At 38.3% G+C, this 40475-nt stretch carries 38 protein-coding genes; 28 read left to right on the top strand and 10 right to left on the bottom strand.

Going from position 1 to position 40475, the window contains the following annotated elements:
• The 13 genes from AC3EA5_RS10230 to AC3EA5_RS10170 form a co-directional block, all read left to right on the top strand.
• The coding region (locus tag AC3EA5_RS10230; protein ID WP_488608245.1) for an ISL3 family transposase at positions 1-700 on the top strand (700 nt) is incomplete at its 5' end.
• Between the two features lie 232 nt (positions 701-932).
• A complete protein-coding gene (locus tag AC3EA5_RS10225) occupies positions 933-1169 on the top strand; it encodes a DUF1146 family protein (RefSeq protein WP_394190279.1) in 237 nt (78 codons plus the stop codon).
• A 376-nt stretch (positions 1170-1545) separates the two neighbouring features.
• A complete protein-coding gene (gene murA, locus AC3EA5_RS10220) occupies positions 1546-2844 on the top strand; it encodes a UDP-N-acetylglucosamine 1-carboxyvinyltransferase (RefSeq protein ID WP_488608244.1) in 1299 nt (432 codons plus the stop codon).
• A 430-nt stretch (positions 2845-3274) separates the two neighbouring features.
• The gene (gene spoIID / locus AC3EA5_RS10215; protein WP_488608243.1) at positions 3275-4180 is read left to right on the top strand and encodes a stage II sporulation protein D; all 906 of its coding nucleotides are present in this window, start codon (positions 3275-3277) and stop codon (positions 4178-4180) included.
• A 38-nt stretch (positions 4181-4218) separates the two neighbouring features.
• Positions 4219-4884: a peptidoglycan DD-metalloendopeptidase family protein gene (locus AC3EA5_RS10210; protein ID WP_394190273.1), complete on the top strand. Its 666-nt coding sequence runs from the start codon at positions 4219-4221 to the stop codon at positions 4882-4884.
• A 60-nt stretch (positions 4885-4944) separates the two neighbouring features.
• Positions 4945-5217, top strand: coding sequence for a sporulation transcriptional regulator SpoIIID (locus tag AC3EA5_RS10205; RefSeq protein WP_394190271.1), 273 nt, complete (start codon positions 4945-4947; stop codon positions 5215-5217).
• Positions 5218-5500: 283 nt separating this feature from the next.
• Positions 5501-6496 carry a rod shape-determining protein MreB gene (mreB, locus tag AC3EA5_RS10200; RefSeq protein ID WP_488608242.1) on the top strand — a complete coding sequence of 332 codons (996 nt, stop codon included), beginning with the start codon at positions 5501-5503 and terminating at the stop codon, positions 6494-6496.
• Between the two features lie 71 nt (positions 6497-6567).
• Positions 6568-7404: a flagellar hook-basal body protein gene (locus AC3EA5_RS10195; RefSeq protein ID WP_488608241.1), complete on the top strand. Its 837-nt coding sequence runs from the start codon at positions 6568-6570 to the stop codon at positions 7402-7404.
• A 27-nt stretch (positions 7405-7431) separates the two neighbouring features.
• On the top strand, positions 7432-8271 hold the full coding sequence (locus AC3EA5_RS10190; protein ID WP_488608240.1) for a flagellar hook-basal body protein: 840 nt from the start codon (positions 7432-7434) through the stop codon (positions 8269-8271).
• Positions 8272-8284: 13 nt separating this feature from the next.
• Positions 8285-8575: a DNA-directed RNA polymerase subunit beta gene (locus AC3EA5_RS10185; RefSeq protein WP_394190263.1), complete on the top strand. Its 291-nt coding sequence runs from the start codon at positions 8285-8287 to the stop codon at positions 8573-8575.
• 48 nt (positions 8576-8623) lie between these two features.
• Positions 8624-9067 carry a 3-hydroxyacyl-ACP dehydratase FabZ gene (fabZ, locus tag AC3EA5_RS10180; protein ID WP_488608239.1) on the top strand — a complete coding sequence of 148 codons (444 nt, stop codon included), beginning with the start codon at positions 8624-8626 and terminating at the stop codon, positions 9065-9067.
• 94 nt (positions 9068-9161) lie between these two features.
• Positions 9162-9548, top strand: coding sequence for a hypothetical protein (locus AC3EA5_RS10175; RefSeq protein WP_488608238.1), 387 nt, complete (start codon positions 9162-9164; stop codon positions 9546-9548).
• 86 nt (positions 9549-9634) lie between these two features.
• The gene (locus AC3EA5_RS10170; RefSeq protein WP_488608237.1) at positions 9635-9910 is read left to right on the top strand and encodes a hypothetical protein; all 276 of its coding nucleotides are present in this window, start codon (positions 9635-9637) and stop codon (positions 9908-9910) included.
• A gap of 710 nt (positions 9911-10620) precedes the next feature.
• Here AC3EA5_RS10170 and AC3EA5_RS10165 read toward each other — a convergent pair.
• Positions 10621-11067 (bottom strand): YwpF family protein, encoded by a 447-nt coding sequence (locus AC3EA5_RS10165; RefSeq protein ID WP_394190253.1) that lies wholly within the window; start codon positions 11065-11067, stop codon positions 10621-10623.
• Between the two features lie 265 nt (positions 11068-11332).
• Here AC3EA5_RS10165 and AC3EA5_RS10160 point away from each other — a divergent pair, with 265 nt between their 5' ends.
• Together AC3EA5_RS10160 and AC3EA5_RS10155 are read left to right on the top strand one after the other, a co-directional pair.
• Positions 11333-11749 carry a single-stranded DNA-binding protein gene (locus AC3EA5_RS10160; RefSeq protein ID WP_488608236.1) on the top strand — a complete coding sequence of 139 codons (417 nt, stop codon included), beginning with the start codon at positions 11333-11335 and terminating at the stop codon, positions 11747-11749.
• A gap of 3 nt (positions 11750-11752) precedes the next feature.
• On the top strand, positions 11753-11983 hold the full coding sequence (locus AC3EA5_RS10155; RefSeq protein WP_394190249.1) for a hypothetical protein: 231 nt from the start codon (positions 11753-11755) through the stop codon (positions 11981-11983).
• Between the two features lie 55 nt (positions 11984-12038).
• Here the strand turns inward: AC3EA5_RS10155 and AC3EA5_RS10150 are convergent, their stop codons facing one another.
• From AC3EA5_RS10150 to AC3EA5_RS10140, 3 genes are all read right to left on the bottom strand, one after another.
• Positions 12039-14780, bottom strand: coding sequence for a DEAD/DEAH box helicase (locus AC3EA5_RS10150; protein ID WP_488608235.1), 2742 nt, complete (start codon positions 14778-14780; stop codon positions 12039-12041).
• On the bottom strand, positions 14777-16333 hold the full coding sequence (locus tag AC3EA5_RS10145) for a hypothetical protein (protein ID WP_488608247.1): 1557 nt from the start codon (positions 16331-16333) through the stop codon (positions 14777-14779). Before AC3EA5_RS10145 ends, AC3EA5_RS10150 begins: the two co-directional genes overlap by 4 nt.
• Before the next feature lie 68 nt (positions 16334-16401).
• Positions 16402-16806 carry a helix-turn-helix domain-containing protein gene (locus AC3EA5_RS10140; RefSeq protein WP_488608234.1) on the bottom strand — a complete coding sequence of 135 codons (405 nt, stop codon included), beginning with the start codon at positions 16804-16806 and terminating at the stop codon, positions 16402-16404.
• A gap of 282 nt (positions 16807-17088) precedes the next feature.
• On the opposite strand from AC3EA5_RS10140, the gene AC3EA5_RS10135 reads away from it, so the two are divergent.
• From AC3EA5_RS10135 to AC3EA5_RS10095, 9 genes are all read left to right on the top strand, one after another.
• Positions 17089-17349 carry a hypothetical protein gene (locus tag AC3EA5_RS10135; RefSeq protein WP_488608233.1) on the top strand — a complete coding sequence of 87 codons (261 nt, stop codon included), beginning with the start codon at positions 17089-17091 and terminating at the stop codon, positions 17347-17349.
• Between the two features lie 404 nt (positions 17350-17753).
• The gene (locus AC3EA5_RS10130) at positions 17754-18188 is read left to right on the top strand and encodes a transcriptional regulator (RefSeq protein ID WP_488608232.1); all 435 of its coding nucleotides are present in this window, start codon (positions 17754-17756) and stop codon (positions 18186-18188) included.
• A gap of 317 nt (positions 18189-18505) precedes the next feature.
• Positions 18506-22036, top strand: a complete 3531-nt coding sequence (locus AC3EA5_RS10125) for a DUF6359 domain-containing protein (RefSeq protein ID WP_488608231.1) — start codon at positions 18506-18508, stop codon at positions 22034-22036.
• Between the two features lie 812 nt (positions 22037-22848).
• Positions 22849-23541, top strand: a complete 693-nt coding sequence (locus tag AC3EA5_RS10120) for a hypothetical protein (RefSeq protein WP_488608230.1) — start codon at positions 22849-22851, stop codon at positions 23539-23541.
• Complete coding sequence (locus AC3EA5_RS10115; RefSeq protein ID WP_488608229.1) at positions 23534-24826, top strand: efflux RND transporter periplasmic adaptor subunit; 1293 nt, start codon at positions 23534-23536, stop codon at positions 24824-24826. The genes AC3EA5_RS10120 and AC3EA5_RS10115 overlap by 8 nt, the downstream gene beginning before the upstream one ends.
• 250 nt (positions 24827-25076) lie before the next feature.
• Complete coding sequence (mtnK, locus tag AC3EA5_RS10110; RefSeq protein ID WP_488608228.1) at positions 25077-26297, top strand: S-methyl-5-thioribose kinase; 1221 nt, start codon at positions 25077-25079, stop codon at positions 26295-26297.
• Entirely contained in the window at positions 26294-27304 is a 1011-nt protein-coding gene (gene mtnA / locus AC3EA5_RS10105) for an S-methyl-5-thioribose-1-phosphate isomerase (RefSeq protein ID WP_488608227.1), read from the top strand. Before mtnK ends, mtnA begins: the two co-directional genes overlap by 4 nt.
• Positions 27305-27315: 11 nt before the next feature.
• Complete coding sequence (locus AC3EA5_RS10100) at positions 27316-27948, top strand: L-fuculose-phosphate aldolase (RefSeq protein ID WP_488608226.1); 633 nt, start codon at positions 27316-27318, stop codon at positions 27946-27948.
• A gap of 292 nt (positions 27949-28240) precedes the next feature.
• The gene (locus tag AC3EA5_RS10095) at positions 28241-28945 is read left to right on the top strand and encodes a general stress protein (protein WP_488608225.1); all 705 of its coding nucleotides are present in this window, start codon (positions 28241-28243) and stop codon (positions 28943-28945) included.
• A 95-nt stretch (positions 28946-29040) separates the two neighbouring features.
• Here AC3EA5_RS10095 and AC3EA5_RS10090 read toward each other — a convergent pair whose 3' ends face one another.
• The gene (locus AC3EA5_RS10090) at positions 29041-29895 is read right to left on the bottom strand and encodes a dimethylarginine dimethylaminohydrolase family protein (protein WP_488608224.1); all 855 of its coding nucleotides are present in this window, start codon (positions 29893-29895) and stop codon (positions 29041-29043) included.
• A 181-nt stretch (positions 29896-30076) separates the two neighbouring features.
• Between AC3EA5_RS10090 and AC3EA5_RS10085 the strand changes: the two genes are divergently transcribed.
• Both AC3EA5_RS10085 and AC3EA5_RS10080 read left to right on the top strand, forming a co-directional pair.
• Positions 30077-30811, top strand: a complete 735-nt coding sequence (locus AC3EA5_RS10085) for a YqcI/YcgG family protein (protein WP_488608223.1) — start codon at positions 30077-30079, stop codon at positions 30809-30811.
• Positions 30812-30988: 177 nt separating this feature from the next.
• Entirely contained in the window at positions 30989-31987 is a 999-nt protein-coding gene (locus AC3EA5_RS10080; protein ID WP_488608222.1) for a YecA family protein, read from the top strand.
• Positions 31988-32019: 32 nt separating this feature from the next.
• Here the strand turns inward: AC3EA5_RS10080 and AC3EA5_RS10075 are convergent, their stop codons facing one another.
• From AC3EA5_RS10075 to AC3EA5_RS10065, 3 genes are all read right to left on the bottom strand, one after another.
• On the bottom strand, positions 32020-32946 hold the full coding sequence (locus AC3EA5_RS10075; RefSeq protein WP_488608221.1) for an LCP family glycopolymer transferase: 927 nt from the start codon (positions 32944-32946) through the stop codon (positions 32020-32022).
• 262 nt (positions 32947-33208) lie between these two features.
• Complete coding sequence (locus tag AC3EA5_RS10070; protein WP_488608220.1) at positions 33209-34084, bottom strand: SDR family oxidoreductase; 876 nt, start codon at positions 34082-34084, stop codon at positions 33209-33211.
• A 119-nt stretch (positions 34085-34203) separates the two neighbouring features.
• Positions 34204-35475: a copper resistance CopC/CopD family protein gene (locus AC3EA5_RS10065; RefSeq protein ID WP_488608219.1), complete on the bottom strand. Its 1272-nt coding sequence runs from the start codon at positions 35473-35475 to the stop codon at positions 34204-34206.
• A gap of 201 nt (positions 35476-35676) precedes the next feature.
• Between AC3EA5_RS10065 and AC3EA5_RS10060 the strand changes: the two genes are divergently transcribed.
• Positions 35677-37746: a putative bifunctional diguanylate cyclase/phosphodiesterase gene (locus AC3EA5_RS10060; protein ID WP_488608218.1), complete on the top strand. Its 2070-nt coding sequence runs from the start codon at positions 35677-35679 to the stop codon at positions 37744-37746.
• Positions 37747-37761: 15 nt separating this feature from the next.
• Here AC3EA5_RS10060 and AC3EA5_RS10055 read toward each other — a convergent pair whose 3' ends face one another.
• Positions 37762-39267, bottom strand: a complete 1506-nt coding sequence (locus tag AC3EA5_RS10055) for a sensor domain-containing diguanylate cyclase (RefSeq protein ID WP_488608217.1) — start codon at positions 39265-39267, stop codon at positions 37762-37764.
• Positions 39268-39439: 172 nt separating this feature from the next.
• On the opposite strand from AC3EA5_RS10055, the gene AC3EA5_RS10050 reads away from it, so the two are divergent.
• Complete coding sequence (locus AC3EA5_RS10050) at positions 39440-40162, top strand: gamma-glutamyl-gamma-aminobutyrate hydrolase family protein (protein WP_488608216.1); 723 nt, start codon at positions 39440-39442, stop codon at positions 40160-40162.
• A 147-nt stretch (positions 40163-40309) separates the two neighbouring features.
• Here AC3EA5_RS10050 and AC3EA5_RS10045 read toward each other — a convergent pair.
• Positions 40310-40475 (bottom strand): zinc ribbon domain-containing protein (locus tag AC3EA5_RS10045; protein ID WP_488608246.1); only part of this gene is annotated, 166 nt, incomplete at its 5' end.

The raw sequence follows: 40475 nt of genomic DNA, 5'->3' as shown, positions 1-40475 counted from the left end.
CACAAAAGAACCAATCGACATTTTACCAAATCGTTATAAGAAGACGATTAAACACTATCTCCAAAAGTACGGAGCCAAGGTTGAAGTTGTCATTATGGACATGAGTCCCGCATTTAAAGCCGCGGTAATCGCTGCACTTGGTAAACCTGTTATTGTCGCAGATCGATTTCATTTTGTGCGCTATATTTACTGGGCACTTGATGGAGTGCGTAGACGAATACAGGCTACCTGGAATGATTATGATCGTAAGAAGTGTAAAAAGATGCGATATGTATTCCATCGGAATTCTCAAAAATTAACCGATGAAGATCGCTGGTATTTAGATCGATATCTCTCCATGTCAGATGAGCTTAAGCAAGCGTATGAATTGAAAGAAAAGTTTAATGAGTGGTTTGTTCAGGCAAAAGAAAATGGCCCGGAGGAGATTCTCCAGACCAAAGAGCTTTTACAATCATTTTATCAACTCGTTACCCAAACCAATATTCCGGAATTTAACCGTGTCATTAAGACCCTACAGAATTGGCAAATCGAAATCTTAAATAGCTTTGCCTACAATCTCTCGAATGGCTTTCTGGAGGGAATTAATAATCTAACAAAAGTTATGAAAAGAAATGCATTTGGCTTCAGAAGCTTCATGCGATTCCGAGCAAAGATATTATTAACACACAAGTATAAAAAAATAGGATATCACGTTGGATGAGGTGAAGTGATTTTCACTCCACCCCAACATTTGACGGAGAACCTGATTTTTTTGATTCGACTATTTGTTTCAGTAGTAACATGAATGATCATGTGAACGCTTTGGTTCTCAAGAAGTACAAAGTGTGAAGTTTATGAATGTGGAAAATGAAAAATGGTAAGTCGTTCGGAAAAAGGGAGAAGATTTACTTAAAGTATTTCCTGTATATTTATGAATGAAAGTAGGGGTTTATATGTTTGAAGCAATGGGACAACAAGCAGTACTTGGTATCATATCTCATGTGTTTTTTATTGGTGTATCCTTTTACGCTTTACAAGCATTAATGATTGATAAATTCATTAAAAAGAATCATGTCTTTCAAGCTCAGCTACTATATATATTTTTGAGTATTTTGATTGGGACATCAGTCTCGAATTTCTTTTTAACGATATCGGGTTGGTCAAACCAATTACCTTATTTATTTCAATAAAGTTCTCTTCATGTCCAGGCATATGAAGAGAGTCGTATGTAAGGACATGAAGAAAACTTGTATTACCCGGGAAATAATTTGTCGAAATAGGTTTCGCATATGTATTGGTAGGGAACAGATTATTATAATGCATGCGCACATAGATAGATAGTTTTTTAGAATTGGGAATGTACCGACACAAACATCCTATGACTTACGTATCATATAAGGCAGGGAAATCGACAAAAAAAATTAAAAAAATAAGGGCATCGGTCCTTGTTAAAAAAATGAATTGCCTGTAACATTGGAAATGTTTTAATTCCTAATTAATGACATCATACAAGTTGAAAATTGAGAGAATAAATAGAAAATTACAAAGAAGTTGGAGGGTCAAACGGTGGATAAAATAGTTGTAAAAGGTGGACAAAAGTTAAAAGGTAAAGTGCGAGTAGAAGGTGCAAAAAATGCGGTGTTACCGGTTTTAGCTGCAGCATTACTTGCTTCAAAAGGGAAAAATATTATTCGTGACGTACCTAATTTAGCAGATGTTTATACAATTCATGAAGTTTTAAAAAGTTTGAATGCAGATGTTCAATACTTTCCAAAGCAAAACGAAGTGGTGATTGATTCATCAGCTACATTATCAAGTGAAGCACAATTCGAGTATGTTCGAAAAATGCGTGCATCAATCTTAGTTATGGGACCTTTATTAGCACGTAATGGTTTTGCACGAGTAGCACTTCCAGGTGGTTGTGCAATCGGTTCACGTCCAATTGATCAACATTTAAAAGGATTCGAAGCAATGGGTGCTGAAATCTCATTTGGACATGGTTATGTTGAAGCTAAATCTGAAGGTAGATTAAAAGGTGCTAAAATTTATCTGGATTTCCCAAGTGTTGGAGCGACAGAGAACATTTTAACAGCAGCTGCACTTGCAGAGGGTGTTACAATTCTTGAAAATGCAGCAAAAGAGCCAGAAATTGTCGATTTAGCGAACTTCATTAACGAAATGGGTGGTCGCGTAATTGGCGCAGGAACTGACACGATTCGCATTGAAGGTGTGGAAGCACTAGAAGGCGCAGTTCATCATATTATTCCTGACCGTATCGAAGCTGGTACTTTCATGGTAGCTGCAGCGATAACAAATGGTGACGTGATTATCGAGAATGCAGTTCCAGAACATATGGCAGCATTAATTTCTAAAATGGAAGAAATGGGTGTCAAGATTAATGAAGAAGAAGAGGGCTTACGAATTCGTTCTTCTGGTAAATTAACTTCGGTTGATATTAAGACAATGCCACATCCAGGTTTCCCAACAGACATGCAATCGCAAATGATGTCGTTGATGCTAACTGCTACGGGTACTGGTATCGTAACTGAAACTGTATTTGAAAACCGATTCATGCATGTAGAAGAATTCCGTCGCATGAACGGGAATGTTAAAATTGAAGGTCGTTCAGTGATCATGCAAGGTCCTTCAGATCTTCAAGGTGCAGAAGTTGCAGCAACGGACTTACGTGCAGCAGCAGCTCTTATTCTAGCTGGATTAGCTGCAGAAGGCGTTACTCGTGTTACTGAGCTATACCATTTAGATCGCGGTTATGTTAACTTCCATTTAAAATTACAAGCATTAGGTGCAGATATTGAACGTGTTAATACTGAATCAACAGATGAGAAAGTAATGCAAACCGTTTAATTCACTTATATTCATACTATTCCTAAAACCGTCTTCTTATTCTTATAAGAAGACGGTTTTTTTGTAGGGTTATAATAAATCGTTAAGTTAGTGTATTAAGCGTAAGACTGAAAGTTTCAGGTTGCCAATGAATATGGCGATATGTATCCGGAATTTGTCGTTACGACTTGATAATTTGGCGCAAACTCGAAAAAATTTGGCGTTCGGATAAAATCGGATGGTTCTTCTAATATAGAAGCTTGTTTCGATTAATTATTGTCGTGGAGATTGGGCGACATCTTGGAGATGCGAATTGAATGTCTGTGATCTTTAAATAATAGGAGGTTGTTGAAATCTCCCCTCAACAGAACATGTATACGAACCAAGTTCTTTTTCTAATATGCTCATGGAGATAGTCATAATTATCGCAAGTAGTGAATACAGTTCACATATGAGATATCTAGCCATTATTATAGCCTGCCTCTGTCTCTTTTTACTGCCACTGCAATTAATAAAGAAAAATCCCACTTCACCCGAACTACAAACAATTTCAACCAATGCTTGCCCAATTTTCATTCAAGTAGAAGGAATAACCGAACCCCTTGCGCTAGAAGATTATATTGTAGGTGTAGTCAGTGCTGAAATGCCTTCTTCATTCCATATAGAAGCGTTAAAAGCACAAGCGATTGCAGCGAGAACATTTGCTTTAAAAACGACTAACTATGGGGAAACCCCTATTAAACCAACTGTGTCTCATCAAGCGTTTATTCCAAAAGAAAAACAAGTGAATAACGAAAGGGTAATACAAGCTGTAAAAGAAACGGAATCACAAATTTTAAGCTATCAAAACCAGCTGATTACGGCTATGTTTTTTTCAACCAGTAATGGCGCAACAGAAAGTGCAGAAAATTATAGTGGGTTTGAAATCCCTTATCTAACTTCTACTGAAAGCATAGGGGATTCGATTTCTCCAAAATTTCAACAACAGCAAACATATACGCTGAGCGAATGGAACAAAGCTTTTGGTTTTGTATGGTCTGCAGAACAGCTTCAATCGATTGTCTTAGAAGAGAACGAATCAAAGCGAATTCAAACAATGAAAACCAACCAACATAAATGGACAGGTCGTGAAGTACGTGAAATTTTAAAATTACCATCCACTGATTTTGATATTTCAATAGATGAAGAGTTAATTACCGTAACAACAAAAGGATATGGTCATGGAGTTGGGATGAGTCAATATGGTGCAAACGCTATGGCTAATGAAGGAAAAAAGGCTGAGGACATACTCTTTCACTACTATCAAGATACAGAAATAAAAAATTTCCAAACTTTGCATTCAGCATGTTTAAAATAAGTTACCTCTGACAACACTAGCAATTAGAGGTGATGAACATGCGAGAGGAAAAATCTAATAATCCTTCTCTACCGAAAAAGAATAAAAAACAAGGTTGGCTTTGGCCGGCAATATACGTAGGGTTCTCATTGTTATTCGTTGGGATGATTTGGGGCTATAATGCGTATGTGAACACTGATGATGAAGTGGCTGGAGATTGGCCAAGAACTGAGGGTGTCGACGGATCAGATGAAACGGATCTAGCGGTAAATGCTCAAAATGAAACAGTTAAGTTTCCATTTGATGAAGATTTATTAGATCAAATGACCGTAATACAAGATTTCTATGATGTGACAGCGGACGAAGAAACACGTGAAAACTCATTACTCGTGTTTAATCAAACGTATGCTACAAACAGTGGACTATCCATTTCAATGGATGGACAACCTTTTGAGGTTTTAGCGGCACTGTCTGGAACGGTTGAAGAGGTGAATCTTGATCCGTTTACAGGTGATGAAGTTGTTCTTAAGCATGAAAATGGGTTAATAACTAAATATCGTTCATTAAGTGGGATCCTTGTGAAAAAAGGCGATGTAGTAAAACAAGGCCAAGTAATGGCAACGACAATTGAAAATGATTGGAACCCAACTGCAGGAATCCATTTACAATTTGAAGTTCTTGAAAATGGGGAAGCTGTAAATCCTAGAGACTATTTAGCGTTCTAATCACGGAGAAATAGGCATATGGTGTAGAAATAGTTCGTACAGGAAAGAAAGGATGCGGTCGTGCACGAACAAATTCGAAACCGCTGCCTGCGACTCGGTGAAATGGTGTTAGAAACAGGATTAACTGTTCGGGCAGTTGCAAAAAGTACCGGCTATTCCAAAAGTACGGTGCACAAAGATTTAACCGAACGACTTCGACTGGTCAATGAAAGTCTAGCAAATGAAGTAAGTGAAATTCTCGCCTACCATAAGTCAATCCGACATATTAGAGGTGGAGAAGCAACAAAACAAATGTGGAAGCAAAAAGAAGAAACCGCAACAGAAATGCCATGACGGAATATACGTCATGGCATTTTTATGTGGAAAGTATGAATGTATGATTCGTATAGATTTGTTGGAATCATTAAGATTCTATATATCTATTCAAATATGAGGAAATGATTTAAGGAGTAGAAACCTTATGCTACCGGTTTTGCAGTTCATTTAGGGTGTAAGAAATCTAATAATACTGGGAAAAAGGATGTATTTAATTGAGTATTATGATAAAATAATCAGTTAGTAGCGTAAAAAAGAGATTATACATATAAAGGGAAATTGGGAAGGAGAAACATGGTTCATGTTTGCTAAAGATATTGGGATTGACCTAGGAACGGCAAATGTACTTATCTATGTAAAAGGAAAAGGGATTGTCTTAAACGAACCCTCTGTAGTAGCGATTGATAAGAAAACGAAACGTGTATTAGCAGTAGGAAATGAAGCGAAACAAATGGTCGGTCGTACACCGGGGAATATTGTTGCAATTCGTCCATTAAAAGACGGAGTGATTGCTGATTTTGATATTACAGAAGCAATGCTTAAATATTTTATTAATAAATTAAATGTTCGAGGTTTCCTTTCAAAGCCACGTATTTTGATTTGTTGTCCAACGAACATTACAAGTGTAGAACAAAAAGCCATTCGTGAAGCCGCTGAAAAATCAGGTGGTAAAAAAGTGTACTTAGAAGAAGAGCCAAAGGTAGCAGCGATTGGTGCTGGGATGGATATTTTCCAACCTACCGGTAATATGGTTGTTGATATTGGCGGGGGAACAACGGATATCGCTGTTCTTTCAATGGGTGACATCGTAACATCTGAATCGATTAAAGTTGCCGGTGATGTTTTTGATAATGATATTTTACAATATATTAAAAAAGAATATAAACTCTTGATTGGTGAACGTACCTCTGAAGATATTAAGATAAAAGTTGGAACTGTGTTTGCAGGAAGTCGTCATGAAGAATTAGAAATTCGTGGACGTGATATGATTACGGGTCTTCCACGTACCATTACCATTCATTCAGAAGAAATTGAAAAGGCATTGAAAGAATCCATTTCAATGATTGTTCAAGCGGCAAAAAATGTTTTAGAAAAAACGCCTCCTGAATTATCAGCAGACATCATCGACCGCGGTGTTATTTTGACTGGCGGTGGAGCATTAATGCACGGAATTGATTTGCTTCTTGCTGAAGAACTGAAAGTGCCAATCTTCCTATCAGAACATCCTATGGACTGTGTGGCGATTGGAACCGGGATTATGTTAGACAATATCGGAAAAGCTTCAAGTCGACTATGACCAACTGCCCTTGTTTGACATAAGAATTTATTAGTATAATTAACATAACTAACTCGAAAGTGGTGACGATTTTGTTCCGAGGATTTTATACTGTGGCGTCTGGCATGATTGCTCAACAACGCCGAACTGAATTATTAACAAATAATATGGCAAATGCCAATACGCCTGGTTATAAAGCGGACCAATCTGTCATCCGTTCGTTTCCGGATATGTTAATGTCTCGATTAGGAAATACGCAAATTCCAACCGACGATCCACTTCAATTAAAAACGATGAATCGTGTGGGAGCCATTAACGCAGGAGTTTACATGCAAGAAACTCTTCCTTTATTTACCCAAGGTCAGATAAATGAAACTGAGTTAACAACAGATGTTGCACTAATCGATGGAAATGTGCCAACGAATCCCGCTACAGGGAAACCCGGAGCATTTTTATTTCGCTTAGAAAACCAAGGACAAGGTGAATCGTATACTCGAAATGGGAATTTCACATTAGATGGTCAAGGATTTTTAGTGAATCCTCAAGGACTGTATGTTCTTTCCGATGAAGGTACACGTATTCAACTTCAAAATGATGATTTTTCGGTTGAAGCGGATGGACGTATTTTAGTAGATGACGCAGAAGTTAATAGAATTGGCATTTCATTTGCAGAAAATCCTCAGGCCTTACTTAAAGAGGATAATGGATTATTTAGAACAGCAGATGAAACTAATTTACCTTCTGCTTATACAACACCAGAAGCAACCTTCTCTATGCAACAAGGATTTTTGGAAGGATCCAATGTGGATTCTGCACGCACAATGACGGATATGCTAACTGCTTATCGTGCATTTGAAGCAAACCAAAAAGTTCTTCAAGCGTATGATCGCAGTATGGAAAAAGCAGTGAACGAAATTGGACGCGTTTAAAACCTATAGAAAAGGAGGCAACTACTGATGCTTCGAACGATGATTACTTCTACTAATACAATGTCTCAATTGCAACAGCAGTTAGATACAATCGGGAATAACTTATCCAACTCAGCAACTACTGGTTACAAAGCGCGCGATGTGAAATTCCATGAATTATTGTATCAGCAATTCAATAATGACAAATTGGATCGTGCTCCTCGTCAATCACCTACAGGTATTCGATATGGCGTAGGTGCAGTACTTGGACAAGCTGAAATGAATTGGAAGCAAGGTACACTTCAACCAACAGGCCGTGAATTAGACTTTGCTTTTTCAGAACCAAAACAATATTTTAATATTTTAATGCCAGACGAAGCGAATGGTACAAAAACAGTCTATACAAGACAAGGTGCTTTCTATATGTCACCTATGGAAAACGGCCAACTCATGCTTGTTAATGGTGAAGGTTATCCAGTTGCTGACTCAGAAGGTGCACCGATTGTATTAGAAGAAAATGCATCAAAATTCACAATTTCTGATGGTGGTAATCTAACAGTCAGTTATCCAAACGGCACAACTACGCAAACACAGTTGGCTGTATCCGTCTTACAAAAACCTCAATTCATGGAAAACTTATCGGCTGCTTATCTTGGCTTACCTACAAATTTAGATGAGTTGGGTGTTACAGAGCAAGATATCTTAACAAATTTACAAGGGGCAGATCGTGCTGAAATAGCGATGCAAAATAGAACGCTTGAAGCATCGAATGTCAACATGTCCAAAGAGTTTACAGAATTAATAAGTACGCAACGCTCTTACCAATTTAATGCTCGTGCAGTGACCATGGCAGATCAAATGCTTGGACTCATAAACGGGATTCGATAAGGAGAACTAACGAATGACGGATGAAGTAAAGGACGAACAAAAGGTTCAGCATACATCAAACGCGTCTAAGCGAAAACAGCATCAAGCTGCTAAAGCGGAGTCGGGCGAGATCAACAAAACATGGTGGGTTCAAATTCGTCTCTTTCCGATTTGGCTACGCATTCTTCTCGTATTGGCTCTGCTTTCTGGTGCTATTGCGGCCGGCTTGATGATTGGCTACGGCTATATTGGTGACGGTGAACCAAAGAACGCCCTTAAATGGGAAACATGGCAACACATTCTAGATATCATGAAAGGCAAGTGAAAATAGCTTGCACATGCTGGATGAAATAAAAATCGTGGGGGAATAACAATGTTATCAGCTGAACAAATCCAAGCGATTTTACCACATCGCTATCCCTTTTTACTTGTTGATCGCATCATCGAAATCGAGGATGGGAAACGTGCTGTTGGAATAAAGAATGTATCGATTAATGAAAATTACTTTAATGGTCATTTTCCGGGATACCCAGTAATGCCTGGTGTATTAATCGTTGAAGCTCTTGCCCAAGTAGGTGGAGTTGCTTTATTAAATAAAGAAGAAAACAAAGGCAGATTAGCATTTTTAACAGGAATTGATAATTGCCGCTTTAAACGCCAAGTTGTTCCAGGTGACCAACTTCGTTTAGAAGTTGAATTTGTAAAGCTTCGTGGAGCAATGGGTAAAGGACATGCCATCGCAACTGTAGATGGAGAAATCGCTTGCGAAACTGATATTTTATTCGCACTTGGACCTGTTGTCCAAGCAGAAAAATAAAAATACATATAATTATGAGTTGTTTAATGCTGGCTGTCTGCGGGAATACTAACAACAGACGGTGTAGCCTTTCATCGTAGGAGGTTAACGCTTCATGTATAAAGAATTATCAGCTGGAGTAAAGAGTAGTATCACTCGTTCCATCACATCGGTTTTTGAAAATTATATGGCATCCATCGCATGGGATGAAAATCGATTCCAAATGGAAGATTTCATTCATGCATGGCGTACGTATATTAATGAGTCTGCAACATGGACAGATAAAGTATCAGATGAAGTCAAACAAAGTCCTGCATTTCACGAGGAAGTTGCTAAGAAAATGAATCAAGTCATCGACAAAATTTTGAATGAGCCACCGTCTGAACAACAAATTGCAAACATCGAAATGATGCAAGAAGAAATGAACACTCACTATGATTATGCGTGTAAAGCAGAAGCGGCATACGTCGAATCACTTTTAAAACAAAAACAAAACGCATAATCGGATAGTTCCTTCCTTTCCCGGGCAACCTACCATGAATCACACACTGTGTGGTGAATGAACCGGAGAAAGGAGGGAATTTTTTTATGTGGAAAAAAGCATCAATCCTTTTCGGAATGAGTGCACTCATGCTTGTAGGTTGTAATAACGACTTACCCGAAACAAATGAAACCCCAATGGAAGACATGACAGAAGAGCGAGAAATGGTCCCTGAAGATAATAATGGAACCGACGTAAATCCAGAAAATAACGATACAAATCAGAATGAAGACAAAGACATGATGCAAGATCAAAACACAGAAGAAGAGGAAATTCTTGAAGATGACTTAGATGCGCGTGATGCAGACGATAAAGATCAGTAATGGATAGTAATTGAGCGATGCCACTGAATTAATTTCAGTGGCATTTTTTGATTAATCGGAGGTTAAATCGTGTTTCTGTTGGTGAGCATTTGCTCAGTTAGAATTATAGCGATCTTGGTTAGAAAATTTGGGGTCTCAGTTAGAATAATGATCATCTCAGTTAGAAAAATAGCAATCTCAGTTGTAATTGTCATTGTTAAGTAAGATTATTGCATTTAGCAAAGGACGCTATGCACAGCGTGCATTCCTATTTAAGCAGTCATGATATCAGTTGACGAGCAAATGAGCTGTATGGACCTGCTAGCTAGCGCTGCTCAAGAGTTTTACGTGGTGAGTGAGTGGCTCAGTTAGAACTTTTGGGTTTTTGGTTAGAAAACTGGATATTTCATTTAGAAATATAGCCATCTCAGTTGTAATTGTTCAGAATAAATCCGAGTACATAGCTTTTACCAACAAAAAACGACTGCCAGGCATAGCTGGCAGTCCATATCAAGATTTTGAATGGCCCCGCTCGCTAAAGCTTTTCGCGGGTTTTTCTGTTGGTGAGCAGTCGCTCAGTTAGAATTTCAGCGATTTTGGTTAGAAGTTTGGGGTTCACAGTTAGAATAACGACCATCTCAGTTAACGACCATCTCAGTGAGAAAAACAGCCATCTCAGTTGTAATTTCCACGTATTAGAATCAAAAAAGGGCATAAGACCATGTAGAGTGTTATGCCTTTTGCTGGTTAGCTAAATCTTTTTTTAGTTGTGGTCGAGAGCGCATATCTGCTTCGAAGCGGGACACAAGTTCATCTCCGGATAATCCGTCTGAAATGAGTTCACTTAGTAATTGTTCTGCATATTTGCGTCTTACTACTTTTAATGTGCCTTTTAATAATACGGAAACATAGTCACCGATTTTTTTAATCGAATAAACTACGACTTCGAAGGTAGCAGGTTCATTTTCTGGATATGAAATAACGACTTTTACATCAATTACTTCTTTTGACTCTTCAAATTGTTCAAAAAAAGTACTGTCGTTCTTATCAATATACATCTCTAAAATCCACGCTCGATGGCTGTTTTCTTGGTTAATAATAATGCCATCCACTAGTGGAATCGGAAGAATTTCATCGTTATGAACCACTGTCATAGACAACATTTTAAACGTTTTCACCAAATATCACAGCCTTTCATGAAGTGTTAAGTATGTTTATTATATCACAAGATTAAAAAACTTGAGGAATTGGGTAACTTCGTCATTTCAAAAAAGCACTAAACCTTACTGTCACATGCGAATATCCAATAAAACCTTTTTTTAGCATAGTTGAAAATGGAATTATTAGAGGCGTAAAACTAGGCAAAACAAATTTTTGCCTAGTTGCACACAATTTAAGGTTGTCGATAAGATACGAAATATAGCGAAGGAGGGAGGTGAATAAGTGAATCAAATAGGGATGATTGGCAGAATTACGAAGGATCCGGTTTTAAGACAGTTGTTAGAAGGACGTGTTCAAGCAAGTTTTGTTTTAGCTGTTACGAGGACTTTTAAGAACCAGAAAGGTGAAGATGCCGATTTTGTTTTGTGTACAGTTTGGGGTAAACTGGCTGAAAACACCGTTAAGTATTGTGGGAAAGGATCTTTGATTGGAGTCAGTGGGCGAATACAATCAAGATCTTATCAAAAAGAAGACGGGAGTCGAGTATTTGTTACGGAAGTTGTTGGTGAAGAAGTTCAGTTCCTAGCCACAAAACCAAAAGTAGAAAACAAACACGATGCGACATCAGTACCAGAGATAGAACTTCCAAATGATTTTGTTTTCACAGAAGAAGAACAACGTGAGTTACCAATAACTTAATGCATGAAAACCGCGGTAGACCGCACCGCTGGTTATTTTGAAAATCAATTGCACGATACTTCTATACAAGAAGAAAGGAATTCATCCAATATGAAAGGTTCTCCTGAACATCTCATTCGAATGGAATTACATATGACACAAATGATTCGTATCATAGCGAATTTGAATGAGCGCATTCAAGTTCTTGAAAGACAACTTCAAGAACCCTTAATAACGATTCCGAGAGAAAGATAGTACCAAAATCGAGAGAAAACCGGCCGATAGAAGCACGGCCGGTTTCAATTTTAAACTATCCAAATGTTAATAAATCACGTAAATCGTTGTCATCAAGTTCTGTAATCCATTGACTTGATTGAATTAGATCTTCAGACAATGCTTGTTTATCACTTAATAATTTATCGATTTTTTCTTCAATTGTTCCTATCGTTACGAACTTATGAACATGGACAAATTTAGTTTGTCCAATACGATAAGCGCGATCAGTTGCTTGATTTTCAACAGCTGGATTCCACCATCGATCGGCGTGTAGGACATGATTTGCAGCAGTTAAATTTAAACCAGTACCTCCTGCTTTTAATGACAGTAGGAAGACGGGGAATTCTTTTTCTTGGAATGCTTCAACTAAGTTATCACGTTGTTGCTTTGGCATACTTCCACTTAAGAATGGAGTTTCAATGTCATACAGCTCAGATAGACAATGTTGGAGTAAATGACCCATTCCAATATATTGTGTAAAAATTAGGCATTGCTCACCGCGTGCTGCGATTTCAGCCGCAAGCGTAACAATTCTAGCTAATTTTTCAGATCGCTCCATCATATCCTCGGCTGGCCCAAATCCCTCTTTCAAATACAAAGCTGGGTGATTGCACAATTGCTTCAGCTTGCTTAACATCTTTAAAATAAGTCCTTTTTTCTCGAATCCTGTCAGAGTTTCGAGTTTAAACAACGTTTCCTGTATTAAGCTTTCATATAAAGCAGCTTGTTCTGTCGTTAATGGACAATACTCTCTTTGCTCTTGTTTGTTTGGTAAATTTAATAACAAATCTGGATCTTGTTTCGTTCGACGCATTAAAAATGGTCGAATTTTCGCACGTAACTTTCGTTTATGCTCTTCTGATTCATCTCGTTCAATTGGGGCAATAAACCCTTCTTGGAACTTACGGAAATTCCCTAAATAACCTTTATAAATGAAGTCGAAAATAGCCCAAAGCTCTGACAATCGATTTTCAACTGGTGTCCCCGTAAGTGCTAAGTGATGAGCACCTTTTAATTTGCGAATCGCCCGAGATTGCTTCGTGTGCATATTTTTGATGTTTTGTGCTTCATCTAATGTCACGCTTGCCCAAGTTACTTCGCTTAATGATTCAGCATCTTGTGAAGCAGTTCCGTAAGTGGTTAAAACGACATCTGGCTTAATTTGTGCTAGCTCCGATGCAAAGGATTCATCCTTTGAACGAAGTTGACCATAATGCACATGCACACGTAAATCAGGTGCAAACCGTGCCAATTCTTTTTGCCAATTTCCAAGAACAGAAGTTGGACAAATAATAAAAGAAGGTTCCTGGACGGATTGTGTGCGGTGTATATGCAACAAATAAGCGATGAGCTGTACAGTTTTACCTAATCCCATATCATCCGCTAAACACACACCAAATCCTTGTTCACGCATAAAGACAAGCCAGTCAAATCCTTGTTGCTGATAAGGTCGTAAATCAGTTAATAAAAGAGGAGAGACCGTTGTAGTTGGCAGTCCTTTTTTATCCTGTAATTGCTCTAAGTATCTTTGAAGAGATTGAGTTAATTCAAATTGAAATAACGGGTCTTCATCTTCTTCTAAATCATCCGGATTTAACGTTAGTTCCTCAGGTAATTCTCGGAACAGTAATTCCTTAACAGTCCAGTTTTCAGAGTCCGTTTGATCCATTAAGGCTCTAATTTCATGCATCCATGTTGAATCAATTCTGAACCATTCATTTCCTGCGCGAATAAATTCGCGATTTTCATCAACCATCTGTTTAAACTGATCTTCTGATATCTTTTGGCCATTTAAAGAGAAATGCCAGTCAAATGTCAGGATTTCATTTAAACCTGCAGTGGTTTTAAATGAAGTTGTATTAGCATTTGACTTAACTCGAAGTTTTGACTCTTTAACAGCTTTCAACCATGAAGGTAAAATCACGTCAAAACCTAATGCTTGTAATCGAGCAGCATCATCCCTTAAAAATGCACGAACATCTAAGTCTGATAAAGTTTTCGAAAGAAACTTGTTTGGATCAGCTTCTATATTTAACAAATCAATCATTTGTTCCTGAGTTGTTTGAATGAAAGTTCCAAACTCTCTCCATTTATCAGGTAAGGCGTCTGCTATATCTGCCTGTTTTTTTCTAAATGGCGGAGTCCAATGAACAGAGCTTTTCTTACCACGGACAACAGTCTCTAACTGCCAGTCTTCTGAAAGTGATTCAGGTTCACTCAATCGAATAGCTACTACAACATCTGATTGTTGGTTTTTCGATTTAATTGGCCAGCCACCTTGTTTAAAGAAGGGCAACAGGCTTGGAATATCCGTCATTGTTAATCCAGCACCATAAAGCTTTTGTTGAATAGCACGTGATAACACAAATTGACCTGATTCTGATAACTCAGGGTAATCAATGACTAATCGATTCTCATCCAAAGTAATTGAATCCCACAAGTTTTCGTCATTCCATGCACTAGCTGTATTCTCAAGTGAAGCTAATAGTTCTTGATCAGTCGGTGAATGACCATTAACTTGGACAAATGGGTGCTTTGTATCACTTGAAAACATTTCAATCATATCGAGAGCAGTAAAATGAGCTGCTTCATCATGATGTAATCCATAAAAGGAAGCTTCATGTCGAAATGTTAAAAATGGAACCCATTGCTCCACAAATAAGCGCATCCCCTCATCGTTGTATGCATGGAGAGTAAAAGTGCCTTCGTCACTCGTTTCAATCGAGATATGCAGTTGTTTTAAGAATGGTGATACACGAGAAGGATTGTTTGTCATAATGATAAGTTTCCTTTCTGTATCTCTTCTTGTAGTGCGCGTAAACGCTTATATTTTGATTGAATTTCCTGTACATAGGAATTCCAATAATCTACTTTTCCACTTTTCTTCGCAGCCGCTTTCATCTTCTTCCATATGCGCACTGCTTGTTTATAGCTATGACGATTTCTTTCACGCACTTCTTTAATGGCTAATACATGGTAAAGAGGTAATGTACTTTCAGGCGATTCTTGAATGACCGTTTTCATTCCACACGATTCTGCATAATCCAGCGTCGAGGAGAATCGATGGTGTAAAGCAACCCAATCATCAAAACGTTGTTGATCAATTAAGAAATCAGAATATGCACGCAACCCAAAGGAACCGAATTGCCAAAACAATTCTTCTCGCTGATCGTCAGGCATTTCAATTTGCTTATATAAACCATATAACTGAGAAATGATCTGTGATCGATTCCAAGGTGAAAAACTCGAATTAACAAATTCGTGTATAAAAGGACGAATTGCTGTTAACAAAATTTGCAATGAATCTTGATCGTTCAAAGACTCTGCAAGTTTTGCTACATAGATCCATTCGACTAACTGTGAAGAGTTAATGTCTTCTACAAGAGTCTCGAGTGAATCCTTTTTTTGTAGAAGAACATAGAAGAGAGCTAAATAGAGAGAAGAATCACTTCGATTCGTTTCGAAAAAGGCCATTTCTTTTTCACGCATTTTCTTCTCAGTAAATAGATGTTCCCAAAATAAGCGCACTAACTGAAATCTTAAAGCGAAAAGTCCATTCGTATTTTGTGCTATTTCTCGAATTTGCTTTGCTAGCGAGTCGTAAAAAGGATCAGCTGCAAATAATCGCGGTTTATTGGCAAGAGATTGCATTTCATGTTGAATGTTTTCGATCTCTGATTGGATGGTAGTTCTTAAATGGAACAATTCATTTTCTTCGATTTGGGTAAGGAGAATTCGTAAAAGTACTGTACTAGTGAAGAGGCGGTATAAGGGCTGCCATTCCCGTTCAAAAGGTGTGAATTTTTTAATTCGCTGTTGAATGTTTTGAATGGAATAGTCTATACGATATCGTTCTTTCCAATTAGCATCTGCAGAGACTGCGTGAAAAGTAGCTTCAACAACCGTCTTCCAGCTTTCAGGTGTCCGTTCATTAGCTAATAAGGATAATTGTTCGGTTTTCTTAAGACGCCATTGCTGTAGCCAATCGGATAAAGATGACTTTTGTTGGTACAAACTAAATATAACTGCTAAGCGATGTCTGCAAAACTCATCAGCAGGACAAGAACAAAATGATGCTTCTTCGGTAATTAAGAGACGAACCTGTACAGGAACGACATCTTGGACAACTCCGTCAATTCGATGATTATAAGGGTCGTAATTGGTAACTTTAATAGCCCCATTGCGAACAATAAAGGCGGCACGTCGGACAAGCTCCTCATCTTCCGAATGAGAAGGATGCAATGTATCATATATTGTCGCCATCCATCGCTCTAATTGCGATTGATAACGCACAGTTAAATTAAATAAGGATTGCGTCAAAGATAACATCTCCAAAAAAAAACTTTCCTTTCATTATACGGGTAAAATGGTGCATCCGTAAATGAATGAGGAAAGAATTAGCGTTGAAATGCAATAAATGATTTCAACATTTGAATAAAAGGCTCTTGTTTATCGGCCGGTAGTTCATTAAATACATGGAAATATTGAAAGTAAATTGGATTAGCTTTATACAATTCCAAAATATGATCAGTAGAAAATTCATCGTAATCATCTGATTTTTCCTTAGCAATAGGAAGGTTTCTGATCGTCAATTCTTCAGGATGGAGAAGTGCATTGACAAAAACATCTTTTGGAATCCCGTAAATCTTACACATTTGCACGAACATTTTAATTGAAATTTGTGCATTGTTATTCTCGTATTTTGATAATGCAGAAGGCGTAATACTTAACTCCTTAGCTGCCTCAATCTGACTCATTCCAGACATGTCTCTGTACTGAGCAATTAGTTGATAAATTTCCATTTCATCTCCACCTTTTAACACAAACCATACAAAAAACAATGGCTTAAAAAAGCGAAAATGAAGAAATGGAAATTCCGATTTCTACAATGGAAATTCTATTTCGGAAATAAAGGAATTTTGATATGATTGAATATAACAAATATTCTAATATTTGTTATTAATTGATTTATAACTTATGCCTCGGAAAGGTTGATTGTATGCCCACGCTATGAAGTGCAATTACCGGGATTAGAAAAGAGTTCAAAAAGAAATCAATTTGGTCGACAGGAGTTCCTCGTTTATGTGACTCCAAAAGGGAAAAGGAAGTCGACAATTGTTCAGTGTAAGGGGAATGGAAAAGCAATCATACATATGATGAACTTCGATTGTTGTACCATAATGAATTTAGAAATTGATTTCACAAATAGTATTTGTTCTTTTGAAAGTAATTCAAAATTAGATGATCAAATTCCTGCATTATTAAAAAATATTTTAACCGGATTTTTAATTCAATATCATACCCAGTCAATTGCATTTTTCACATGTGGAAGACCGGAAAAATAATTCATCCACACTTCGGTCTATTGAAGGTAGATCTGACTGTAACCAAGCGCTTAATAAGTAGCTTGGTTACAGTTTTTTTATTATTGATATTGAAAAAGGTCATGTTGACCTCTAGAACCTACTTAATAAATCAAGTTGAGAGAAATGATTGTTTTTCTTAACTTGTTTTTATTTTGTAGTTTTTCTTCGGAAAACACCTTAAAGCGACATCCATTAAAATGGTCCGTATTCATAACTTGTCATATGATTCATAGATTATAAGGGGGTGAGGTATAAAGAAATTGATAGTCTCAAATTATTTCATTTCAAACTGTATTTTTCTAGATTTATCCTGCACGTTTTAGGGTATAGTGTGATAAACTAATAGTAATCAGAATATTCTGCTAAAAAAGGAGGGGGAACAAATGTTACATGTTCAATTAATGAAACCGTTTTATACAAAGCAGGAAGGTCAGACAATGAAACTGGTATTTGCCTATCAGTACTTCTCAATTCGAAAAGATGAAGAGTTATTTCACTTCATTCCTGTAGAAGGAAAAGAAATCATTGTAAATCTTAATACGTATCAAGTGGAAAATTTGTCAGAAGTGTTTGTGTTCCAAAAAGGAAATCGCTTTATCCGCTTACCACTCTATCAATTATTGCTTGTGTCAGATATCCATATTCATTTGCAAACAATATTGCAACATGGAAAAATGGAGGATTCAGAAATTATGTCCGACGTGTTAGAAGAAGCGGGAGAAGCTATTCTTTCTTTAGAAGAGGGATACCGTGATCGAATGATTGATTACGCTCTAGCAAATAGAGATGAAGGCTTGTTTCAAAAACTAATTCAATAACCGTGGAGGCCATGACATTGAAATTTCATACTGAGTAGAAACACCTATCGATTGTTAAAAAACGATAGGTGTTTTTGTGTTGTCATTTGTAGATTTTTTACAACAAACGTGATATTTGGCATGCATTCAAAATAAGGTAATGAGTGCCTTATAAAAAGTTCTCAGAAAATTTACACTAGTAGATGGAGTTTATTTTAATAGGGAATATTTCATTCTAGTTAATCATAACAATAAGTTTACACAACATTTATATTCCCATAGTAAACGTCTGATAGAATCAGATCGTGTAAAAACTAATCGTCGAGGAGTGGAAGTAGATGAAAAAAAGCAATTGGACAAGCGTTTTTAGTAAAATCGTTTTCTCATTTTTACTTGTCATGTCAACAATCGCACCATTTATTACTACATCAAATGTACAAGCAGCTGAGCCGATAACGGTGGCAGAGGCTATAGCCAATAATTCGGGAGCGGCTACGGTTAAAGGTTTTATTGTAGGAACGGCAAATAGCGGGACAAGCTATGACCAAGAAGCGCCGTTTACAGCCGCTACTAATGTGGGATTAGCAGACGATCCAAATGAAACGGATGCGTCTAAGATTCTTCCCGTTCAATTACCTGCCGGGTCAGTTCGTGCAGGAATCAATTTAGTAGATAACCCTCAAAACTTTAAAGCTGAAGTAACGATTTCAGGAACGCTAAGTGCATACTTTTCGGTTCCTGGCTTAAGAAGTGCTAATGCATTCACAATTATTTCGGAAGGTGAGACACCACAACCTCCACCTGAAGCTGAGGTGTTAGAAAACATCGCTGCTGCTCGTGCAGTAACAGACACTGACAAACTTATCAGTGTAACTGGAACAGTAACAACAGGAATTGGATTCTGGGGTGGTAAAGCATTCTACATCCAAGATGATTCTGCTGGTATTTATGTTTTTACATCAGCAGCAGACGTCAATCCAGGGGACATTGTTGAACTTGAAGGTAAAGTAAGTCCTTACAGTGGCGAACTTCAAATTCAACCATCGAAAATCACAAAAATTTCATCAGCGAACACTTTACCAACTGCACAAGAAATAACGCCAGCTGGTGTCAATGAAGAAACGCAAGGTGAACGTATTCAATTGAACAATGTCGTCATTACTAACTTAGAAAAAGTAAATGATTACGGAACGTTCGAATTTACTGCAACTCATGAAAATGGTGAATCGGTTGTTATTCGTAACGATAATCGTAATGGTTTAGACTATGCTACATTTGCTCAACGTTATAAAGAAGGCGAACTTGTTAATATCTCAGGTATAGCCTCTATATACAATACAACCTATCAAGTAAAAACATTAGGTCTTGAGAGCTTTGACTTGGTGAATAAACCCGCTGTTTACACGGATATTTATCCAGGGACGGTTTCTGAAGGAACTGAAATTGCTTTAATTACTCCGATTGAAGGAGCGAAAATTCACTACACCGTTGATGGATCAACACCAACAACAGCAAGTCCTGAATACACAGGCAAAATTGTATTAACAAAAGACACAACAATTAAAGCCATTGCTGTAAGTGATACAACATCTGAAGTGTTTTCATTCACATACAATGTGTTGAAAGTAAATGATCTTCAAATCCGTGATATTCAAGGCGACGGTCATTACTCGGATTACACGGGTGCGACTGTAAATGAAATCACAGGTGTGGTTACTCATTTATATAACTCAGCAAACTTTGTCATTCAAGACATCACACCAGATGACGACAACACAACATCTGAAGCGATTATGGTCAATAAAGCATCGAATGGCTTGGAAGTCGGCGATGTGGTAACTGTCGCTGGTACTGTTGAAGAATGGTATTACGAAGGCTATTCCGATATGAAAGAAATTGATTTGCCAATTACACGAATTCGAGCAACAACTACTGTTGCTAATGGAACTCACGAACTACCAGCACCATTAGTAATCAATAAAGACATTTTCCCACCAACGGAAATCATCGACAACGATGGTTTAACGTCATTTGATCCAGAAGAAGATGGAATTGATTTCTATGAATCAGTTGAATTAATGCGTGTAGCAGTTTCAAATGCAAAAGTAGTTGGACCTCAAAAATATGGGGAAGTGATTGTTGTTTCAGGGGATTCAAATACTCAGTTCAACGACTTTGGCGGTATTAATTTAACGGCAAATGATTACAACCCAGAACGAATTGTTGTTGATTTTGACAATGAAAGCTATATTGCAAAAGCAGGAGACTTCTATACGGGAGAAATCGTTGGCGTATTCGGATTTGGTTTTGGTAACTATAAGCTTTGGGCAAAAGAATCAGATCTTCCTGAACTTAACGTTTCTGATCGTCCAGATGTCGTGGCCGATATTGAATTTAAAGAAGATGAATTAACGGTAGCTGCGTATAATGTGGAGAATTTCTCAGCTGATTCTAATCACACTTCTGATGAGAAAGCTGAAAAAATCGCAAAATCATTCGTCGAAAACATGAAATCACCAGACATTATCACGTTAGTAGAAGTTCAAGATAATGATGGACCAACTGCTTCAAACAACTCGGATGCTTCTGCAAGCTATGAACGTCTAATCGCTGCGATTATTGCAGCCGGTGGACCAGCTTATGAATGGACCGACATTGCACCAGAATATAACCAAGATGGCGGACAGCCTGGCGGTAACATTCGTGTAGGCTATTTATACAATCCAGAACGTGTATCACTATCTGAAGGAACAAAAGGTGGGTCAACTGAAGCGGTTGCTTGGGAAAATGGGGAGTTAACGTTAAACCCTGGCCGTATTCTTGATTTACCTCAACAAAATACACGTAAGCCATTAGCTGCACAATTTGAATTCCAAGGTGAAAAAGTAGTAGTTATTGGAGCTCACTTAAATTCTAAAGGTGGGGACCAGCCTTTATTCGGTAAAAACCAACCACCTTACCTTGGTTCAGAAGCTGAACGTATTGAACTTGCAACGATGATTAATGACTTTATTAAAAAAGGGCAAGCACAAGATCCAGATTTAAAAGTGATTGTTGCTGGGGATATGAATGATTTCGAATTCACACCAGCTCTTGCAGCACTTAAAGGTGGCATATTAACAAACATGGTAGAGAAAGTACCAGCAGGAGAGCGTTTCTCTTACTATTACCAAGGGAACTCACAAGTTCTTGACCATGTGTTAGTGACGAATAACTTAGCTGATCAAACAGTGATTGATATGATTCACATCAATGCACTTTATATGGAAGAGCATGGTCGTGCGTCTGACCATGACCCAATTTTGATTCGTACTTCATTGAAAAAACCAGCAGATGGTGTGGTTGATGAAGGAGAATGGGAAGAGGAAATCACAAATGGAGAAGTTCGCATCTCGATTCCTGAAAACGAGTTATTTGAAGAAACGTCAATTGCTGTATCTGAAGACAAATTAACTTCATTAATGGAATCTGGCAAAGATGTTGTCCTTGACTATGGACAATTAGAAGTGAACCTAGATCCAAATCACGTAGCAAAATTAGTACATGAAGCGGAGGGTGCCGTTACATTTACGTACGATCAAACGGCCGACGTTGACTATGTAGAAAGTAGTAAAGGCAAGCATTCTGAAACCGTATTGGTGGATCCATTTGCATTTGAAATGACAGATGCGAGTGGTGATGAAATTGAGTTAACTGGACATTTATCGTTCGTATGGGATTTCAGTGCACCAATCGATCACCGACATATGAAAACGTTTGAGCTTGATGAAAAAGGGAAGTGGAAAAACGCTCCTGTTACATCAAAAGGTTCGAAGTGGACATTTAAAGTGAAAAATACGGATGCTATTACAATCGTAAAAACAAAATAAGCATGAAAATAAGCCCTTCTCCGGTTCAATAAACGGGGAAGGGCTTTCATGTTGGCTTTTCCATTTCTTTATCACTCCTATATAGAAGAAATTATATATAACAATAGCACGGAAACACTTGAACCTACAATGCCAAAGACAATATCTTCTTTATTAACTGATAAGAACTTTTCAATGTTCATGATGTCACTTCCTTTCCTTAATTTGTCCGACTGAACGGTCCTTCTATATCTATTTGTACGAATTAAAAGACTTAATGTTACAAGAAGAATGCCCATATTAATGAAAAAATAAACTTATTTTTTTAATATAATTTTAAAATTATTATATCGACTATAGGCAAAATTCAATTTTCCGCCCTATTTGATTGTCAAAATACTAGTTTGGGTCATATGGAGTGGCAAAATACAACTTTAAGGAAATATATTCCATTTACTGATTCTTTCTTTTATAATAAAGAAGAGCTATAAACCTCTTCATTAGGGTAGAGCATTTATAGAGATTGCTAATTCCATACATAGATCTTGCAAATTTCGATAGATCTCATTCCTATTTCCCCATTCGCAAGACATGGCCAATTGAATGGGAGAAAGCCATCTGCCTAGCCTAGGGGGGTTAGGTCTCACTTCTCCTAATAAAGTAAAAAAACGTCAAAATCCCTTAAAATTATGCACCGTATGACATATGTACTGAGTATTTCTCATCAGATTTGCTAAAATACGACCCTTTGTAGGTTACAAGCGTTGTCGTTATTTGGTAAAGTAGAGAAAGATTAAAAGCATATGGTAGGTATGAGAAGGGATTTCGATGACATGATTTTTGATTTTCGATTTTGGAGATATTTTTCTAGACAGCAAGAGTTAATCGATAATCTTGCAAATGCACAAATGAGAGACTTTAAGACACGCGTTTGGATGGTAGGTTTACTGGGTCTTCTATTATTCGCTGTACGTGAATTTTGGGGAATGAATACAGAAAATCTTACATCAACTTTCGTGGTGGCTGGAAGTGACGCATTTACTTTGGCTCGCATTTTATCATTAGTGGGTATATTGATATGGGCTTTCATTTATATGGCATTTCACTTTTTCGGGATTGCATTTTTATTAAACAAACTTACGCACATTGAGTTATCTAAACTCGCTGTTTTGCAATTATATGTACTTAGTATTCTTATAATAGAAAAAGCTTTGATGTTTATCATCTTTGTCCTTTTAGGTTTCACCACGCCAGTGTCCCTATTTTCTTTTGGACCTCTAGCAGGGACCTTTTTAGAACAACCATTCTTCATCTTTTTCTTTAATCAGTTAACTATTTTTTCAGCACTAATTATTGCACTTCAAGTTCGTTTCATTCGAGCATTTTCAGATTACAAATCTTCACACATCTTCTTGCTTGTGCTAGCTATGCATGTTTTGATGGCACTTATTACAGCGGCAGTTGGCTTCATTCCATTTGAGGAATGGTATGTCCGTTTTATTGAAGGGGGTGCTGACGTTGAATAAATGGGTAACGATTGGTCTCTCAATCGCAATTGCAGCATTTTTAGGTGCGAATGCAATTCTATTATTTAGTGAGAAAAGCATCATTCCAAAAACACTATACGTTCATGACTACGAAAAAGTAGCAACAGGCTCATTCGAAGAGCAATTACCGAAGGAATCTTTAGTCGCTCCTGAACAAGTGACGACTGTGTATGTCAAAGATGAAAACACAGTTGATGGCTGGCTTGTTAAAGAAGGCGATGTAGTCCAAACGGGGACTGAACTTGCCCAGTTAAATACGGCTTCTGCAGATGAGCAACGCGCGATTTGGGAAGCAGAACGTGAAGCATTAGAACGTCAACTAACAGATATTAATAGTACGATAAGTTCACTTGAGTCAGATCGCTCGCAAGCGCAATCTGACAATTCCTCAGATGCCAATCAAAACGATAGCATTATTGGAGGTACGGATGAGCAGCCTATCGAAGTGGACATTAATGTGGATGTAGAAGTTGATGTTCAACAAGACGGTGCCTTTGCCCAAGCTATTTCTCAAGCGGAGCAAGAACTAGCTGAAGTAAATCGACAATTGGTTGTGGTGGATGCGCAGCTTTCACAAGAAGGCGCAACAGCCATTATTAGTCCAGTCGAAGGCGTCGTCTCAGAAATTCGAGACGAGAACGGACAATTAGCTGTCGATCTTTATAGTTCACAAAAAGTCATCGTGACGTATGCGACCGACGAAGAATGGCAAGACATTCAAGCAAATGATCGCGTTAGAATTCAAGCGGACGGATTAGAAACATCAGTTGAGGGCGTTGTACTTTCTGTTTCACAAGTACCTTCGACAGATTCAGAATGGTTGAAAGCTTACCAAGCATTAGATCCGAAAGAACAAGCAAATCCATTAGCGTATTATGAAGTACGTGTTCAGCCAAACGAGCCAATTGAAACATTGCCTTTCGGAAACAATACAAACTCACTTATATTGGTGAATGAAGCGAAAGATGCGGTGTCAGTCGATTCAGCTTGGTTATACGATCGATTTGAACAGGATGCTATAGCTCATATTGTCTCTACAAATGGCTTTGCTGTTAAAACACCTGTTAAAATTGCATTTGATTGGAAAACAAGATCGATTTTAAGTGAAGGAATAGCAGCCGGATCGGTTATCGTCTATGAACCATCGATTAGCGACTACCGTTATGCTCCAGCCATTTTCTTCCCTATGCCGATGGATCTCCCTACAATGGATTCCGTTAAAGATGCAGGTTGGAAATTCTATATGAAACACTTAATCTTTTAAATCGGTGCCAGGTACACAAACATTCACGTTTGTTTAAACAAACGCAATTGTTTGAGTACCTGGCACTTTTGCATCTGAAACAGGTGAATCCTTGAATATACCGCAATAATTCGAGAATATATACGTCGAATCCTTGAATGGCATCAATTAATCCTCAAATTACACACTCAAAATATAGAATGTCTTTCCCTCAAGAATCCTCGCATTTGGTATGATAGAAAAAAAGATTTATAAAGGAGCATCTTACGATATGCAAACGTTGAATCAGTACTTTTTAATGAATAACCAAGATGTCATGAATTATGTGAAGAACCATGTGGATTCTTTTAGAGATGTCAATGCAGAGGCGATAAGCTGTGAAGAAATCGGGGATGGCAATTTAAATTATGTGTACCGAGTTGTTAACAAAAACTCGAATGATTCCGTCATCGTCAAACAAGCGGGTACTACTGCACGCATTTCAGACGAGTTTGTTTTGTCTACAAGTCGCAACAAGATTGAAACGGAAGCTTTGCAGTTACAGCATGAGTTAGCGCCAGGGTTAGTGCCAAAGATTCTGATTCTAGACGAAACGATGAGCTGTTGTGTGATGGAGGATTTGTCCCACTTAACGATTATGCGGACGGCACTCAATCACTTTGAAACGTTTCCAAAATTCGCAGAACATATCACAGATTTTTTAGCGAATACGCTTGTTAGAACATCGGACGTAGTGATGAATCATAAAGACAAAAAAGCACTTGTTCAAGCTTATAGCAATCCTGAGCTTTGTGAAATTTCAGAGGACCTTGTCTTTACAGAACCTTTTCATAACCAGTTTAATCGCAATGAAATCACCCCAGGGAATGAAGCGTTTGTTCAAACCCTTTTATATGATCAGGAAGCGTTACATGTACAAGTAGCTAAATTAAAATTCAAATTCATGAATCATGCGCAAGCTTTGATTCATGGCGATTTGCATACGGGATCTGTTTTTATTGACCAAAATGACACAAAAGTCATTGACCCAGAGTTCGCCTTTTTCGGCCCGATGGGATACGATATCGGCAATGTGATGGCGAATCTGATTTTTGCATGGGCTCGTGGTCATGCATACGAAAAACAAGAGTTCACGAATTGGACAGAACATACGCTAGTTGATGTGATTGAAATGTTTTCGAATAAATTCGTTCTAACATGGGATACCTATGCAACGGAGTTAACGGCGAAAAACAAGGATTTTAAACTCGACTATTTGAATGAAGTCCTTCAAGACACTGCTGGTATGGCAGGACTAGAACTCGCACGACGCATTGTCGGATTAGCGAAAGTGAAAGATATTACGAGTATAGAGCCCCTTGAAAAACGCTTACAGGCAGAAAGAATTTGCTTGCGCGTGGCGACTGAATTAATTATGAATCAAGCACAGTTCGATACAGGAGAAGCCTATATTGTAGCACTCCAAAATGCACTGCAGGAGGAAATGAAATGAATGAACCACTAAATCCAATCGAATGGAAATACGATGCACTGGTTTTACTCGATCAAACGAAATTACCGAATGAGATCGTCTATGAGGAGTTTACGACCGTAGAAAGTGTGTGGGATGCCATCGTCACGATGAAAGTGCGAGGAGCACCGGCTATTGGTGTGGCTGCAGCATATGGTGTGTACCTTGGCGTTCGCGATGTCACGAGTAATATAGAAGAAGAAGTTCAAAAACATGTAGATTATTTAGCCACATCACGTCCAACAGCTGTTAACTTGTTTTGGGCACTAGATCGTATGAAAGCGGTCAAGAGCGACAGTCTTAAAGAGGCTTTATTGGAAGAAGCAAAAGCGATCCATAAAGAAGACGAAGCAATCAATCGGGCGATTGGAGAAAACTTATTAACGCTTCTCAATGATGGGATGGGCATTTTAACGCACTGCAATGCAGGTTCGTTAGCAACGTCTAAATACGGAACAGCAACCGCTCCGATGTATTTGGCGAAAGAAAAGGGATGGGACTTCAAAGTATATGCTGATGAAACTCGCCCGCGTTTGCAAGGTTCGACGTTAACCGCTTTAGAGTTAAGCAGAGCAGGCATTGATGTGACGGTCATTACAGATTCGATGGCGGGTATGGTGATGTCGCAAGGCAAAATTCAAGCAGTCATTGTCGGGTGTGACCGAGTGGCAGCAAACGGCGATACGGCAAACAAAATTGGTACCCTCGGAGTGTCAATCTTAGCGAAGCACTATGGCATTCCATTCTATATTGCCGCTCCAACGCCAACGATCGATTTACAAACGCCAACAGGTGCTGAAATTCCGATTGAAGAACGAGATAAATCTGAAGTCATAGAAGGATTCGGTAAGTTAACCGCTCCAGCGCATGTCAATGTGTATAATCCAGCATTTGACGTAACACCCGCTGAACATATCACAGCAATCGTGACTGAAAAAGGGATCGTCCGTGCACCATTCAAAGAAAATTTAGCGAAACTTTTGGGGTGATTCATGTGTTTATGAAGGAACGTCAACAAATCGTAGATTATTGTAAGTTGATGATGACGCGCGGATTAACGAAAGGGACTGGCGGCAATATCAGCATTTTCGATCGAGAGTCCGGACTCATAATTATTAGTGCAAGTGGGATTGACTATGATGTCATGACCGCTGAAGATGTTGTAGTTGTGGATTTAGAAGGGAATTTAGTAGCTGGCAATAAAAAACCATCGAGTGAATTTCCGATGCATGCGATCTTTTACAAGAAACGTAGTGATCTAAATGCGATTGTCCACACGCACTCACCATTTGCCACGACGATCGCTTCCTTACGATGGGATCTACCTGCCATATCATACTTAGTCGCTTTCTCGGGCAAGAACGTACGCTGTGCCGAATATGCGAGCTTTGGTTCACAAGAACTCGCTGAACATGCTTTCGACGCCATGGTGGACCGACAAGCCGTCTTACTAGCTAATCACGGACTACTCGCCGGAGCTGCGAATATCGCAACAGCATTTACTGTAGCTGAAGAAATTGAATTTTGCTGCGAAATCTATACGAGAGCCAAAGCAATTGGTGAACCAGTCGTACTAGAAGACGACGAAATGCAACACATGGCTGAAAAATTTAAAACATACGGACAAAAATAAATAGGTGCCAGGTACACAAACAATCATGAATGTTTAAACAAACGTGAATGTTTCGGTACCTGGCACTTTTGCGTCGAATTTGGGTGAAGTCTAGAATACATGGGTCGAAATGGAGAATAGAGCGTTGAATCCTTGAATAGACGTCACGAATCCTTGAATAGCCCCAATGAAATCGAGAATCACACACTCGAATCCTTGAATCCACGAAAACTACTCCATCCGAGTGTTTAGATACCCTAGAGTAATGGGTAAAAAAGAACATAGCAATAAGATAAGGTAGGAGGAACGGTATATGAAAAAACGTGTGGTAGGTATTTATAATAGTGAAGCTGCGGTTTTATTGGAAATTGATAAGCTTAAAGCACTTGGACATAATGAGGATTCGATATTTGTTTTAGCAAACGATCATAGAAGTGAGTCGATTGTTAATAAAGCAGGAATCCAAGCAGAGAAAATTCCGGAAAAAGGGGAACCAGAGCCGCATAGCGCAGGGTTTTTCAGTAAAGTATTTTATGCATTAGATTATGAAACACAGCATTCTGGTGTAGCGAGTGTCTTAAAATCAGCAGGAGTATCAGCGGATGACGTTGGTTCTTATGTCTATAAGATTGAAAAAGGCGATTTAGTTTTGCTTGCAAGCGAAGATGCGCCACGCCAACCGTTTTCTGATGAAACGGACAGTGGTTATGCAAATGAAGAACAAGCGATGTCGTATTACGAAACGCCAAACACGGAACTTCCAAAAACGTCATTTAATGAAACGGCTCACCGTCCACTAGTATCTAAAGACCCTCAATTTGTTCCTGAAGACACGATCTATCCGATTTACCATGAAGAAATTTATGTGGAACACGTAAGTTTCGAAGAACCGACGTCGACAACACTAGAAAATTCAGACGAAGAATTGTACCGAGTGCCAATATTTGAAGAACGTGTTCAAGTCATTAAAGAAAAAGTTTTAACTGGTGAATTAATCGTAAGAAAACGTAAACTATAAAACGTAACAACCCTTTAGAATAAACTTCTAAAGGGCTTTTTTCTGCCAATAAAAAACATCTTGTCCATGGAAGAACAAGATGTTTCAACTAATTTTTAATGACGAACAATCGGCATCGAACAGCATCGGAAAGATCCACCTGATTTGATAATCTCAGAGAAATCTACTTCCAACACTTCGTAGCCACGCTGTCTCATTTGATGATTAACATCAACATTTACAGGCAAACTAAGCACACGATTTTGACCAATCGATAACACATTCGTACCCATAGAAAACTGTTCACTTTCGCTCACTTCAATCAAATTGTACATCTTGGATAAACGGTCGACGACTTTTTGATCGAGCGCATCAGGAAAAATCAACGCATCAGTCGGCGAAAGAATATTGAACACACAGTCAAGATGCAAATACTTTGGATTAAACGGAATCGGAAGTATCTCAAAGTCAGGCAACTCTTTCTGCAAATTTTGAATCGCATTCATACATGTTCGGTGACTTATGCCAATAAACACGCGTTGACCGTCGACAATGACGTCGCCACCTTCAATTGAATGAGTGGATAACTTTTTATACGCAATGTCATGGTCTTTCATCCAATTGGCTAAAACTTTTTCTTCGCCTTTGCGAATAGGATTTGCCATTTCTGAAATAAACAATTGGTCGCCAAGCGTGAAACCGATATCTCGCGTAAAGACTTGTTCCGGATGATCCTTACTCGGTTGTAGTTTAATCACTTCCACACCAGCATTACGTAGTGTTTGTTCAAATTGATGGTGTTGTGATATGGCTAGAGAACGGTCGATATTTTCATCCATATATTTTTTTTGTACATCATTAATCACTTCTTTAATTTCCATGAATTGAGGCTCACATAAGACTACTTTTTGAAGTGTGCCATATTCACTTTCACAATGTGTCTGTGCTTGTTCTTGTATTAACTTCTCCATGTCTCATCCTCCAATTTCAAAAACTCATTCCTTTTCTATTCCCTTAATTTTTCAAATCATAACCTATTTCCAAAAATTTTCTTTCAGTTTTTCGAATTCGATAGTTTCATGAAATTTCGGATTGGGTAAAGACTAACCAATATGATGGTTGTAAATAAAGAAGGATAGTGGAGGCGATCACTTGATTACGAAGGAAAAAGCGTTATTAACGAAAGAAGATTTCCAAAATAGAACCGACTTACCAGATTGGCTATATAAAGAATACGAAACATTTCATAACACGGTGACGGATAAAACGTTTCCATGTTTTTTTGGGATGAGTGGCGAATTAAAAGGTGAACTCCGCTATGCATATATTACCCAAGAAGATTGGAGTAACTTGCCAGCAGCAGTCTCTGGGTTTTTAGATTTATTTAAATTACCAAACTACAAACGACACGGGCTATTTGTATTTGTTGAACCTTTTGAAATAGAGGGTTCGATAGAGGATTACCGCAAGCAATTTTGGGACATCCTTCAATACCTGCACGAACAAGATGAAGTAGAATGGCCAGAAGACAGTCCGCGAGATCCAGATCATTACTTATGGGATTTCCGATTTGACGGTGAGCCAATCTTCGTGTTCGGAAATGCACCGGCTTACAAGAAGAGAAAGACCCGTCATCTAGGAAATTCAATGGTGTTAGGGTTCCAACCGCGTAAAATATTCGAAGGCTTAGAAGGAACTGAAAAAGGTGGCATTATGTCACGTGAGAAAGTTCGTAAACGTGTGGAAGCTTGGGATCAACTACCGAAGCATCCGGATATCGGACATTTTGGCGACCCAACCCATAACGAATGGAAACAATCCTTCATTGGAGACGACATCGAACCAATCCAAGGCAAATGCCCATTCCATCATAAATCAGAAAGCTAGTAACTTAATCCCCTCCGATAGAGGGGATTTTTTTGCGAATAAAAAAGCAAGAATAGGCATTATTTCATTCATGACAGAAATATAACCCATTCATTTCATTTCCTTCGTCCTCTACAACCAGCCCGCCAATTATGGTAGACTAAACAACTGATGTTGTAAGGAAAAGGACGTGTAAATATGGTAGGAAGAAATGACCCATGCCCATGCGGCAGTGGTAAGAAATTTAAAAAATGTTGTGAATCAAAACAATCTATTACGATTGAAACGGTGCAAGCTGAAGAATTAGAAAGAGTGTTACAAACTTTCTATGATGAATATCCAGAGCGAAGTGATTTGCAGGCTTTATTAGAGGTTATCACGAAGTGGAAAGCTCAATTAGATCCATATTTAGAAGGGGAAATGATTGAAGCGATTGCGATCGATGAATTCTTTTTCCATACAAAACCAGAAATTTGGAGTCACTATATAGAAAAGCAACACAAAAAAGCCGTACGTCCAGCCGTTCAAAATCTTCTAGAAACGTGGAAAACGCCGGATGTTTTAGTTGGGGAAGTCATCCAAGTAGAAACGGACTATATGATAGTGAAAAATATCCTGTCAAATGAAACATTGCAGTTACGCCGTGAAAGTCCGAAGCCTATCCCGACTGGCGTGCACTTATTCAGTTTTATTTTGCCGGATGTGACGTTAAAAGAAGATCACTATTTAGCGGTTTCAAGTCTTGTCTTTATTCCAACAGATCACACAAAAGTGGTCCAAGAATTTGTGAAGGAATTCGAAGCCCAAACAGAAGAGTCTTCGTTCGAATATATGAAAAATCAGATACTCGATTTCTGGCTGAAACTTTGTAAAGATGGATATCAAGGTGGGGAGTTCACTGATTTCGAAGCGGGTGTCTTGCTCGAAGCGATGGATTTCTTAGATAAGCGTGGTCGTGAATCAAAGGCGTTACTCGAGATTACGGAAGACTTTTTAATTGAACAACAGCCGAATGCTCGTAAATTTGCGGCGATTGCAGCAGGAGCCATTCGTTTTGGTCAAGAAAAAGAGTTGTTTGAAGGTCCTTATTGGACAGTGAAAGAAATTGCTGAGCACTTCAAAGTTTCAACCTCGACAATGAACAAATACTATACCGATTTATTGGCGTATGACGAGCGAGTCAATGCAAACGCATAATCGAATCCAGCACAAAGAAAACCACTCAACATTTAATGAGTGGTTCTTTCTTTGTCCAAATGTTCTTGAAGGGTGATTTGTAGCTCTTCTAACTCAGCAGGGTCCACTAAGTAGTACCAAATATGTTGCATCATTTCATCCGTACCGTTTTGAAAAGAAAGGGACTCAACCTCTTTCAAAGAATCTACGTAATTTTTTTGAATGAATTTCATTTCGTCAAACGTTAAATTAGTCCGAACATGATCGCTCACTAAGTCTAAAACCTCTCGATAAGCGAATACGCTTTGCAAGCTTGCGGCTTTATTCACAATCGCCTGCAAGACCATTTTTTGCCGCTCTTGACGGCCGAAATCTCCATTGGGATCGTCATATCGCATCCGAACGTAAGACAGTGCTTCTTCACCGGTTAACTGAATTTCTCCTTTTGGATAATGAAATTCATCTACTTGAAAAGCGAGCGAATTCGTTACCTGGACACCATCTAAAGCATCGATTAGTCCAACAAATCCTTCCATATTAAGCGAAATGACATAATCAATTGGAATATCTAAAAAATCTTGAACCGTTTCATGCGACATTTGAACACCACCAAAGGCATACGAATGGTTGATTTTATCACGGCTAGGTCGACCCGCAATCGGCACATACGTATCGCGTGGAATACTGAGCATTTTGGTTGTTTTAGTCTTAGGATTGACCGTAACAACGATCATCGTATCAGAACGACCACGATCATCTTCCCGCTCATCAACGCCAAGCAATAGAAAGGAAACTGGCTCTAATTCTTTCACGGAGAGTGGTTCAACTTGACGCGAATTCACCTGTAACGGAAGAGGTTCATGTATATTCACAGCAGTGCTTTTGATGGAGGAATAAAACCAGGAGAGCAGTATGATTGAAAAGGTTAATAAAACACCTGTAACGAGTAATACGATTTTCTTCCACGACCAATTCTTCATTTGAATACACCCCCTACAAGCAATCTATCCAAAAATGTAGATTTTTAGAATGTGAATAGGGGAAGAAGAGGTCGTATTCTCCATTTCGTAGGGTGTATTCAAGGATTCACAAGGGACATTCAAGGATTCAAGCCACACATTCTAAAATTCATCGATTTCACACAATTTCACCACGTCGCAAAAGTCCCCAAACAATCAATCTGCCAAAATTCTCTCCATTAAAAAACCGCAGTGGATAATTTCCACTGCGGCTCAAATCTAATTAAGATCCAACAAAATCTCCACCATCAACATGGATGGTTTGACCGGTCATATAAGTTGAATCGGCTGAAGCTAAGAAGACAAAAGCCGGTGCATTTTCGGCTGGTTGACCGCGGCGTTTCATCGGCGTGTCCTCTCCTTGTTTTTCAACTTTCTCTGCATCAAAAGTGGCAGGAATCAACGGTGTCCAAATCGGACCAGGTGCGACCGCGTTCACTCGAATGCCTTTTTCCACGAGATTCAATGCAAGAGAGCGGGTAAAGGACGTAATGGCACCTTTTGTTGCCGAGTAATCGATTAATCCTGGCGATCCACGATAAGCTGTGACCGATGATGTGTTCACAATCGCATCACCCTTTGTCATATGTGGCAAAGCCGCTTGTGTTAAATAAAACATGGAGAAAATATTTGTCGAGAATGTTTCTTGTAACTGGTCAGGCGTAATCGCTAAGAAATCATCTTGCGGGAATTGCTTACCTGCATTATTCACAACTACATTAATCTGACCGAATTCCTTCATCACTTGATCAACCACATCTTGACAATTTTCATCGTCAGTCAAATCTGTTGCGATCTTCAATGCCTTTTGGCCATACCCTTCAACAAGTTTCGCCGTCTTGTCCGCATCTTCATCTTCATTCAAATAAACAATCGCAACATCTGCGCCTTCTTTCGCATACGCCACTGCGACAGCGCGACCAATTCCACTATCGCCACCCGTGATAATGGCTACTTTGCCCTTCAATTTGTCCGAGCCTTTATATTGTGGATCATCATAAATCGGAGCGGGAGTCATTTCAGCCTCTATACCAGGCTGCTGATTTTGAGTTTGACCATGTGTTTTTTCATCGGCTTTTTTTAACGTTTCTTCTTTCATATAAATCATCCTCCTTGAATATCGTCATACCCAAATGATTCCCAAAGTGTCAGGTACCCAAACATTCATGAAATTCACGAAAGTGTAAACAAACACAATTGTTTGTGTACCAGGTACCGTCAAGAAGGACTTAACTGAGTTAACACACCAACAATAAGAAGGATGAGAAGTGCAAGTCCGCTATCAAAATACAACAATTTTTTATTCGTTAATTTAGTGTTTATTCTCATATGTCGTCGAATAAAACCTCCGACAATAAATACGCCGAACACAGTGAGGATTTTAGCTAATAACCAATAGCCCCATGTAGTTGTCCATAAAGCATCAATAGACGGTGCTAAAATGAGTGCATAGATCGTTCCAGTGACACTCAACGCTAAAATACTAAACAGTGCTGCCCGGGAGAACACAGTAAGGAAAGCGTCCGTCTCACCTTGTTTCCATAAAGTTAAGAGGATGAATAATCCACCAATCCACACCGCTGCTAATCCGAGATGTATGAAGTTCAGACCAACCGTTACAAAAGGAAAGTCGGAAGCAACAGCATGGCTGTTTAAACTCTTCAATAAAAGCAGAATCGCGGCAAAGGAAAGATCTACAATTCGATTTCGTCCAACGATATATAAGCCAATTACAGTCACGACAAGAGCTGCTGTCCAATATTGACCCACTTCGGTACGTAAAAATAAATCTCCCCAAGTTAGGTGGTCAAAAACTGTTAAGAAATCTCGTGCTTGTGACCATGTGAATAAAAACAGGAAAGCTAAATGGAATAACTGACTACTTGGCACAAACCGTGTATGAAATCCTCTTGATTTCCAAATTAACAAACCTGATAACAACAGTAATGAAGTGATATACAAGAATTTTATAATGGCTGATAAAGTCGAAACACTCGAAGTCATTTGCTCCGAATCATTTATAGATAATTTTTCCTCGCTAGCTAACGTCATGTTCATTTCTTCATCAATAATGTCTTCCGTCATTACTTCTTCCTTAATAGGTGTTTCTATCTCCTCAACTACACCTGCTATATTCACCGTAAAATCAATGACACCTTTAATAGGATGACCATCTTTAGATATCACGGAATAAATGATTTGGATTTGCCCTGATGCGTCGGGTAAAAGTGCTGCAGTTAATTCATTTTTATCTGAATTAATCTCAGCGTCGCCATTTAGAATAGATCCACGAGCTTGAGTACGAACGTCAAGTTCGAATACGGTAGGATCAATAGACGTAGTAAATGTTAAGCGGACCTCATTTGGCATGGTTTCAAGAACGTCACCTTGAGCAGGCGAACTTGATGAAAGATCAGCATGAGCACTTGCCGTCAACGTATATGCAAACAAGCTAAAAACCAAAACGATAAAGATGCTCCATTGTTTCATCTTAATCACCCTTTCTCATTTTCTATTAGCCAAGATTTAATAGCTAACGAATGAAACCCTAAAAAAGATTAACTTCAAAATATTTGTAATTATTTAGTGAAAAAACAATGTGTCGAAAAATGAAATATTTTGATGAAAATTCTGACAAATGGTGGTATATTAGATGCAGAGTTGAATTGAACTTAGGAGGTACTATTTCTTATGCAACAATCCATAACGGTACTTCATATAAATAAAGTTACGCATGAATTCACGAATATAATGAATAATGGGAAGACCAGTTCATTTTTAAATGAAGAAATAAAAACCATGATTCTACAAAAAATACATACTGCTAATTTTGATAACTTTAAAATACTTATGGCTTCGCAAACATTCGAAGTTAGACTTGGTCAATATAATGCAAACGGTTATATTTGTTTATTAACACCACTATTACAAAGAAGCGTCGAGCATACAGTCGAATTAGAAATCAAATTAAGAGATCAACAAACGAAGCTATTTGAATTGGCTAAATCACGTAATATTTCGAGAGAAACAATGGTTGATAGTTTACAAAGCGTTTGTGAAACGGTTAGTGAATTAATTGACTGTGAGCGAATTGGCATTTGGTTATTTGATGAAAATCATCACGTATTAACCGCACAAAATATTTATGATCGTCGCTTTTCTTCGCATTCGAATGCAACTTATTTAGATATCCTTGAATTCCCAATTTATTTTCAAGCCGTTAAAAGTTCAAGGGCACTTGCTGTTAATGATGTATCGGAAGATTTGAGAGTCAGTGAATTGTACCCTGCTTATTTTGAAAGCATGGGCGGTATTAAATCGATGCTGGATGCGCCAATCGTACTGAGCACTGGAATTGGCGGCGTATTATGTTGTGAATCCTTAACGAAGCGCGTATGGACGGAATTAGACCAAACGCTTGTCGGAACATTAGCAGACATGATTGCGTTTTTATATGAGCGAGTTTCGCGTATTGAAGCCGAAAATCAAGTGCGAGATTTAGCCTATATCGACCAATTAACGGGTTTGCCAAATCAGAATGCCTTTATTTCAAAAGCCAATGACGAATTAGATGCGAATCAAGACATGATTTTCGCTTATTTGCAACTAGATCAATTCTCCAATATTCAAGATGTATTAGGCTTTGAATATGGGGAAGAAGTGTTAAAACAAACAGCGAGTCGTTTGACCAACATTTTCCCAGAACCTGCGCATGTTGCTCGAATCGGATTCGATCATTTTGCGGTTTGTTTCAATAAAACCTGGGTTCCTCATTACGAGACACAACTTCTGGATTTAAAAAAACCTATGCAAATCGACAACCAGGAAGTATACATAACCTATAGCTACGGCGTTAGTGAATATCCTAAGCACGGGTATAACGCAAAAGAGTGTCTCCAAAGAGCTCAAATTGCTTTAAATGATGGCCGCAAGTATTTGTCTCGCGGTGTAACTGCAGCGTTTATTCCAGATATGATCGAGGTTTCAAAATCCGACCTCCAAGTGGAAATGAATTTACGAAAAGGCTTAGATTTCAACGAATTTATGTTGTTTTATCAACCACAAACGAACTGCCAAACCAATCAAGTTGTGGGATTTGAAGCATTGATTCGCTGGAACCATCCGGAGCGGGGACTTGTTCCTCCACTCGAATTTATATCTCTAGCAGAATCAACGGGATTGATTCTTCCGATTGGGGAATGGGTCATTCGAGAAGCGTTTAAACAGTTACAAGAATGGAAAAAACAAGGGCGAAATCAATTTACGCTTTCCGTAAATATTTCACCACGTCACTTTTTACACGAGAGGCTTGCTCCATTTTTAGAAAGTTGTTTACAAGAATACGAGATACATCCAGACAAATTAATGATTGAAATCACTGAAAATGTAGCAATGAAAGATTATGTTGCCGTGCAAGGTCGAATTAAAGAATTACGCGACTTAGGGTTTTCAGTCAGTATTGATGACTTTGGAACGGGTTTCTCTGCGTTCGTCTACTTGCAACATTTTCAAATTCAAGAAATAAAGATCGATCGAAACTTCATTCGCGAGATTGTAGAAAACCCAAAGAGTTTTGCGATTGTCAAAACGATTGTGGAGCTAGCAAAATATTTAAAACTTCGGGTCATTACAGAAGGAATCGAAACAGAGGAACAGCTCGAAATAGTTCGTAACATTGGTTGTGAAATCATTCAAGGCTACTATTATTCAAGACCATTACCGATTCAAGAAATTGAAGACTGGCTCGCACAAAGAGTATAAAGAAAAGCCCTTCGGTTATTCTGAAGGGCTTTCGTCATGATACTTATAAAAGGCAAACTGATTCTTGCCATTGCGTTTCGAGTCATACATCGCTTGGTCAGCATGTTGAATTAACTGATCAAAGGTTTCGCTATCCTCAGGCATGCGACTAATACCGATGCTTGTGGTTATTCGAGCAATAATTCCATTAAGTTCATAAGGTTCAGATATGACATCGTGTAATAAATCCCCTAATTTTTCGAGTTCATGATAATTTAATTGCTGTACTAAAATGACAAATTCATCCCCACCAAACCTAGAAATGATCGCATTTTCGTGAATAATGCTAATCGTCAGTCTTGAGGCTACTTCCTGAAGTAACATGTCCCCAACAGTATGACCATATCCATCATTAATATATTTGAATCCATCTAAATCAAGAAAGAACAGAGCAAACGAATTGTCCGTATTACTCATTTCATCAAAATCTTTTTTCAATTTAAAACGATTTGGTAATCCCGTTAAATAATCATGATAAGCAAGACGTTTTATTTCCTTATGAGATTGCTCTAACGACTCGAGTAGCTCATTGGTCGTATGTTCTAACAGAAAGATTTCGTCCTTATTTTTACGACTATGTGTCAAACGATGAGAGCCATCTTTTGATAGATTAATGTCTTTTAACTGAAAAGAAAGGTTTGTCACCCTCGATACAATCAATCTGTCCATTAAGATGTAGATAAGAGCGACTAAAAACAAAATCATCAAGAGGAAGATAACAAATAGGTCATTTAAACTTTTTGTCTTTTGCTGGAAATAATCTCGATCATCAAGTAGGACGAACTGGGCAAATTCATTTTCAGTAGCCACTGGAATAAAGACAGAGCCATCCATTTCTTTATCATTCATCAGCTGAATTTCATGGGTAGGGAAAGCAATTCTTTCTACGACTGATATGTCTTTGATTTCTAATGAGAGAGCATTTTCCAATGTATTTAAAAATGCTTCATCTATGTAACGAACCATCGCTAATTTTCCGTTTGGCTCACCTTCACCTGAGCTTGGGTACGTGTCTTGAATGTCGACATAGGCAAGCCCATTTGACGTATTTACAATAAAAGCGGAGTCCTGTTTCCCAAACGTAACAAGTAGATTTTGGACTACATCTTTCAGCTCCGACGGAATATCTTCAATACCTTTGCCAAATAAAAGCGAATTGTCTCGATCATAGAAAAACATATAATCGATTTCATTGTTTTCAAAGGTATTCATTTGTAAATTCGACTCAATATACATGGGTTTATTTCCTGCAATAAAGTCATATGTGTCGTCCCAAATTGCCCAGTCTAAGGTTACTCTTTGTAGACGTTCATCTTCAAGATGTAAATAGTTTTCTAAACGAGTTAACTTTTGTTCCATCCGAATTTTATCGAGCTGGATCCCATCTTTTATTAACAAAGGGCGTGTTGTCACCATAAGGAAAACGAGAAATAATATCATGGAGATTCCGATGATAAAAATAGTTTGAACTTTAAGTTTCACTTGGAATCACCTCGATTTGCGATATTATGAATTAATTATACTTCGAAAATTAAAAACTAAATAGATAGGAGAAGAAATATTTATCCGAATAAACAGATACGTTTCTTAAAAGGTGAGATGGGTATAATGTTTATTAGACAAATAAGTTTTTAAGAGAACGGAGAATATATAGATGAAGCCTATAGTAGGAATTACAGCAGAAGTACAAAAGGATAATAGTTATTTCATGCCACCTGTATACGCGAACGCAGTTACGCAAGCTGGTGGAATCCCAATGCTTATTCCACTAATTCCAGAAGAAGATATCGATGCAATGTGTGAACAGATTGATGCACTCTTTTTGACAGGTGGAGAAGATATAGACCCAAGCTATTACGGGCAAGACCCACATGTGCATTTAGGCAAGATTGCGCCTAGACTTGATGCAATGGAACATGCTCTAGTTAAAAAAATGTTGGAATTAGATAAACCATATATCGGTGTATGTCGCGGATTACACATGTTAAACGTAGTCACTGGTGGCTCACTCTATCAATCCATTCATTCTCAAAGAGAAGAAGATGTCATGCAGCATAAGCAAACGGCTGAGCGAACACATCGCTCCCATCCAGTAAAAGTCGAAAAAGATAGCCGCATGTACGAAATGCTACAAGAAGATGAATTTAAAGTAAATTCATACCATCATCAAGCGTGTCACGAAGTAACTGAACCACTACGTATTGTAGCTCGTGCGAAAGATGGCATTATTGAAGGTGTAGAAAGCACAGAGCATTCATTCGTTTTCGGCTTCCAATGGCACCCAGAAGAATTCGCTATGATTGGCTGCGAACCGTCAAAACGAGTTTTCAAAGCCTATATTGATGCAGCAATCAAACGCAAAAATAAAGATAATTGAACTACCCCCACTTATCGACCTTACGGTCTGATTGAAGTGGGAGATTCTTGGGAACAGAGCGTACTTGTTGACGTATTTCTTTGTCAACAGAGGTTTCTCTTATTGACCAAGCTATCCCCGCAGATTCCTGCGGTTCTACCCTTTTATTTAAGCCAAAACTAAGGTTCTTAAGCCTTCGGCTAGGATATTTTTGCTGGCATTTATATCTCTATTGTGATGTTCGTGGCAAACAGGACAAGTCCATTCCCTTATTTCAAGAGATTTCTTGCCATCCTGATGTCCACAATCGGAACATATTTGACTAGACGGGAAC

It is taken from the genome of Paenisporosarcina sp., assembly GCF_057785155.1.
The sequence above is the reverse complement of the archived record's forward strand: the minus strand, read 5'-3'. Positions and strand labels throughout refer to the sequence as shown.

Coding starts and splice junctions, on each gene's coding strand:
- AC3EA5_RS10225 (WP_394190279.1), top strand. CDS start 933: ATGTTTGAAGCAATGGGACAACAAGCAGTACTTGGTATCATATCTCAT.
- spoIID (WP_488608243.1), top strand. CDS start 3,275: ATGAGATATCTAGCCATTATTATAGCCTGCCTCTGTCTCTTTTTACTG.
- AC3EA5_RS10210 (WP_394190273.1), top strand. CDS start 4,219: ATGCGAGAGGAAAAATCTAATAATCCTTCTCTACCGAAAAAGAATAAA.
- mreB (WP_488608242.1), top strand. CDS start 5,501: ATGTTTGCTAAAGATATTGGGATTGACCTAGGAACGGCAAATGTACTT.
- AC3EA5_RS10190 (WP_488608240.1), top strand. CDS start 7,432: ATGCTTCGAACGATGATTACTTCTACTAATACAATGTCTCAATTGCAA.
- AC3EA5_RS10185 (WP_394190263.1), top strand. CDS start 8,285: ATGACGGATGAAGTAAAGGACGAACAAAAGGTTCAGCATACATCAAAC.
- fabZ (WP_488608239.1), top strand. CDS start 8,624: ATGTTATCAGCTGAACAAATCCAAGCGATTTTACCACATCGCTATCCC.
- AC3EA5_RS10175 (WP_488608238.1), top strand. CDS start 9,162: ATGTATAAAGAATTATCAGCTGGAGTAAAGAGTAGTATCACTCGTTCC.
- AC3EA5_RS10170 (WP_488608237.1), top strand. CDS start 9,635: ATGTGGAAAAAAGCATCAATCCTTTTCGGAATGAGTGCACTCATGCTT.
- AC3EA5_RS10155 (WP_394190249.1), top strand. CDS start 11,753: ATGAAAACCGCGGTAGACCGCACCGCTGGTTATTTTGAAAATCAATTG.
- AC3EA5_RS10150 (WP_488608235.1), bottom strand. CDS start 14,780: ATGACAAACAATCCTTCTCGTGTATCACCATTCTTAAAACAACTGCAT.
- AC3EA5_RS10145 (WP_488608247.1), bottom strand. CDS start 16,333: ATGTTATCTTTGACGCAATCCTTATTTAATTTAACTGTGCGTTATCAA.
- AC3EA5_RS10140 (WP_488608234.1), bottom strand. CDS start 16,806: ATGGAAATTTATCAACTAATTGCTCAGTACAGAGACATGTCTGGAATG.
- AC3EA5_RS10130 (WP_488608232.1), top strand. CDS start 17,754: ATGTTACATGTTCAATTAATGAAACCGTTTTATACAAAGCAGGAAGGT.
- AC3EA5_RS10125 (WP_488608231.1), top strand. CDS start 18,506: ATGAAAAAAAGCAATTGGACAAGCGTTTTTAGTAAAATCGTTTTCTCA.
- AC3EA5_RS10120 (WP_488608230.1), top strand. CDS start 22,849: ATGATTTTTGATTTTCGATTTTGGAGATATTTTTCTAGACAGCAAGAG.
- mtnK (WP_488608228.1), top strand. CDS start 25,077: ATGCAAACGTTGAATCAGTACTTTTTAATGAATAACCAAGATGTCATG.
- mtnA (WP_488608227.1), top strand. CDS start 26,294: ATGAATGAACCACTAAATCCAATCGAATGGAAATACGATGCACTGGTT.
- AC3EA5_RS10100 (WP_488608226.1), top strand. CDS start 27,316: ATGAAGGAACGTCAACAAATCGTAGATTATTGTAAGTTGATGATGACG.
- AC3EA5_RS10095 (WP_488608225.1), top strand. CDS start 28,241: ATGAAAAAACGTGTGGTAGGTATTTATAATAGTGAAGCTGCGGTTTTA.
- AC3EA5_RS10090 (WP_488608224.1), bottom strand. CDS start 29,895: ATGGAGAAGTTAATACAAGAACAAGCACAGACACATTGTGAAAGTGAA.
- AC3EA5_RS10080 (WP_488608222.1), top strand. CDS start 30,989: ATGGTAGGAAGAAATGACCCATGCCCATGCGGCAGTGGTAAGAAATTT.
- AC3EA5_RS10075 (WP_488608221.1), bottom strand. CDS start 32,946: ATGAAGAATTGGTCGTGGAAGAAAATCGTATTACTCGTTACAGGTGTT.
- AC3EA5_RS10070 (WP_488608220.1), bottom strand. CDS start 34,084: ATGAAAGAAGAAACGTTAAAAAAAGCCGATGAAAAAACACATGGTCAA.
- AC3EA5_RS10065 (WP_488608219.1), bottom strand. CDS start 35,475: ATGAAACAATGGAGCATCTTTATCGTTTTGGTTTTTAGCTTGTTTGCA.
- AC3EA5_RS10060 (WP_488608218.1), top strand. CDS start 35,677: ATGCAACAATCCATAACGGTACTTCATATAAATAAAGTTACGCATGAA.
- AC3EA5_RS10050 (WP_488608216.1), top strand. CDS start 39,440: ATGAAGCCTATAGTAGGAATTACAGCAGAAGTACAAAAGGATAATAGT.